Source organism: Stenotrophomonas maltophilia group sp. Smal12 (assembly GCF_037079935.1).
GTDB lineage: Bacteria > Pseudomonadota > Gammaproteobacteria > Xanthomonadales > Xanthomonadaceae > Stenotrophomonas > Stenotrophomonas sepilia.
Map to the genome: position 1 here is coordinate 1 of NZ_JBAWUK010000025.1, position 55885 is coordinate 55885.

A 55885-nucleotide genomic window follows, 5' to 3' on the forward strand; every position below is an offset into this window, starting at 1 on the left:
ACCGATGTGGAGGTCTTGCAGGCCTCTTTGGCGACCTGCAGTTTGAAACGCGCGTCGTATCTGTTCATGTATCCCTCGGGGTTGGATCTGATGTCCAACTCCCGGGGGTCACTTCACCATGGGGGCTCGATGGCGCCATCCATGGCGCCAACGGTCCTGCCAACCCACACCGCCCCGCCAACCCACAGGAAACCAGCTTTTGAAGTTGCTTCGGCCGTTGCTTCGGACTCTGCGGGTGCCGGGCAAAGCCCGGCCGAACTACAATCCCACTCATGCTGAAATTCTTGAATACCTCCCGCCGGGGGCGCCAATGAGCGGCCGTGGGGGCAACGACGGGCAGGTCCGCATCATCGGCGGTCGCTGGCGCAATACCCGCCTGCCGGTGCCGACCCTGCCGGGACTGCGGCCCAGCAGCGATCGTGTGCGCGAAACCCTGTTCAACTGGCTGATGCCCAAGCTCGGCGGGGCCCGTGTGCTGGACCTGTTCGCCGGCAGCGGCGCATTGGGCCTGGAAGCGGTCTCGCGCGGTGCCGCCCACGCCACCCTGGTCGAGCGCGATGCGCAGCTGGGACGCAACCTGACCGCCGCCGTCGCCAAGCTGCAGGCCAGCGACCAGATCAGCGTCGTGCAGGCCGATGCCCTGCGCTGGCTGCAGGGTGCGCCCGCGCAGCAGGCCGATCTGGTGTTCATCGACCCGCCGTTCGCCGATGGCCTGTGGCAGGACGTGCTGGCCCAGCTGCCGCGGCACCTGGCAGCCGACGCCTGGCTGTACCTGGAGTCGCCGGCCGGCCACGTGCCGGTGCTGCCGCAGGGCTGGCTGCTGCACCGCGAGGGCGGCACCCGTGAGGTGCGCTTTGCCCTGTACCGCCGTGCCACTGCTACACTTTGACCTCATCTGAACATCTGCTACCGCCCATGACCGTGGCCAACCGCCGCATCGCCGTCTATCCCGGCACGTTCGACCCGATCACCAACGGTCACATCGACCTTGTGAGCCGGGCCGCGCCGCTGTTCGAAAAGGTCGTGGTCGGCGTGGCGCAGAGCCCGTCGAAGGGCCCGGCGCTGCCGCTGGAACAGCGCGTGCAGCTGGCGCGTGGCGCCCTGGCCCACCATGGCAATGTCGAAGTCATCGGCTTCGATACCCTGCTGGCCCATTTCGTACGTTCGGTCCAGGGCGGGGTGCTGCTGCGCGGCCTGCGCGCGGTGTCCGACTTCGAGTACGAGTTCCAGATGGCCAGCATGAACCGCCACTTGATTCCCGAGGTCGAGACCCTGTTCCTGACCCCGGCCGAGCAGCACAGCTTCATTTCGTCCTCGCTGGTCCGCGAGATCGCGCGCCTGGGCGGCGACGTGTCCGGTTTCGTGCCGGCCGCGGTGCTCGAAGCCCTGCGCAAGGTCCGCGAAGCGAAGGCGGCACAGTCGTAAGCCCGCCGTACCTGCACCCCGTTACGTACAACACCACGCACCATTCCGGGAGGAAATCCATGAACACCACCATGCGCGCGATGCTGATCGCTTCGTTGGCCCTGGCCTTCACCGCCTGCAAGAAGGAAGAGGCCGCTCCGGTCGACGAGGCCAAGCAGGCCCTGGTCGCCCCGGCCAAGGACGACGATGCAGGCTGGAAGAAGTACCTGCAGGAAGTGGCCATCCAGAACATGGGCAACATCACCAACAGCCCGTTCCTGTATTACCTCTCCCCGGAATCGGACCCGGACTTCCAGGCCAAGTACGAGCGCCAGACCGAGAGCGCGACCCAGGCCGTGGCCCGTGGCGTGCAGCCGGGCAACATGCTGGCCTTCGGTTCGTCGGCCTCGGGCAAGATGGCTGACATGATCCAGGCCGTGTTCAAGGACGTTTCGCCGGATTCGATGAAGGGCGTGCGCGTCGTCTTCATCGGCCAGTCGGCCGACAACGCCCGCGTGCAGGCTGCGATCCAGCCGACCGGTGCCGAGTACATTTTCGTCGAAGCCAAGTAATACCGAGCCATGGCGGCCATGCTCCGGCATGGCCCGGGCGGCGTCCTGCCAGGGCGCCGCTGATGACCTGACCGGCCCGCGCGCCCGCGCTGGCCGGTCCTTTGTCCCAAGGCGCGGGCGAGGAGTATCGCCATGTCGCTGAAAATCAACGAGCTCTGCGTCAACTGCGACGTCTGCGAGCCGGCCTGCCCGAACCAGGCCATTGCGATGGGTGAAACCATCTACGTGATCGACCCTGCGCGCTGCACCGAATGCGTGGGTCATTTCGACGAGCCACAGTGCGTGGTCGTCTGCCCGGTCGAGTGCATCGACCCGGATCCGGAGATCGTGGAAACGGAAGACCAGCTGCTGGCCAAGCTGCGCCAGCTGCAGCACGATCACCCCGAACTCTATGCGGAGCCCCCATCCGAATGAAGACGCTGATCGTCCGCCCCCTGTTGCTGCTCGGCCTGCTGCTGAGCCCGATGGCCTGGGCCGACAGCCCGGCCCGTGCCGAGCGCCCCGACGGCGCAGCCATTGCCAGCGGCCACGCGCTGGCCACCCAGGCCGGTATCGATATCCTGGCGCAGGGCGGCAACGCCTTCGACGCTGCGGTGGCGGTCTCGTCCACGCTGGCGGTGGTCGAGCCGATCAGTTCCGGACTCGGCGGCGGCGGCTTCTTCCTTCTGCACGACGCGGCCACCGGCAAGGACGTGATGCTGGATGCACGCGAGACCGCACCGGCGGCGGCCACGCCGCAGGCCTTCCTCGACAAGCAGGGCAACCTGGACCGCGACCGCTCGGTCAACGGTGCGTGGTCGGCGGGTATTCCCGGCCTGCCCGCAGCGCTGGTCGAACTGTCGGCCCGGCACGGCAAGCTGCCGTTGTCGGCCTCGCTGCAGCCGGCGATCCGCATCGCACGCGAAGGCTTCCCGGTGTACGACCGCATGGCCAAGGGCTACGCGTCGCGCCGTGAAGTGATGGAGCGCTATCCCGGCACGCGTGAAGTCTATCTGCGCAACGGCAAGCCGATCGCCAGCGGTGACCTGTTCAAGCAGCCGGAGCTGGCGCAGACGCTGGAGCGCCTGGCCGCGGGAGGTTTCGACGGCTTCTACAAGGGCCAGACCGGAAAGCTGTTGCTGGCGGGCGTCAAGCAGGCCGGCGGCAAGTGGACCGCCGAAGAGCTGGCCGGCTATCGCGTGAAGCAGCGCGAGCCGATCGTGTTCAACTACAACGGCTGGAAGATCACCACCGCGCCGCCGCCGTCGTCCGGTGGCATTGCGCTGGCCAGCATGCTGCAGATCCTGGAAGGCTGGGACATCAGGAAGATGGATCCGGCGCACCGTACCCACCTGGTGGTGGAGTCGATGCGTCGTGCCTACCGCGACCGTACGTTCTTCCTCGGCGATCCGGACTTCGTGCAGATCCCGCAGAAGGTGCTGACCAGCAAGGACTACGCACAGGGCCTGCGTGCGACCATCCATCCAGAGAAGGCCACGCCCAGCGACCTGCTGTCGGGCAACCCGACGCCGCTGGAAGACGACGAGACCACGCACTTCTCGATCATCGACCGCGACGGCAACCGCGTCGGCGCCACCCAGACCGTCAACCTGCTGTACGGCTCGGGGCTCATTCCCAAGGGCACCGGTGTGCTGCTGAACAACGAGATGGACGATTTCGCGCTGAAGCCGGGTACGCCCAATGCCTTCGGCGTGATGGGCTACGAGGCCAATGCGCCGAAGCCGGGCAAGCGCATGCTCAGCTCGATGACGCCGACCTTCATGGAAAACAGCGACAAGGTGATCGTGCTGGGCACCCCGGGTGGCAGCCGCATCATCACCATGGTGCTGCTGGGCATCCTCGGCTACGACGCTGGCCTGGACGCGCAGCAGGTTGCCGCGCTGCCGCGCTATCACCACCAGTGGCTGCCGGACCTGATCGAAGCCGAGGATGATGCGTTCGACGCGGCGACGGTGAAGCAGCTGCAGGCGATGGGCCACAGGATCGACCTGCCGGGCAATGTCGCCGCCGGCGGTCGCGGTTCCAGCCACGTGTGGGGCAACCTGCAGACCGTGGAATGGGACCGCAAGGCGAACAAGCTGTTCGGTGGCAGCGACCCGCGCAATCCGGTGGGCAGTGCCCAGGTCGTGCCGGCCTACTGATGTGGTGGTGCCGGCCACTGCCCGGCAATCCGCAGATCACCAGGACCCCGCCAACCGGCGGGGTTTCCTGTTTCCTTTCTAGCGATTATTTAACGGTCCGGCGCCGATAATCGACGCATGAAACTCTGGTCTATTCGTGGAAACTCGCAGCGCCTGGACGGCGGCGCGATGTTCGGCAACGCGCCGCGTGCGTTGTGGGAAAAATGGGCGGCTCCGGACGAGCTCAATCGCATCGAGCTGGCCTGCCGTGCGCTGCTTGCCAGTCCGCTGGAAGGCAAGACGGTACTGTTTGAAACCGGTATCGGTGCGTTCTTCGACCCGCGCATGCGAGAGCGCTACGGCGTGCAGGAAAGCCAGCACGTGCTGATCGATTCACTGCGCGAAGCGGGTTTCGAGCACGAGGACATCGACGTGGTGGTGCTCAGCCACCTGCACTTCGATCATGCCGGTGGCCTGCTTGCCGCATGGAGCGAAGGGCGTGAGCCCGAGCTGCTGTTCCCCAACGCAACCTATGTGGTTGGAGCGCAGCATTGGCAGCGCGCCGTGCAGCCACACCCGCGCGATCGGGCCAGTTTCATACCTGAGCTGCCCGGCCTGCTGCAGGCCAGTGGCCGCCTGGAAGTGGTGGATGGCGAGTACTCGAAGGCGCTCGGCCGCAGCGTGCGCTTCAGCTACAGCGATGGGCATACGCCGGGGCTGATGCTGGCCGAGATCGTTGGCCACGCGCATGCCGGTGAAGATGCGCACGGTGGCGTGGTGTTCTGTGCCGACCTCATCCCAGGTCGTTCATGGGTGCACGTGCCGATCACCATGGGCTATGACCGCAATGCCGAATTGCTGATCGACGAGAAACGGCAGTTCCTTGAGGACAAGCTGGCGCGCAACGTGCGGCTGTTCTTCACCCACGACCCGCAGGTGGCGCTGGCGCAGCTGGGCCGTGATGACAAGGGACGTTTCGTGACCCTGCACGAACAGGGCGAGCTGAAGGCGCGCGCCCTGGGGTAATGGCAGAGCCGAGCGTGGGCTCGGCTCTGCATCACTCGTCGTTACGACGCCTTCAGGCAGCTGCTCATGAAGGTCTTGCGCGCATCGCCTGCCAGTTTCTTCGCGCCCGCGTCAGCGTTGCACTTGCGCATGCGTTCCTGCTGCGTATTGACCGGCTTGGTTTCGGCAGCCTGGCCACTGAGGCAGGAGCTCTGCGCGGTCTTGTAGGCATCCCCCTTCAAGCCCTTGTTCTTGGCCGAGCATTCGGCCATGCGTTGCTGCTGCGGGGTGGTGGCGTTGGCAGCCAGGGGCAGGCCGGCCAGCAGGACGGCGGCCAGCAGGAATGAGGCCTTCATCGCGAGCTCCAAGGGTGGCGGGTGCGCGGAGCATTCGCCTCCGGCCGGCAAGGCTACGTGAAGAATCACGCGTCGGCCACACCCGCGTCCACGGGCGTTCACGTGCCGCGGCGAAGCGCGCCCGCGAACGGTTGTCGGGTCAGAGCCCTCTCCTGCGGAGAGGGATCCGACCGCGGTTCGCCGGATCAGCCGACGCGGGTGCCGAAGATGCGGTCACCTGCGTCGCCCAGTCCGGGCAGGATGTAGCCCTTGTCGTTGAGCTGGGCATCGATGGCCGCAGTGTAGATTTCCACGTCCGGGTGCACGGCCTTCACTGCTTCGATGCCTTCGGGCGCGGCCACCAGGAAGATGCCCTTGATGCGACGGGCGCCGGCGCGCTTGAGCATGTCGATGGTGGCGATCAGCGTGCCGCCGGTGGCCAGCATCGGGTCGAGGATCAGTGCGTCGCGCTCTTCCAGGCGGCCGGTCAGGCGCTCGAAGTAGGGCACCGGCTGCAGGGTTTCTTCATCGCGCTGCAGGCCGACCACGCTGACACGGGCGGCCGGAATCAGCGACAGCACGCCGCTGAGCATGCCCAGGCCGGCACGCAGGATCGGCACCACGGTGATCTTGGCGCCGGCAATGCGCTGCACCGTCACCGGGCCGGCCCAGCCGGCCAGGGTGTGCGGCTCGGTATCCAGGTCGGCGGTGGCCTCGTAGGCCAGCAGCATACCCAGCTCGTTGGCCAGTTCGCGGAAATCCTTGGTGCTGAGCGCAGCGTTGCGCATCAGGCCGATCTTGTGCTGCACCAGCGGGTGGCGCACTTCGACGATCTTCATGGTCGGGAAGGGGAATAGGGAGAGAGGCCGCCATTTTGCCGGATTGGCGGGGCGAAGCCCAAACCGGGCCCGGGGCCGCTGTACATGAAATGTGCAGAGGCATGTCACGGCCATGCAACCTTGCGGACATACCGTGCAGACCCATTCTTAACAGGAATGGGGATTCCCAGTGCATATCAAGACTCCGTTGGCCGTTGCCATCACCCTGACCCTGGCAATGGGGGCTGCGGCACCGCTGCAGGCCGCCGGGCAGCAGGCGGTAGCCGCTACCGGCGCCGTGGCGGCCGACGCGGTCGACCTGGACCGTATCGAGGTGCGCGCCCAGCTCGAATCGCAGATCCGCGCGGTCGACCTCAAGCGCGGCAGCGACGCCATCGAAGACGCGGTGTCCTCCGATGCCCTGGGCCAGTACCCGGACAAGAACGTGGCCGAATCACTGCAGCGCCTGCCGGGCATCAGCGTGACCCGTGACCAGGGCGAGGGCCGTTTCGTGGTCATCCGTGGCCTGGACGCCAATCTCAACAGCGTCAGCGTGGATGGCATCGCCGTGGGCACGCCGGAGGATTCCAGCCGTGCCGCGCCGCTGGACGTGATTCCGTCCGATTCCACCGAACGCCTTCGCGTGGTGAAGTCGCCGACCCCGGACATGCCCGGTGATGCCATCGGTGGTGCCGTGCTGGTGGAATCGGCCTCGGCCTTCGACCGCGACGGTCGCAGCCTGCGTGGCAAGATCGAGGGCAGTCACCAGCAGCTGTCCGGCGAGACCAGCCCGAAGGCGGCCTTCAACTACAGCGAAGTGTTCAACGACACCTTCGGCGTGGCGCTGGGCGTGAACTACCAGAAGCGCAGGTTCGAGTCGGACAACACCGAAGTGGAGTACGACGGCGAGGACGATGCCGCCCCCGGTGACGTGACCGCGATCAACCTGCAGCACCGCAAGTACGAGATCGAGCGCAAGCGCATCGGCGCCAACCTCAACCTCGACTGGCGGCCGGACGAAGACAGCCGGTACTACCTGCGCACGCTGTACAGCCAGTTCGACGATGCGGAGACCCGCCAGCGCGTGATCTTCAACTTCGACGACGCGAAGATGGTCAAGACCGGCACCGACCAGTACCGCCTGGATGGCATGCCGAAGGATTCGATCGACAAGCGCATGCGCTACCGCACCAAGAAGGAAAACACCTTCGCGGCCAGCCTGGGCGGCGAGAACAAGTTGACCAACGCCGTGGTCGATTACCGGATCGGCTACACCCGTACCGAAGAGCGCGTGAACGACGAGATGGAGGCGCGTTTCAAGCTCAACGGCAAGGCGTTCAACGGCAGCCTGGACCAGAGCAGCCGGCTGCCCAGCTACAGCTTCGACAACCCGCAGTGGCTGGACAACAGCAACTACGCGTTCGACCGCTTCGTGCTTTCGCCCAAGCAGGTGAACGACAAGGAGCACAGCGCGCAGGTCAACGTGCGCTTCGACGGCGACAGCAGCAGCATCAAGTTCGGTCTGCTGGGCCGCTGGCGCGACCGCGACGTGAATGTGGATGAGCGCGAACTGCGCGTCGGCCCGAAGGTGACGCTGGCGGGCTGGACCACCTCCTCGCCCGAACATCGCCACGGCAACTTCGGCGACGGTATGGATTCGGCTGCGATGCGTGCCTTCTGGGCAGCCAACGGCAGCCAGTACAGCGCCCGCCCGCAGGACGTCGGCGGCAATGCGATGACGTCGCTGGAAGAGGATTACGTGGCCAGCGAGGACATCTTCGCCAGCTATGCCATGGGTACCTGGGACGTGGGTGCGCTGCGCATCATCGGCGGCGTGCGCGTGGAGAACACCCGCTTCAAGGCGATCGGCAACCAGGTGGACGTGGCCGCCAACGGCCGCAGCTTCACCGTCACCCCGCGCGTGGCCAACAGCAGCTACACCAACGTGCTGCCGGGCCTGCACCTGCGCTATGACGCGGCTGATGACTGGGTGCTGCGCGCCTCGGCCAACAAGACCGTATCGCGCCCGTCCTTCGGCGACGTCTCGCCGCGCGTGGGTTACAGCCGCGGTGACGAGGAAGTGCGCCTGGGCAACCCGGAACTGGATCCGTACGAGTCGAAGAACATCGACCTGTCGGTGGAGAAGTACATCGGCAGCAGCGGCATCGTTTCGCTGGGCCTGTTCCACAAGTCGATCGATGGCTACATCGTCGGAACCGTGCGCACCAATGATCCGGCCTACGGTGGATTCGATGTGACGCAGCCGATCAATGGTCGCAAGGCCACCGTGCGTGGTGCGGAGTTCAACTGGCAGCAGCAGCTGGCCTTCCTGCCGGACGGCCTGGATGGCCTGCTGGTCGGCGCCAGTGGCACCTGGCTGGATACGAAGTTCGATGCCGGCATCAAGGACCGTGCCGGCGAGGACTTCACCCTGCCACGCGCCTCCAAGCACGTCTACAGCGCGCACATCGGCTATGAGAAGTACGGCTTGAGCACGCGCCTGGCGGCCGTGTACCGCAGCGAGTACCTGGACAGCATCGGCAAGGGCCGCGCGTTCGATATCTACGTTGCGCCGAATACCCAGCTCGATTTCTCGCTTGACTACAGGTTCACCCCGCGCGTGAGCGTGTACTTCGAAGCGCAGAACCTGCTGGACAAGCCGCTGGAGCTGTACCAGGGCACGCGTTCGCGCACCCTGCAGATGGAAGAGTACGGCCGCACCTATGCGCTGGGCCTGAAGGTGGCGCTGTGATGGGGCGTGGCGTCACCGTCCTGGCCGCCGCGCTGGCAGCTACGCTGGTCGCCGGCTGCACGCCGGCCACCGGCACCGATCCGGCTGCGGGAGCGGCCGCGCCGGCCGCCGGAGGCGAGCGCGTGGTGACCACCATCGCCGAAGCCTTCCTGTCACCGATGACCCCAGCCGACAACATCGATTCCCCCGCGGCCTGGCGCGCGCCGGACGGCGCGCTGTGGCTGATCGCCACCGCCAAGGCCACCGACAAGCTGGTGGTCTACGACGGCAGCACCGGACAGCACCTGCGTGACGTCGGCAGCAGCGGCACCGCACCGGGGCAGTTCGACCGCCCAAATGGTATCGCGGTGATCGACGACCTGCTGTGGATCGTGGAGCGCGACAATCACCGCGTGCAGGTACTGCGCCTGCCGGACTTCACGCCGCTGGCGACGTTCGCTGCGGACGACCTGCGCAAGCCTTACGGACTGTGGGTCGACCGTCGTGCCGATGGCTACAGCGTCTACGTCACCGACTCCTGGGACAACGGCGAGGATGCACAGGGGCGTGACGTCCTGCCGCCGCTGGCCGAGCTGGACAAGCGCGTGCGCCAGTATCACGTGACCCGCAATGGTGAGAAGGTCGACGCGAAGCGGGTGGCCAGCATCGGCGATACCACCGAGGCGGGAGCGCTGCGCGTGGTCGAGTCGATCTGGGGCGATCCCGAGAACGACCGCCTGTTGATTGCCGAAGAAGACGAGAGCTACGCCAGCGAGTTCAAGGTCTACACCCTGGCGGGCCGCTTCACCGGCACCACCTTCGGCCGCGACGTGTTCAAGGCGCAGGCCGAAGGCGTGACCCTGCGCACCTGCGGCAAGGATGGCTGGTGGATCACCACCGAACAGGGCAAGCAGCGCAGCGTGTTCCATCTGTTCGACCGGCACACGCTGAAGCCGGTCGGCGCGTTCCAGGGCAATACCGTGGCCAACACCGACGGCATCTGGATGATGCAGCAAGCCAGCACGCGCTTCCCGCACGGCGCGCTGTATGCCGTACACGACGATCAGGGTGTGGTGGCCTTCGACTGGGAAAGCATCGCCAAGCAACTGGCGCTGCCGCTGGAGTGTGGTGCATGAGCCGGCAGCTCGTGATGCGCACGCTGGCCCTGGGCCTGCTGCTGGCGCTGCCGTCGCTGTCGATCGCGGCGGCCGAACCGAATACCCAGGTGCCGGCAGGTAGCCGCCACTACGCAGCGACGACGGTGCCGGACCGCATCGTCGCCTCGCCGGCGGCCGATTCCAGCCATGGGTTCGCAGTGGCCTGGCGCACCGATGGCAGCGTGCAGGCGCCGCTGCTGGAGATCGCAATGGCCGCAGATTCGCCGGCCATCGAAGGCATCCGCCAGGTTCGTGCGACGACCCGCGCGCTGCAGACCGAGAACGGCCTGTCGCACCACCATCGTGCAGATATCGATGGCCTGCAGCCGGATACCCAGTACGTCTACCGTGTGCAGGGCAACGGCAGTTGGAGTGCATGGAACCAGCTGCGCACGCTGGCTGCCGCCGACCAGCCGCTGACCCTGCTGTACTTCGGCGATACCCAGAACAAGAACGTCAGCCATGTCAGCCGCGTGGTGCGTGCCGCGCAGAAGGCCGCACCGCAGGCACGCATGAGCCTGTTTGCCGGCGACCTAGTCAGCGGCGGCGACAACATGGATGACAGCGAGTGGGGCGAATGGTTTGCCGCCGTCGGCTGGCTGGCGCAGGAAATGCTGGTGGCGCCGGCCATAGGCAATCACGAGTACTTCGAGGAATTCGAGGACACCCCGCAGGAGCGCCGGGTGCTGGGCCGCCACTGGCCGGTCACGTTCGCGTTGCCGGGCAATGGTGCCAGCGCTGCGCAGCAGAGCAGCTACTGGTTCGATGCGCAGGGCGTGCGCGTGGCGGTGGTCGATGGCACTTCGGCACTCGACCTTGGCACGGCCAAGGCACAGGCGCAATGGCTGGACAAGGTGTTGACCGGCAATCCGCAGCCGTGGACCATCGTGTTGCTGCACCAGCCGTTCTACTCGCCGCGCGAAGGGCGCGAGAACGCCGCGCTGCGTGAGGTGCTGTTGCCGGTGGTACGCCGCCACAACGTCGATCTGGTGCTGCAGGGCCACGACCACACCTATGGCCGTCGTGGCGAGGGGCAGGCCGCAACGCCGCAGTACGTGGTGACTGTAGCCGGACCGAAGCAGTACCGCCTGTCCGATGAAGCGCGCAGGACGATGAACCCAGTGGCCGAAGACACCCAGTTGTTCCAGGTGTTGAACATCGACCCGCAGCGCCTGCGCTATGAAGCGCGCACCGTGACCGGCCGTCTCTACGATGCCTTCGAACTGCGCCGCGATGCCAAGGGGGGAAAACAGCGCATGGAGCTGACCGAAGGCCGCATCACGCCGCGTGATTGCCCGCGTGCGCAGACCGCCAAGGGTCGCGCCGATCGCTGCTGGGAATGAGGACACGCCGATGACCACGCCCCGTCGCATCCTTCCTCTCGCTGCCATCGGCGCCGCTCTGCTGTTGCTGACCAGTGCGGTGACCGCTGCCGATACCGTGCTGCATCCGTTCCTGGTGGCCCAGCCAAGGGAAGCCCCGCAGGAGGTGAATCTGGCGGTGGAGATTCCCGCCGGCAGCGTGACCAAGTACGAGATTAAGGAAGACGGCCTGGTGCATGTGGACCGCTTCCAGTCGATGCCGGTCGCCTATCCGGCCAACTACGGTTCGATGCCGCGCACGTTGGCTGGCGACAACGATCCGCTGGACGCGCTGGTGCTGACCCGTGAACCCCTGCATCCGGGCGTGATCGTACGCTTCCGGCCGATCGGCTACCTGAAGATGATCGACGGCGGCGAGCACGACGAGAAGATCATCGGCGTGCCGACCGACAAGGTTGACCCGACCTACGCCAACATCCGCGACCTGGCCGATCTGCCGGAGATCGAAAGACAGCGCATCGAAGCGTTCTTCCGGGTCTACAAGGACCTGCCGGCCGGGCGCAACGCGGTGCAGCTCAACGGTTGGGGCAACGCCGCCGAGGCGCGGGCGCTGATCAGCGAAGCGATGAAGCGCTTCGAAAGGTAGATCCGCGCCATGCGTGGATTCAGTCCAGCAACGTCTCGATGAACGATTCGGCCTGCAGGCGGTCGCCCAGTACCCGGGCCACCGCCTGTACGGCTGCGTCCTGGTGTTCAGGGCGGATGCCGCCATCGTCATCGTCGTTGTAAAGGTCATCGCCGGCATCGAGGTACACCGTGCCTGCTGCAGCCAGAGCTGCCATCAGGGTCGGCACGTCGGCAGCCATTTCGTCGGCATCCAGCAGGCCGGCACCGTGATGGCTGAACAGCACACGGCCGTCGTCCAGATCGAGGATGAACGGATCAGCGCTGCGATCGGCAATCACCAGCCAGTTCGAGGGCCAGTCGTTGATCCGTTCGCCGCTGATGCCATGCCATCGATAGCCGGCCTGATGGCTCCACAGGCGTTGCAGCGGCGGTATCCAGACATCAAGGCCGGGAACGGTGATGCCGGCGGTGCCTACCCGGGCATTGATCACTTCGCCCAGCGGCCCGACCTGCGCGTAGAAGCGTGCCAGTACCGGGGGCAGCGGGAACGGGCCCTGCCAGTCGCTCTCGTGCTGGGCATGCAGCAGCCCGAAGCGGGCGAATGAGGCGTGAAGATCATCCATGTCAGAGTCCATCGGGTAGCGGCCGTGCAGCCTAGCAGACGGCGTCTGCGCGCATCGCCTTCACCACCGCTGGCTATCATGTGCGCCTTCCACAACGAAGGCATTGCCTGTGTCGGTAGCGTTGGTATGGTTCCGCCGTGATCTGCGGCTGCAGGACAATCCGGCCCTGCAGGCCGCGCTGGATGCCGGTCACCATGTGGTGCCGGTCTACATCCACGCGCCGCATGAAGAGGGGGAGTGGACGCCGGGTGCCGCCTCCGATGCGTGGCGCCACCGTTCACTGGGTGCCTTGGATGCCGACCTGCGCACGCGCGGCTCGTCGCTGGTGCTGCGCAGTGGTGACAGCCTGCCGGCCCTGCAGTTGCTGATCGAGCAGACCGGCGCCGAGGCGGTGTACTGGAACCGCAAGTACGAGCCGGCCACCCAGCCTCGCGACGCCACCATCAAGCGCACGCTGCGCGAGCAGGGCGTCGACGCGCAGAGCTGCAATGGCAGCCTGTTGTTCGAGCCCTGGGACATCGCCACCCAGCAGGGACAGCCGTACAAGGTGTTCACGCCGTACTGGCGCAACGTGCTCAGTCATTGGCGCCTGCCGGCACTGCAGGCCGCACCGCAGGCACTGGCGACGCACGCGGTCGACAGCCTCGCAATTGATGATCTACAGCTTGCACCGACGCTGGATTGGGATACCGGCTTCTGGGAGCACTGGCAGCCGGGCGAAGCCGGTGCGCTGGAGGCGCTGTCGGTGTTCGAGGACGGCGCCTTGCGCGGTTACCGCGAGCAGCGAGACCTGCCCGATCGCGTGGGCACCTCGCGGATGTCGCCGCACCTGCATTTCGGTGAGATCGCACCGTGGCGCATCGCGCATGCGCTGGAAAGACGGCGCAGTGCCGGCACCGATGCCGACATCGACGGCTATCTGCGGCAACTGGGCTGGCGTGATTTCGCCTACCACCTGTTGCATCACTTTCCGAAGACGCCCACGGACAACCTCAATCCGCGTTTTGACCGCTTCCCCTGGGCGGCGCCGACTGCAGCGCAACTGCACGACTGGCAGCGCGGCAACACCGGCGTGCCGATCGTTGATGCCGGACTGCGCGAGCTGTGGCACACCGGCTACATGCATAACCGGGTTCGGATGATCGTGGCCAGTTACCTGTGCAAGCACCTTCGCGCGCACTGGCTGCATGGCGCGCGCTGGTTCTGGGACACCCTGGTCGATGCCGATCTGGCCAACAACACGATGGGCTGGCAATGGGTGGCCGGGACCGGCGCCGATGCCGCGCCGTACTTCCGGGTGTTCAACCCGGTCACCCAGGCCGAGAAGTTCGATCCGCAGGCCCGCTACATCAGCCGCTGGGTGCCCGAGCTGGCGGCGCTGCCGGTGAAGGCGCGGTTTGCGCCGTGGCAGCATCCTCTGCTCCTGGCCGCACACGCGCCTGACTACCCACGCACGCCGATGGTGGACCTGGCAGAGGGCCGCGATGCTGCGCTGGCGGCATACCGCCAGTCGGGGGCGGGGTAAAGGGTGACCCGAGCGATCCGGTCAGTTAGCTGAACGCGGCCCTGTCGGCGCACCGGATCATCATCCCGACATCGCATTCGGCTGTTTATCCTCTCTGCGCCCGCAAGCCGCCGGCCGACCGGAAACCAAGGAGAACCTCATGATCCGCAACACCACCCGCAACGTCGCACTGGCCCTGATGAGTGCGGCCGTCCTGTCGGCCTGCGCCACCGGCGGCTCCTATGTGCAGAGTGACCAGTACGGCAACCCGACCGAACAGCAGAACCGGACCGGCCGCAACGCGCTGATCGGTACCGCCATCGGCGTGGCGGCCGGCCTGCTGACCGGCGACAGTGCTACCGAGCGGCGCCAGCACGCGCTGATCGGTGCCGGTATCGGCGCACTCAGCGGTGCCGCCGTCGGCCAGTACCAGGATCGCCAGGAACGCGCACTGCGCGAGCGCACCGCCAACACCGGCATCGATGTGCAGCGCCAGGGCGACAACATCATGCTGAACCTCCCGGACGGGATTACCTTCGACTTCGGCAAGGCGACCCTGAAGCCGCAATTCTATGGCTCGCTCAACGGCGTGGCCGGTACGCTGCGTGAGTACAACCAGACCATGATCGAGGTGGTTGGCCACACCGACAGCATCGGCAGCGACGCGGTCAACAACCGCCTGTCGAAGGAACGCGCCGACTCGGTCGCGCAGTACCTGATCGGCCAGGGCGTGCAGAGCGTGCGTATCGAAACGCTGGGCGCCGGCAAGGCGTACCCGATTGCCGACAACAGCACCGACGCCGGCCGCGCCAAGAACCGCCGCGTCGAGATTCGGGTGATTCCGCTCAAGCAATAACGCGTAGCGTTGCTGCTTGAGCCGGTCCGGCCATCGGCCGGAACGAAAATGCCGCCCTTGCAGGCGGCATTTTTGTGGGTGCCGAACGTTGCTCGGCACGCCGACAGCGCATGCAGAGTCGAGCCGCGCTCGACTCCCTCTGTAAGCCATGCCGACCAAGGTCGGCATCTACCAGGAGATGGATAGGCGCTCTTGTTGCAGGTTACGCCGCCGAAGCGGCCACCTTCTCCAGGATCCGCTTGCCACTGTTCTCCAGCGCGGCATCTTCCTGTGCCTTCTGCTGCTGTGCCAGCTTCGCGCCGGGGCACTGCGCCAGCATGTAGTTGGCATCGAAGTTGAGCTTCTCGACCAGGAAGTCGACAAATGCACGCACCTTCGGCGAGACCAGGCGGCCGCCGGCGAATACGGCATTGAAATCCACTTCCGGGCCGGTCCAGCCGGCCAGCACGCGGCGCACCATGCCCGATTCGACGAACGGCTTGGCCATCACATCACCGGTCAGCAGCAGGCCTTCGCCACAGACCAATGCACCATTCAACGCAGACATGTCGTTGGCGGTCATCAGCGGGGTGACCGGGAAGTCGCGCAGTTCGCCCCCATTCTCGCCCAGCTGCCAGGTGAAGCGCGGCGAGTTGCCGGTATGGTACGGCTTGCGCATCGCCAGGATGCGATGGAACTGCAGCTCTTCCGGATGCAGCGGTTCGCCATAGCGCTCAATGTAGGCCGGACTGGCGAACACCTGCGTGCGCAGGCTGCCCAGCTTGCGCGCGACCAGATTGGAATCGGGCAGGGCACCCACGCGCAGTGCCAGGTCCGCTTCACCGGCGATCAGGTCCAGCTTCTCGTTGCCCATGTGCATGTCCAGGCGGATCTCTGGATACTGCGCATGGAACTGGCCCAGCAGCGGCGCAATCCAGGTGATGCCGATCGAGTAGGGCACAGTGAAGCGCAGCCAGCCGCGCGGGCCGGACTGCAGCTGGCTCACCGCGCTCTCCGCTTCTTCCAGCTCGCGCGCGATGCGCTGGCAGTGCTCGTGATAGATCGAACCGGCTTCGGTCAGGCCGAGGCGGCGCGTGGTCCGGTGCAGCAGGCGCGCGCCCAGGCGCGTTTCCAGCTCCTGCACTTTGCGGCTGACCGTGGTCTTGGGCAGGCCGAGCGATTTGGCAGCAGCAATGAAGCTGCCTTGCTCGACCACTTTGACGAAGATCAGCGTCTCGTTGAGATCGTGGGACATGGTCGGGGGTCCTGGACGTCGGGGATGGGACAATCGTGACAGAACGATTGGACCGGGTGCGGGATGATTATTCCCCTTAATCAGGACTAATCAAGTAAAGGTTTGAGGTCTATCGTGGCGCCATTCGTTAATTGGAGCCCGTCCGCCATGAGCCTGCGCAACATTCTTGCCCGACTCCGGAACGCCGGCCAGAACACCCTGGACCTGGCGATGACCGTCGAAGCCCGTCCGAGTTCCTTGGTACACAAGGACTTTCGTGAGTTTACCGCGCCCATGCGTCAGCAGCGTGGCGGTGCCATCCGCCTGGTCCCGCACAAGGGCGACCGCCTGCGTCGAATCGGGACTATCCCGGATTTGGGAGGAAATGTCCCGTGAATGGGATACTGACGCCCGAAGTCCTGGTCCTTGGCGGTACCGGTGCCGTCGGCCAGGGCGTGGTCGGCGCGTTGCTGGAAGCCGGCAGCCCGGTGCTGGTGGTTGGCCGCGATCCGGGCCGGCTGGCCGCGCTGCATGAGCAGTTCGCGGATGAGCCCGGACTGGAGACGCTGCTGGGTTCGCTCAGCGATGACGGCTCGGCACGCGCGCTGGCCGAACGCATCGCGCAGCGCCCGCGTCCGTTGGCCGCCGTGATCGCGGCCATGGGTGGCCCCTACCGTCGCGGCCGGGTGATCGACCGCAACGGCGATGAGCTGCTGGGCGCGATGCAGGCCGACCTGATGCCGCACGTGCACGCCGTGCGCCACCTGCTGCCGCTGCTGCAGGACAACGTGCATGCGCGCCGCTACGTGATGATCGGCAGCCCGGCCAACGCCAAGCCCTGGGCGGGCTACGGCGAGACCTCGATCACCACCGCCGCACTGCGCATGTACGCGCAGGTGGTGCACCAGGAAGCGCAGGCGCTGGGCGTGCGCGCGCAGATGCTGGAAGTCTGCAGCCCGGTGTGTACCCCGGCCAACGCGGCCAATGCCTGCATCGAGTGGCCCAGCTCGCTGCTGGTCGGTCGTCGTGTGGTCTCCCTGCTTGATGGGTGCCGAGACAACCGCGCCATCGTCCGCTGCGACAGCAGCGATGCCGAATTGCCGCGTGGCCTGCTGCACCTGGAAGTTCCTCCGCTGTGGCGCGACACCGCAGGCATCGCTTGACCTCGACCATGGTTGAGGTCGCAGTATTCGCCGCCGATTTTTGCAACACGTTCTCATATCGCTGTACCACCCCTCCGTACGGATGCATGCCATGACTTCCCCCAATACCACCCCACATCGTTTCGGCCATCGCATTGCGATGGCCGGCGTGTCGATCCTCGCCGCGGCCGTGCTTGCAGCCTGCAGCGGCGGCCATGCCGAAGAAGGCGGTGCACCGCCGCCGCCGCAGGTCAGCGCCGCGCCGGTGCTGGTCAAGCAGGTCAGCCAGTGGGACGAGTTCAGTGGCCGCGTCGAAGCGGTGCAGAGCGTTGAACTGCGTCCGCGCGTTTCCGGCTACATCGACAAGGTCAACTACGTTGAAGGCCAGGAAGTGAAGAAGGGCGAAGTGCTCTTCACCATCGACGCGCGCAGTTACCAGGCCGAGTACGATCGGGCAGCCGCCGAACTGGCCCGCGCCCGTACCCAGGCCACGCTGGCCCGCAGCGAGTCCGAGCGCGCCAAGCGGCTGTCCGAGCAGCAGGCGATCTCCACCGAGACCGCCGAGCAGCGCCGTGCGGCTGCCGACCAGTCCGGCGCCGCCGTGCAGGCCGCGCAGGCAGCATTGGATGCCGCCCGCCTCAATCTTGAGTTCACCAAGGTGCGGGCACCGATCGACGGCCGTGCCGGCCGCGCGATGGTCACCGCCGGCAACCTGGTCACCGCCGGCGACAGCGCCAGCGTGCTGACCACGCTGGTCTCGCTGGGCACGGTGTTCGTCTACTTCGATGCCGACGAAAGCACCTTCCTGCGCTACGCCCAGATGGCACGCAAGGGTGAGCGCCCGAGCGAGCGTGACAGCGCGCTGCCGGTGAAGGTCGGCCTGTCCGGTGAAGAAGGCTACCCGCACACGGGCAAGGTCGACTTCCTCGACAACCAGGTCGCCCGCAGTACCGGGACCATCCGCGTCCGCGCGCTGCTGGACAACGCCGATCGCCAGTTCACGCCGGGCTTGTTCGCCCGCGTGCAGCTGCTTGGCAGCGGCCAGTTCCAGGCGCTGCTGATCGACGACAAGGCCGTGCTGACCGACCAGGACCGCAAGTACGTGTACGTGGTCGACAAGGATGGCAAGGCCCAGCGCCGTGACATCCAGCTCGGCCGCACCGCCGACGGCCTGCGTATCGTCGAGCACGGCCTGGCCGCCGGTGACAAGGTGATCATCGATGGCGTGCAGAAGGTCTTCATGCCGGGCATGCCGGTGCAGGCCAAGGCGGTGGCGATGCAGCCACAGCCGGCGCCGGCACCGGGCCGCGATGCCACCGCTGCCCTGAAGCACTGATCCGCCGTCTCCTGATCCGCGTTTCCGCTTAGCTGCCGGCGCCAGCGGCAGCCTTCCCTGCCTTCGTCATCCCGGCGAGGGGCGGGGTGGCTGTTGCCCGCCGAATGCCTTTCCCAGGAATTCCTCCATGGACTTTTCCCGCTTCTTCATCGACAGGCCGATCTTCGCGGCGGTGCTGTCGATCGTGATCTTCGCCGCAGGCCTGATCACGATTCCAATCCTGCCGATCAGTGAGTACCCCGAAGTGGTGCCGCCGTCGGTGGTCGTACGCACGGTGTATCCGGGCGCCAACCCCAAGGTCATTGCCGAGACCGTCGCCACGCCGCTTGAAGAGGCCATCAACGGCGTCGAAGGCATGATGTACCTGAAGTCGGTGGCCGGCTCGGACGGCGTGCTGCAGATGACCGTCACCTTCCGCCCGGGCACGGACCCGGACGCAGCGGCGGTGAAGGTGCAGAACCGCGTGGCGCAGGCGCAGGCGCGCCTGCCCGAGGACGTGCGCCGGCAGGGCGTGACCACGCAGAAGCAGTCGCCAACCTTCCTGATGGTGGTGCACCTGACCTCGCCGCAAGGCAAGTACGACACCCTGTACCTGCGCAACTACGCGCGCCTGCACGTCAAGGATGCGCTGGCGCGTATTCCGGGCGTGGGTGATGCGCAGATCTTCGGTGGCGGCGACTACGCCATGCGTGCCTGGCTGGACCCGGACAAGGTGGCTTCGCGCGGCCTGACCGCCAGCGACGTGGTGCGCGCCATGCGCGAGCAGAACGTGCAGGTGTCGGCCGGCCAGCTTGGCGCCGAACCGCTGCCGGACAGCAAGTTCCTGACCCTGATCAACGCCCAGGGCCGGCTGAAGACCGAGAAGGAATTCGGCGACATCGTGCTCAAGAGCGGCACCGATGGCGAGATCGTGCGCCTGTCCGACGTGGCCCGCCTGGAACTGGGTGCGGGCGACTACACCCTGCGCTCGCAGCTGGACGGCAAGAACGCGGTGGGTATCGGTATCTTCCAGTCGCCGGGTGCCAACGCGCTGGAAATCCGCGATCAGGTCATCTCGACGATGGACGAGATGCAGAAGACCATGCCGGCCGATGTGAAGTACGAAGCGGTGTATGACACCACCATCTTCGTGCGCGACTCGATCAAGGCCGTGGTCTCCACGCTGCTGGAAGCGATCGCCCTGGTGGTGCTGGTCGTGATCCTGTTCCTGCAGACCTGGCGTGCGTCGATCATTCCGTTGATCGCGGTGCCGGTGTCGGTGGTGGGTACGTTCGCCGCGCTGTACCTGCTGGGCTTCTCGATCAATACGCTGAGCCTGTTCGGCCTGGTGCTGGCGATCGGCATCGTGGTCGACGACGCGATCGTGGTGGTGGAGAACGTTGAACGCAACATCGAGGAAGGCCTGTCACCCACCGCCGCGGCCCACCAGGCCATGCGCGAAGTGTCCGGCCCGATCGTGGCGATCGCGCTGGTGCTGTGTGCCGTGTTCGTGCCGATGGCCTTCCTGTCCGGTGTCACCGGCCAGTTCTACAAGCAGTTCGCGGTCACCATCGCCATTTCCACGGTGATCTCGGCGATCAATTCGTTGACCCTGTCGCCAGCCCTGGCCGCGCGCCTGCTGAAGGCCCATGGCGCTCCGAAGGACGGCCCGAGCCGCCTGATCGACCGCCTGTTCGGCTGGGTGTTCCGTCCGTTCAACCGCTTCTTCAAGTCCAGCTCGGAGAAGTACGAGCGTGGCGTGGCCCGCATCCTCGGCCGCCGCGGTGCGGTGTTCGTGGTCTACGCGATCCTGCTGGTCGGTACCGGCGTGATCTTCAAGCTGGTGCCTCCGGGCTTCATTCCGACCCAGGACAAGCTGTACCTGATTGCCGGTGTGAAGCTGCCGGAAGGTTCGTCGATCGCCCGCACCGATGAAATGCTGCGCAAGGTCGCCAAGATCGCCCAGGAAACCGATGGCGTCGCTCACACCATCTCGTTCCCCGGTCTGAACGCGCTGCAGTTCACCAATACGCCGAACACCGGTGTGGCGTTCATCCCACTCAAGCCGTTCGCCGAGCGCCATGGCCGCACCGCCGCGCAGATCAATGCCGAGATCAACCAGAAGATCGCCGGCCTGCAGGAAGGCTTCGCGTTCGCGATGATGCCGCCGCCGATCCTCGGCCTGGGCAATGGCAACGGCTACCAGATGTTCATCGAGGACCGTGGCAACCTGGGTTACGGCGCGCTGCAGAATGCGGTGCAGGCCATGCAGGGCACCGTCGCGCAGACCCCGGGCATGGCCTTCCCGATTTCCAGCTACCAGGCCAACGTGCCGCAGCTCGATGCCGAGGTGGACCGCGTCAAGGCCAAGGCACAGGGCGTGCAGCTCACCGAACTGTTCGACACCCTGCAGACGTACCTGGGTTCGGCCTACGTCAACGACTTCAACCAGTTCGGCCGTACCTGGCAGGTGATCGCCCAGGCCGATGGTCCGTACCGCGAGACGGTCGAGGACATCGGCAAGCTGCGCACCCGCAATGACCGCGGCGAGATGGTGCCGATCGGTTCGATGGTCACCATCAAGCAGACCTTTGGCCCGGACCCGGTGCTGCGCTTCAATGGCTATCCGGCAGCGGACCTGGCCGGTGAAGCCGACCCGCGCCTGTTGTCCTCGGCCGAAGCGATGACCAAGCTGACCGAGATCGCCGGCAAGGTGCTGCCGGTGGGCATGACCACCGAATGGACCGACCTGAGCTACCAGCAGGCAACCCAGGGCAAGGCCGCCTTCATCGTGTTCCCGGTGGCGATCATGCTGGCCTTCCTGGTGCTGGCCGCGCTGTACGAGAGCTGGTCGCTGCCGCTGGCGGTGATCCTGATCGTGCCGATGACCCTGCTGTCCGCGCTGTTCGGCGTGTGGCTGACCGGTGGTGACAACAACGTGTTCGTGCAGGTCGGCCTGGTGGTGCTGATGGGTCTGGCGTGCAAGAACGCGATCCTGATCGTCGAATTCGCCAGAGAGCTGGAGATGGGCGGCAAGGGTATCGTTGAAGCCGCGCTGGAAGCCTGCCGCCTGCGCCTGCGCCCGATCGTGATGACCTCCATCGCCTTCATCGCCGGCACGGTGCCGCTGGTGCTGTCTCACGGTGCAGGCGCCGAAGTGCGCTCGGTGACCGGCATCACCGTGTTTGCTGGCATGCTGGGTGTGACGCTGTTCGGCCTGTTCCTCACCCCCGTGTTCTACGTGGCCCTGCGCAAGTTCGTCACCCGCAACGGTGGTGGCCAGCTGGTGCAGCACGGCGAACCGACCATCCATCACTGACAGGGAACGTTGCTGACACTGGCCGCCCGGTCGGTGTCGGTTTTCCCCCTCATCAAGGCATGACTCCATGAACTCCCATCAGAACAAGATCGCACTGGTTACCGGCGCCACCCGTGGCATCGGCGCCGAAACCGTACGCCAGCTGGCCAGCAACGGCGTGCATACGCTGCTGGCCGGGCGCAAGCGTGAGGCCGCCGTGGAGCAGGCGCTGAAGCTGCAGGCCGAGGGCCTGCCGGTGGAAGCACTGCAGCTGGACGTCACCGACAGCGCCAGCATCGCCGAGGCGGTGCAGCAGGTGCGCGAGCGCCACGGCCGCCTCGACATCCTGGTCAACAATGCGGGCGTGTTGCTGGAAAATCCGGCGCAGCGGCCGTCGGAGCAGTCGTTGGACACCTGGCGCCGCACCTTCGAGACCAACGTCTACGCACTGGTCGCGGTGACCCAGGCCTTCCTGCCGCTGCTGCAGCAGGCCAAGGCAGGCCGCATCGTCAATGTCTCGAGCATCCTCGGTTCGCAGACCCTGCATGCCGATCCGGCGTCGGGCATCTACGACATGAAGGTTCCGGCCTACAACGCCTCCAAGGCCGCTGTGAACAGCTGGACCCTGGCACTGGCGCACGAACTGCGCAACACGCCGATCAAGGTCAACACCGTGCACCCGGGCTACGTGAAGACCGACATGAACGGCGGCCACGGCGAAATCGAAATCGCCGAAGGCGCGCGCTCCAGCGTGCAGATGGCGCTGATCGGCCATGAAGGCCCGAACGGCAGCTTCACCTACCTGGGCGAGGTGCTGCCATGGTGATCCGCACGTTGGCGATGGCCGTCTCCAGCCTGGTGCTGGCGGGCTGTGTCAGCGTCGGCCCGAACTACAAGGCCCCGGTGCAGGAACCGGTGGTCCTGCAGGGTGCACAGCAGCCGGTGTTCAGTACCGCTTCGCCGGTCGCCAGCTGGTGGGCGCAGTTCGATGATCCGGTGCTGGAACAGCTGGTGCACGGCGCACTGTCGGACAACCTGGACCTTCGCGTGGCCGTGGCCCGCGTCAGCCAGGCCCGCGCGGTGTTCGTGGAAAGCCGCCTCGACCAGGCTCCGCACGTCACCGCTGGCGGCAGCTACGACCGCCGCAAGCAACCCGATCCGCAGCTGGGTGGGCAGCGGGTGTTCAGTGAAAGCTACCAGCTCGGCTTCGACGCCGGCTGGGAGCTGGATCTGTTCGGCCGCAAGCGCCGTGCTGCTGAAGCCGCGCGCGCCGACCTCGGTGCCGAGCAGGCCAACCTGGCCGATGCGCAGGTCCTGGTCGCCGCTGAAGTGGCACGCAATTACTTCGAGCTGCGTGGTACGCAGAAGCGCATCGCGGTGGCCCAGCACACGCTGGAAAACCTGCGCGATACGCAGAAGCTGACTGAGGCGCGCTGGGAGCTGGGCGCAGGCAGCGAGCTGGATGTGCAGAGCAGCCGTGCCCGCCTGAAGGCGATCGAGGCTGACATCCCGTTGCTGGAAGTGGCCGAGGCGCAGTCGCGCAACCGGCTGGCCGTGCTGCTCGGCCAGCGCCCGGAAGTGCTGACTGACATGCTCGCGCCGCACGACGTACCGGCCTTCGCCAAGGCACTGCCGCTGGGCGATACCCGCGAACTGCTGCGCCAGCGTGCCGACGTGCGCGTGGCCGAGCGTCGCCTGGCGGCTGCGACCGCACGCGTGGGCGTGGCCACGGCGGACCTGTTCCCGCGGTTGTCGCTGTCCGGCTTCGTCGGGTTCCTCGGCGGCGATGCCAGCGGCCTGGTCAATGGCAGCAACAAGGCCTGGTCGCTGACCCCGTCGCTGAGCTGGGCGGCATTCGACTTCGGCACCGTGCGTGCACGCCTGCGCGCCAGCAAGGCTGAAGCCGAAGGCGTGGCCGCGCAGTATGAGCAGGCGGTACTGCTGGCCCTGGAAGACACCGAGAACGCGCTGACCCGCTATTCCAAGCAGCAGGCACGGTTGGCGATCGTGGTCGAGCAGGCGCAGGCGGCACGGCGTGCCGAATCGCTGGCGCAGATTCGCTATCGCGAGGGCTCCGAGGACTTCCTGACCCTGCTGGATGCGCAGCGCACGCAGCTGGCAGCCGATGATGCGTTGGCGGCGGCCGAGTCCGAGGTCAACGTCAGCGTGGTGGGCGTGTACAAGGCGCTGGGCGGCTGGGGGCAATCACCGCAGCAACCGAGCGTGGCGCAGGTGCAATGACTCCAGGGGGGACGGAGGCCGTGGCTTCCGTCCCTTTGCTCTTTCAGGGCCACTGATTGGCCGGCACCTCGCGCTCGCGCATGCGCACGATGCAGAAGCGATGGCCGGTCGGTGCTTCCATCACCCACCAGCGCTTGACGAAGCCTATCCGTCGCGCGCCGAGCTTCTCCAGGCGGTCGGCTTCGGCATCGATGTCGTCGCTCTCGATGTCCAGATGCACCCGTGACGGGTGATCGACCCGCTGGACCTCAACGTCCAGGCCCGCCGGTGCGCCCAGCAGGTCGGCATACTCGGCGCCCCCTTCGGCACGCGCCGCCTGTGCCTGCAGGCCGAGCGCGGCGGCCCAGAAACGGGCGCCTTCGTCGGCGGGAAGGTCCTGGCAGTCGATGATGAATCCAGCCAGCCGGCTCTGGTGTGCCATGTGCTGCTCCGCACTTCGAGGGGTACGCGGCAGGGTAGCGCGTTGCATTCCGCGTACGTCTTCACCTTCGTGACGTTTCTGACTCTGCCGGATTTCGGGCCCGCCGTGTAACTAGTGGGTCAGGCACTCGGGAGGAAGGCGATGGCGGACGGAAGGCGGGATACCCAACGGATATTGTTCGGCGACCCGGGTCCACCGGGTGCGGGGCTGTCAGTGGCAGTCGTGGTACTGCTGGTGCTGGCGACGATGGCCGCAGCGGTCGGTTTCCTGCGCCTGCAGGATTCGATGCTGGGACTGGGCCTGATCGGCGTGGCGGTGTTCCTGGCGATAGGGGCCCGCATCTGCCAGGCGCGCGATCAGCATCAGGCCCTGTATCGCCTGCTGTCGCGGCAGCCGCCGCTGTAGCTGCGGCTGCCGTGCGGGGTCAGTGCTGTGGCCAGTCCAGTTCGACCACCAGCGGGAAATGATCCGATGGCAGCACGCCATCGATGCGGCGGTCATCGGTCAGGAAGCTGCGCGCGTGGAAACCGCGCACCAGCACCCAGTCCAGCTGCGCGGTGGCCTTGCCAGTGAAATCGTGGAAGGTCAGTCGCGGGCCCTGCGGTGTCTTCACCTGGGTACGGGTGTCGTGCAATACGCGGGTGAATGCCTTGTAGGTGTCGCCGCCGGGTTCGCTGTTGAAGTCACCGGTCAGCACCACCGGCAGGTCGGCCGGCAGGCCGGCCACGCGCCTGCCGATCAGCTCGGCACCTTTCACCCGACGTGGTTCGTCCTCGTCGCGGTAGGGCAGGTGGGTATCCATGAAATAGAAGCGGCGGCCGTCATCGATGCGGCGGAACAGCGCCCAGGTGACCATGCGTGGATACAGGTTGCCCCAGGTGATGCTGCCGGGCACATCGGGCGTATCAGACAGCCAGAAGTTGCCTGATTCCTCGATCGCCAGCACCTTGCTGTCGTAGAACACGCCCATGTGCTCGTCGCCGCTGCCGCCGCGGCGGCCCTCGCCGAACCAGCGGTAGCCGGGCAGGTGCTGGGCAAGGTAATCGGCCTGCTCCTGCACCAGCTCCTGGGTACCGATCACCGCCGGGTGCGCATCGAGGATGACCTTCACCATCGCATCGCGACGATCGGGCCAGCGCTTGCCGGGCTCGGTATCGGCCGGGGTGCGCACATTGAACGACATCACCTTCAACGGCGCAGGGGCTGCGGCCCAGGCGCTGGTCGCAGGCAGGGCAAGCGCCAGCAGGGCACAGAGTACGGGGCGACGGAAACGCGACAACATCGTGGAATCCCTCCATTCCATGAAAACGGTTTCACAGAGCATGCCACGAATGCGCGGACAGCGTTATGCAGGGATGGGTGGCTCGCGGATGCCGGGCGGGCGATGAACGTCCCACCCGGTGGACCGCGCACCGGCGATCACGGGTCGTAGCTCATCCCGTCGCCTGCCTTCTGCAATCGCGCAGATGCCCAGCGCGTATGCAGCACGCTGATCAGGCAGCAGGAAGTGTCTCCATCCTGATCAGTCTTCAATCTCGCCACGGCGGCCTGCCGCGCGCACTGCCTGAGCGGTGGTGGCCACGCCAAGTCGTTGCCGTGCTCGCCGCAGGTGGTTCTCAACGGTGCGCGCAGACAGCCCCAGCGTGGCCGCTATCTCTGCCTGGCGCCGTCCAGCGGCGACCCAGCGCAGCACCTCGCGTTCGCGTGCGCTCAGCGCGCCCGCGCGGATGTCGGCCGGCGCTTCGGCCAGACGCCGCGCCGCACGGAAGGCGGAGGTGCCGACCATGTCCAGCAGCACACGCGCGCTGGCGGATGCATCAATCGAGGTGCCGGCAAAACTGACCGCACCCTCCAGACCGGTCGGGCCGAACACCGGAACCTGCAGCCCATGCAGGCCATCGCCGCGCGGCTGCTTCACCACCTGATAGCGTTCGCCGCGCACGCCCTGGCGCTTGCTCCAGAAGAACGGCGCAGTGCTGTCCAGCACATGACGGTTGACCGGGCAGGCATGCAGGTAGCGGGCGAGTGCGGTATCGCTGCCGTCACCGAACCAGTCACCTTCGATCCAGTACACGCGCTGTGCGCCGCGCTCCAGCCCGGTTCCGGTGGCAAACACCAACAGGCGGTCGTAGCCCAAGGGTGAGGCGGCGGCGCGCAGCACGCCGCCCACCGCAGGCAATGACCGAGCCTGTTCCAGTTCCAGCAGCGCGGGCACCAGCGCAGGCATGGGCTCAGCGCCCCGCCAGTGCATCGAGCAGCGTACGCGCGGCCAGCTTGCCCAACGCATTGCCGGCCAGCGGGCTGTCGCCGGTCAGCAGCAGGCGATCCTGCAGCACGCTGCCATCGATGCCCTCATTGACGATCTGCACGCCCTGCTGGGCCAGTCGTTCGCCGAAGAACCAACGCAGCTGCCCGGGCATGTAGCCGATCTCCGGTGTCTGCCGGTCCATTGCGTCGGGGAAGGCGCAGATGCGGTAGCCGCGGAACAACGAGTCACCCTCGGCTTCGTCGACGCCCGCTGCCAGCAGCGCCGCCGGGCCATGGCAGAGGGTGATGATGTGGCGCTGCTCGGCCATGGCCCACTGCAAGGTGGCCTTCACAGCGCGGCTTTCCGGGAGGCCGATCAACGCGCCGTGCCCACCGGGAATGAAGACAGCGGCGTAGTCCGAATCGGTGCCCAGGCCGGCCACCACCTGGTCCAGCTGCAACGGCTGGCGGAAGCGTGCCTGGTAGCGTTCGTACAGGGCGCCGATCTCGCTGTCCTTGTGTGGGAAGGCCCACCATTCGAACTTGACCGGGTTGCCGGACAGCGTCGCCACGTCGATGTCGAAGCCGGCCTTGTCCAGGTGGTACATCGGCAGCAGGGTTTCCACCGGATGGTTGCCGGTGGAGAACAGGTGGCCATTGGCGGTCGGCAGATAGCGCTCGTCGGCGGCGATCATCAGCACCTTCCAGCGACCATCGCGGCGCGCATCCGGATAGTCGGCGCCGGACAGGTCGCTCTTGGGCGAGGTGAACTGCGAGAGCGAATACGGGGACGGGAAGAAGGCATCGCGCTCGGCCGGATCGGGGCTGGGCTGGCGGCTGGGCTCTTGCGTGTTCATGCAGACCTCCGTTGGGGGAAAGTGAGCCCAGCATAGGAGGCCGGACGCGCAGGCGCGATGAGGGATTCCCCTCAATCGGCCGCAACCAGGATGCTGCAGTGCGCCACCCGGCCGGTTGGACAGCGGGATTATGTCGTGTTATCTAGCCGGTGCCGGGATAATCCCGGCATAACCACACAGCAAGCAAAGGAATGAAAATGAAAAGATTCGCCCGAGCATTGCGCGTCACTCTGAATATTCATCCGAACGAAAAGAGCAGCGTGTGGAATACCTGGCCTCTGTCGGTCGAATTCTGATCCTGCGGGCCAAACCCGCGATTGAGCGGTAGCAAGACGAAGGGACTCGTCTTTCGAGTCCCTTCCTGCCGGAGACGCACTGCATGCAAGGGATGTCGAATGAAGGCAGCGCCATTGCTGCCGAGCGCCTGGCTGCGCGCGTGGAGCGCGAAGGGCCTGTGCTGAAGCTGGAAACCGGTGGAATCGGGGTGTTCTGCCCGGAACTGGCCGGCAAGGTCGACAAGGAGAATTCCGAGCACCTGTTCGTGGTCGAGTCGCTGGCCGACCTGTTCCGCCGGCACGAACGCGTGCGCTGGACCGAAGTGCGCAGCCTGATTGCCACGCGCAGTGCTGAACTCACCAGTGCACAGACTCTGGAGGCGTTGCAGTCGCGCATGCGGCAGGCATTGGACGCACTGTGCGGGCGCGAGCTGGATGCCACGCCAGCCGTGTGGAAGGTGATGGCGCATCCGCTGGTGCCACTGGTGATCGATGGGCTCGACGCACGCGGCACCGCAGCCATCGAACGCGCCCTGCATCTGCGCTACACCACCCAGGTCGAGCAGGTCATCCATCGGCGCCACCTGCTGCGCAACTTCCTCATCGGCCGTGCCGAATCACGGGCGATCGCCGCCGAACTCAAGCGCCGGGTCCGCAGCGGACGTTCGGCGCTGGACTACGCGCAGTCATTGCTGAGCCTGCGAGAGCGCATCGGCCTGGACAAGGTCACCTACCTGGTCACCGTGCAGCTGATCGCCATTTCCGGCGTGCCCGGCATGATGGCCGCCTGCCTGCTGTTGGCGATGCAGATGCATCCACACTGGCGCCAGCGCATCGAGGAGGAATTCGCGCCGCTCTCGGATGCGGAGATCCATGCGCTGCCGATCGCCAGGATTCCCTGCACGATGCGCTTCCTGAAGGAAGTGATGCGGCTGTACTCCACGCCCTTCAACAACCGCCGGGTGGCCGCCTGCGATCTGCAGGTGGAAGGGCAGGCCATCGCCGAAGGCACAGTGTTCGAGTTGAGTTCGTTCATCCAGCACCGCTCGGCGAAGTACTGGGATGACCCGCTGCAGTTCGATCCTGATCGCTGGTTGCCCGAACGGCGCAAGCGTACCGCCGGCATCTATGTGCCTTACGGCTTCCCAACGCGTTCCTGCGTGGGGTCGGCGGTCGGCAATGCACAGCTGGTACTGCTGTGCGCGCTGCTGGCACGCGAGTTCCGCTTCACCCCCAGCGCCGACTATCGGCCCGAGGTGCGCATGGAGGGCTTTGCGATTCCGGCGGCGCTGCATGGCACGTTCTCGCGGCGTACGGCCGGTGCCTGATCTGTCGGGACGGCGGCTTACTTTCCCGTTCGCCCGTGTGCCTGCATGTCCTCACGCAGGATCCGCCGCAGCTCGACGATGGCCGGCGTAGCTTCCTGCACGCTGTGTCCGGACACGATCACCTTCTCCGAATCCGCGTGCGGCAGGTGTGAACTCCAGTAGGGCACCAGCCCGTCATCGGTCTTCTCAAGTGGGCCATCGGCCTTGGCGCGGGCGATGATCGAGTGGTAGTGCACCTTCGGTGACATCGGCAGGTCAGCCACGGCGCGGACGAACGGGTCGTCCTTGTCCAGGTTCTGGATGCTGTTCATCTGGTAGCCGTGCTTGCCGTCATTGCGGTCGATCTGGCCGTCGTTGGCAATGGTGGCGACGTCTTCCAGCACGGTCAGTGGCAACCGCACCAGCCGGCCGATCCATCGGCCGAGGCGGGTGCCCGCCACGTCGGTGCCGCGATGCGGCGTGGCGATGAACACCACGCGGGACACTTCCGGTTCCGGCAGGAAGGTCAGCACCGGTGCGCCTTTGGTGCGCAGCAGTTCGCGCTGGGCGGGCGTCATCTGCGCGGTGGCCAGCAGGGTGTCGACCAAGTGGTCGCCGGAGGAGGAGATCATCAACCGTGCGATGACCCCGCCCATGCTGTGCCCCACCAGCACCATGTCATGCGAGGCCTGCGCCTTGCCGCTGGGGTCGAAGTGCTTGAACACTTCAGCCAGCGTGTGGCGCATCGCATCGTGGCTCATCGCGATGGGCATGTTGGTCGGGTAATAGAACTGCCAGACCTGGAAGTCCCGGCGGATCTCGTCGTCGCGCAGCAGTTCGTTGGCCACGTTGACCCAGGCTTCCGGACTGCTGGCCAGGCCATGGATCATCAGCAGCACGCGGCGGTTCGGGTCATAGGGCTGCATCATGTACAGATGCGGCGTGTCGATGCCGCCCTTGCCGCCGAACAGCGTGCGCAGCGACTGTCGGCTGAAGTTGGAGCGGGCCAGCCACAGCGCATAGCCGGCAGTGAAGTTGGCCGCCAGTGGCACCTGCTGGCCGTGCAGGGTCACTTCCGAAACCTGGTAGGGATCGTGGATCTCCAGCTCCGGCTCGTCATCGTGCAGCACCTCCCACAGGTTTTTCCCCGAGAAGCGCAATAGCACCGTCATCGATGGCGAGGGCATCTCGCTCCAGCTCTGCGTGGCCGAAGTGCTGGCCTGCGTTGCCTGCGCCGCTGCCGGAGGCGTGGTGGCCGTGCTGCCGGCCGGGTCATCCATCACTGCCACCAGTTCGGCACCGAAGCCATCGCGGCGATGCACGCTTCGCAGCGTGCCGGTGAACGAGAGCGAGGCGGCGGGTACCAGCTCGCTGGGGGTACGCTGGTCCAGCGCCGATGCTTCGTCTGAAGGGGCCAGCACGAAGGTCCAGCGGCCCAGTTGGAAATGGCTGGCCTGGCCGTGCACGCGCCCGGTGGCATAGGCGTTGTAAAGCTGCACCGAGGCTTCCTGCACAGCCAGGTTGTAGTAGTCGCGCACCTGGGTCTGGCGGTCTTCGAAGCCGCGCTGGTTCGCCGTGCGCTCGGTGAAGAACAGATAGGCATAGGCCTGGCGCGCGACCTGCATCCACGCATCGAGGCGTGGCTGGAAGTCGGCATCCAGCTCGGTGATTGCCGTCTTGGCGCGGCCGGATGCCGAGTACTCGCGCTTTGGCGCCGGCAGGGTCATCGCATACTGCAGCCACAGCTCGGCCAGGCTGGAGCGCTTGTCTTCCTCGCGCACCACGATGCTGCCTTCCATCGCCTCGATGCAGGGCAGGCCGGGCTTGGCACAGACGCCCTCGTCGAGCCCGGCCACGCGCAGGGTCTCGATGGTCGCCGCGCTGAGCTTGCCGGAGGTCAGGATGTCACCGCGCTTGAGCGCGATGTACTGGCCGGGCGTGACTGAGGCAACCTGCACCGACGGCCCGAACTGGCGAAGCGTCGCGCAGCCGCCCAAGGTGAGCAGCACGGTGATGATGAGTGTCGTGCGGCCGATGAAGCCCAAGCCCGTGGTAGCCATGCGATGCTCCTGCGCGGTGGCGCCACTCTAGCAGTGGGCCTGTCAAAGCGGAATAGACCGGACGGTCGGTTTGGGCCTGGCCGCCTTGGGTGAATCAGCCATTCCCGTGTGACACTGCGGCCAATGGAAAGGACACGGTGATCGCGATGGTCTGGCTGGAAACGCGTATTCCCCCGCCCGTGGTAATGCTGCTGTTCGCCGCTATGGGCTTTGCAGCACGCTGGCTGTGGCCGGGTTTGCACCTTCGGGTGCCGGTGCCGGTTCTGCTGGCAGGGGTGACGGTGACGCTGGGTGTCGTGCTCAACTTGCTGCCCAAGATCTCTTTCCGACGCGCCGGTACCACCGTCAATCCTCTGCGACCTTCGGCGTCGAGCGCGCTGGTTACCAGCGGAATCTATCGCCGCACCCGAAACCCGATGTATCTCGGCCAGGCGCTGGTCCTGTTTGGTGCCATGGTGTACCTGCAGAACCTGATCGCGCTGCTGGTGGTGCCGCTGTTCCTGGCGTACATCACTTGGCTGCAGATCCTGCCGGAGGAGCGGGCACTGATGGTCCGCTTTCCCGAGGCGTACGCGCAGTACCGTCATCGCGTGCCACGCTGGCTGTAGCGTCGGCTACGCCATCAGCGGCTGATCTGGCACTTCACCGCCGCCGAATAGCCCTCGTAGTCGTCACCCGCGATCACGTGCAGGGTGTGGCGCTTGTCGATGCGCTTCACGTAGGAAGGTTCCTCGGTATTGGCATGCTCGTTGACCTCGGTCACCGACCAGGCCCTGGCCAGGCGCTTGGGATCGACGCCGTTCAAGTACACGAAGAGGCCTTTCTCGCCTTCGGCCACATTCACATCGGCACTGCTGACCGTGCCGCCAAACAGCGCGACCGGCTTGTCCTCCGGCTCGAACGTGCCGCCCGGCTTCTTGGCCAGGCCGGCCGCCTGCAGCGCATCGATGGCGTCGGCCGCACTGCAATCCGAGCCTGCCTTGCAGGCCAGCAGCGCCTCCAGCGTGGCGATGCCGGGCGGCGCGATGGCCGGGGCTGCGGCGTGCGTGGCTGGGGCTGCGGCGAGCGCGGTGAGGAGCAGGGACATCGCGAGGGGGGCTTTCATGGCAGATCCTTCTGGCGGTCGCGGATGGAGGGACTGCTGTGTTGGAGGTGTCATCCCGATTATGCGCCACACCTCCTGCGCGACGTGCAGGCACAAAAAAGCCGGAACCCCAGTTGACGGGAGATCCGGCTTCTTGCGGCCTCGACAGGCCTTACAGATGGTGGAGGTGGGCGGAATTGAACCGCCGTCCGAAGGCACTCCATCCCCAGCACTACATGCTTAGCTCACCGTTGGATCTCGTCCCCGAACAGCACGGTGCGCAAAGCGCATCCGGGAACCAGCCTGTTGTGTTCTAGTGCCGGACTGACAGGCAGCCGTCCAGCGCGATTCCATGATAGTGACTCTACACCGCGAGCATGGACACAAGCGGTTTCGAGGCTTAGGCCTTAAGCGGCCAGAGCGTAGTTGTCGTCGTTGGCAACTAGAGTTTTGCAGCTGGATTTACGAGGAAAGCTACCCCCTCGGCATGCGCCAGGCGACTTCACAACCCCCGTCGAAACCAATGCACCCCCGGTTTCTTCAAGTTCTGCAAGGTACAAGGCCTGTTTCGTGTCGCCACGGTCAGTGCCTGCCCAACAGTGGCAATGCTACGGCAAAACAGCTGAACAGTCACCTTGGCAATCCACAACAAGTTGTAGAGCCTCCGTCATAGCGGATTGGTAACGTCATGGGCACGAATTTGCGACACACTGGCGGCGACCATCCGGGCCAGGACAAACACGGAGACTGTGGGTGACCGAGGCAAGCCAACAACGCAGCCTGCGACAGCTGGTCGGGCCCGTCGGGGCCGACTACCAGCGGCGCGCGCTGCCGCCCGGCTGGGTCTGGGCGGTACTGGCGGCGTTGCTTGCGGCCACCGCGCTGACCGAACTGCCGGCCACAGCGGCCGCAGCACTGGTCGCCAGTGCGGTGGTGGTGCATTGGTCGCAACGCGGTCGCATCCATTGGCTGGGCTGGCGTCTGCCCGGCATGGCGGTGTTGGCGGCCCTGCTGTGGGGGCCGGAAGTGCTGTCGCAGTGGTTCGAGCACGGGCTGGCCGTGGTCCTGATGTCGCTGGCCAGCCTCAGCATCGGCGTGCATGTGTGGCAGTCGCGGCAGCTGGCGCGCCAGTTGCAGGGCGCTGCCGATTCGCTGGATGACGCCCAGTTGCTGGCCCTGTTGCCGGCCGATGCGGCCCAGATGGCACAGCAGTGGCGCGCGGGCGATGACCGGCATGCCCCGGAACTGGCAGTGGTGATGCACCTGGCCGTGATGCACGCGGCGCTGGCACCGCGCATGCGCGGGCAGGGCATGCTGGCGGGGTGACCCGCCTTTTGTAGAGCCGAGCCTGCGCTCGGCTGCCCTTCTTGCCGAAGCCGAGCATGGCTCGGCGCTACAGCCTTACGCGTCGCGGTTGCCGCGACGCATCACACGCTGCTTCTCGATCGCCCAGTCGCGGTCCTTGGCGGCATCGCGCTTGTCATGGGTCTGCTTGCCCTTGGCCAGCGCGACTTCGAGCTTGATCTTGTTCTTGCTCCAGTACATCGCAGTGGGCACGATCGTGTAGCCATCGCGCTCGACCTTGCCGATCAGCTTGTCGATCTCGTTCCGGTGCAGCAGCAGCTTGCGCTCGCGCCGGTCATTGGCCACCACGTGGGTGGAGGCCTGGATCAACGGGGTGATCTGTGCGCCGATCAGGTAGATCTCGCCGCGCTTCACATAGGCGTAGGCGTCGATGATGTTGCCGCGGCCTGCGCGGATCGACTTGACCTCCCAGCCCTGCAGGGCGAGGCCGGCCTCGAAGCGCTCTTCGATGTGGTACTCGTGGCGGGCACGCTTGTTCAACGCGATGGTTTTGTTGGCCGTCGCGCTCTTTGCTTTATCCTTGCCGCTGTTCTTGCTCATTTCCGTATTGTCTCCGATTCGGGCCCGCCCGGTCGATTGCCGAAACGTCCTGTATTCATGCCTACTATCCGCCGCAGCGCCCTGGTCGAACATTCGGCCGCGCGCATGTTCGACCTGGTCAATGATGTCCAGGCCTATCCGAGCCGTTTCCGCTGGTGCTCGGCTGCCCAGATCATGGAGCAGGGCGAGGACCGCCTGGTGGCGCGCCTGGACCTCGGCCTGGGCTCTTTCAGCACCTGGTTCCAGACCGAAAACACGCTGCGGCGACCGCACAGCATTGATATGCAGCTGCGCGATGGCCCGTTCAAGCAGCTGCACGGCCGCTGGGAATTCCATGCGCTGGCCGAGGATGCCTGCAAGGTCACCCTGACCCTGGAGTTCGAACCCAGCTCGCGCCTGCTCGGTCCGGCGCTGGCAATCGGCTTCCAGGGGCTGGCCGATCGCATGGTCAACGATTTCGTCCGCGTCGCCGACGAGGGCTGAGCGATGATCGAGGTCGAGGTGGTACTGGCCTGGCCGCAGCGGGTGCTGTCGTGCCGCCTGCAGCTGGAAGAGGGGGCCACCGTCGCCGATGCTGTCGCGGCGGCCGCACTGGAAGGCAGTGCCGATTGTCCCGCCGTCGCCGTGCATGGCGTAGTGGCACGCCCGCACCAGGTTCTGCTGGACGGCGACCGCATCGAACTGCTGCGCCCGCTGCTGGCAGATCCGAAGGATAACCGCCGGCGTCGCGCGCTCGGCGGTTGATTCCGGCAGCCGTACCTGCGGACGGGCAGGGGGCTCAGCGGCCCTTCTTCTTCTTGTCCTTCGGCAGATTGCGGCCGAACTGGCGCACGGTCTGCTGGGCCAGGGCCTTGTCGTTGCCCGGGAAGTAATCGCCTTCCCAGCGGGTCACGGTGTCATTCTCGAAGAACACCACGAAGTTCTTCACTTCGGTACGGCCCAGGCGGTTCACGCGCTGGCTGGACGTGTAGTCCCAGCGCTGGGCGTGGAACGGGTCGGGAATGGACGGGGTGCCCAGCAGCGCGGTGACCTGCTGCTTGCTCTGCCCGACCTGCAGCTTGGCCACGGCATCTTCCCGGATCAGGTTGCCCTGATAGATGGGTTGCTTGTAGATGATGCCGCACCCGGTGGTGGACAGGGCGACGGCGGCGACCAACAGGAGATTGCGCATCGGGACTGGCGGTTGGGGAAATCAAACCGATGATACACTCCCGGCGTGCCACCGCGACCCAATCCGAGGCAGCTGGCGCTAAATCGCCAATGAACGGAGACCTATGGAAACACACGACCTGCGTAAAGTCGGCCTGAAGGTGACCCATCCGCGGATGCGGATCCTGGCGCTGCTCGAGCAGCGCAATGCCCAGCACCACCAGCATCACATGACCGCCGAAGACATCTACCGCCAGCTGCTGGAGCACGGCGACGAGATCGGCCTGGCCACGGTGTACCGGGTGCTGACCCAGTTCGAGGCCGCCGGCCTCGTGCTCAAGCACAATTTCGAGGGCGGCCAGGCGGTCTACGAACTGGACCGTGGCGGCCACCACGACCACATGGTCGACGTGGACAGTGGCAAGATCATCGAGTTCGAAAGCCACGAGATCGAGGAGCTGCAGCGCAAGATCGCCGCAGACCATGGCTACGAGCTGGAAGAGCACTCGCTGGTGCTGTACGTGCGCAAGAAGCGGAAGTAGGCCGTTCAGGCCCGCTGGATGCGATGAAACCCCGGGCCTGCCCGGGGTTTTTCGTTGCTTACGGTAGATCCACGCCAGGCGTGGATGGCCCCATGAGCACCTCAAGATCGACCGCCTCGGCCATGGCCCGGTTGCCGGCATCACCCGGGTGGAGGTGGTCGCCGGAGTCGTAGGCGGCGGCCATCCGTGAGGGATCGGCCGGGTCGCGCAGCGCCGCGTCCAGGTCGATCACTGCGTCGAACGGGCTGTCCGTGCGCAGCCAGGCATTGATCCGCTGGCGCAGGGCATCCTTGTCCGGGTGGTAGTAGTCGTCCAGTGGCGTGCCGGGCAGGGCGTCGGCAAACGGCGGCAGGGTGGCGCCAATGATCCGCACGCCACGATGGCGGGCCTGTTCTGCCAGCGCGCGATGCCCCGCCTGCAGTTCGGCCAGCGTGGGCCGGGCCTGGTTCCGGGCGAATGCGGTACCTGGCCAGCTGATGTCATTGATGCCCATCAGCACGATCACACTGGATACCGCAGGCTGGTCCAGCGCGTCGCGCCGGAAGCGGACCAGGGCGGATTCACCCATGCCGTCGCGCAGCAGCCGCCCCCCGGAAATGCCGGCGTTCACCACGGCTATGCCCCGCGCTGCCAGGCGCGCGGCCAGATGATCGGTCCAGCGCTGGTCCTGGTCGAGGCTGGCGGTGGCACCGTCGGTTATCGAATCCCCGATCACCACCACGCTGCGCGCGTCGGCGCCGGCCTCGACGTCAATTCCGGTCAGCAGCAGGCGGGCGGTGGTGCTGCTGGCTGCGTTCAGGGCCTGGGCCCGGCTCTGGTCGCCGGGGGCGATCCAACTGGTCTGGCGGCCTGCCCAATGGAACGTCTGAACGGTTGCCGGCCCCGGCACAAAGACGCTGACCTGCACTGCCTGGCGGTCATCCGTGGCCAGCGGGAGCGGATCGCTCAGCTGTTCCTGACCGGCCCCGATCAACACCCCGGGCTGGCCGCCGAAGCTGAGCGGTTGCGGGATGGCGCCCGCGCGTGCGGCCACGCTGGCTGCTCCGATCCGCAGCGGCTGGGTGCCGTAGGCATTGCTCAGCCGCACCCGCAGCCGCGGGCCGCCCAGGCTGATGCGCGCCGTCTGGCGGAAGGTCTGGTCCTGCAGTGTGGCCGGGACCAGGGTCGGGAACAGGAAATCCGCGTTCCAGACCGGCTGCGGGCTGGCCTGCCAGCTGGCGACCCAGTGCGGGGCGGATGCGGCACTGGCGGCGCCGGACACGGCGAGCAGGGCGGTGGCGGTGAGCTGGCTCAAGCGGTTCATCGGGCAGTCCCGAGTGGAGGGACCGCCATGGTGATTCCGTGCTTATCTGTGAACTAGACTGCGCATGGACAATCATCTGTGAACTGGATTCATTGCCATGGCGCGACCTGACATCAACCGATCCGGCGAACTGGAAGTGTTCGTGCGCGTGATCGAGACCGGTGGCTTTTCCGCTGCGGCCCGCACGCTGGACATGACGCCGTCGGCGGTCAGCAAGCTGGTGGCGCGGCTGGAGCATCGGCTGGGCACGCGCCTGCTGCAACGCTCCACCCGCCAGCTGCAGCTGACCCCGGAAGGCTGCGCGTTCTATGAGCGTGGCCTGCGCGTGCTGGCCGACCTGGAGGAGGCCGAGCGTTGTGCCAGCGCCCATGCCGAGCCGCGCGGGCGGCTGCGGGTCAACTCCAACGTGCCGTTTGGCCGCCATTTCCTGTTGCCGCTGCTGCCGGCGTTCCTTGAGCGTAACCCGCAGGTGGGCGTGGACCTGACCCTCAACGACGAGGTGATCGACCTGCTTGAGCAGCGCACCGACGTGGCAGTGCGGGCCGGGCCGCTGAAGAGCTCCAGTCTGGTGGCGCGACGGCTGGGCGCGACGCGGATGATGATCGTGGCTGCACCGGCCTACGCGCAGCGGCACGGGCTGCCACGCACTGCCGAGGAACTGCAGTCGCACAACCGGCTGGACATCGGCCACGCGCGTGCGATGCAGGGGTGGCCGTTGCTGCAGGAGGGGCGCGAGCGGATGCTGCTGCCCAGTGGCAATGCCCGCGCCAGCAACGGCGATGCGCTGCGCCAGCTGGTGCTGGGCGGGCTGGGCATGGCGCGGCTGGCGGCATTCCAGGTGCAGGAGGACATTGCTGCCGGGCGCTTGCTGCCGGTGCTGGAAGAGGCCAATCCCGGTGACCTGGAAGAGGTGCACGCGGTGTTCCTGGGGCAGGGCGGTTACCTGCCGCTGCGGGTGCGCGCGTTCCTCGATTTCCTGGTGGAGAACGTGGATCTGGCGCGGCCACGGGGGTAATGCCGGCCGCTGGCCGGCAACCTCACGATCATCATCCACCGGTGTTGGGTTGCCGGCCAGCGGCCGGCACTACCGTGCGGGTGGGTTGTAGATCCATGCCATGCGTGGATAACCGTGAACAGGCCTCAGGCCTGCAGCAGCTTGCGGGCGGCGGCGCGCGCTTCCTTGCTCACTTCCACGCCGCCGAGCATGCGCGCCAGCTCTTCCTCGCGCGCCTTGTTGTCCAGCTTTTCCACTGCGCTCTGGGTCATGCCTTCCACCGGGGCCTTGCTGACCCGGTAATGGGCATGGCCCTTGGAAGCGACCTGCGGCAGGTGGGTCACGCACAGTACCTGGCGCTTCTCGCCGAGCGCGCGCAGCTTCTGGCCGACGATGTCAGCCACCGCGCCGCCGATGCCGGAGTCGACCTCGTCAAACACCATGGTTGGCACTGCATCCAGGTCCAGCGCGGCCACTTCGATGGCCAGCGAGATACGTGACAGTTCACCGCCCGAGGCCACCTTGCGCAGGGCGCGCGGCGGCTGGCCGGCGTTGGCCGCCACCAGGAACTCGACGCGCTCGGCACCCTGCGGGTCGGGCTTGCCGCTGTCCTGTGGCTCCAGTTCGATCAGGAACTGGCCGCCGCCCATGCCCAGCTCGGCGATGATGCTGGTGGTGGTGGCCGACAGTTCGGCGGCGGCGCTGCGGCGGCTGGCGGTCAGCACTTCAGCCTGTACGCGCCAGGCGGCGGCGGCCTTGTCGATCTCGCCGGCCAGGCGCTGCAGGCGCTCGTCGGCGCCACGCAGCTGCTCGACTTCGGCATGCATGCGCTCGCGCTGCGCGCCCAGTTCGTCCATCGGCACGCGGTGCTTGCGGGCCAGGTCGTGCAGGCGGCCGAGGCGGCGCTCGTTCTCCTCGAACTGTTCCGGGTCGGCATCCAGATCGTCGTGCACGCGATCAAGCAGCGACAGGGCTTCGTGCAGCTGGATCGAGGCGTTCTCGATCAGGCCGTCCACCTCGCCCAGGCGCGGGTCGTGCTCGACCAGCCGCGACAGCTCGTGGCGCACCTGCTGCAGCAGGTCCAGCGCGGAGCTGCCGTCATCGCCGTTGAGCTGGTTGCTGGCCGCCTGGCAGGCGCTCAGCAGGGCGCTGGCGTGGGCCTGGCGACGGTGGCTGGCGCCCAGCGCGGCAATCGATTCCGGTTCCAGGTCCTCGCGGTCCAGTTCGCGCAGCTGGTGCTCCAGGAAGCCGATCCGGTCACTGACGTCGCCCTGTTGCGACAACGCCAGCGATTCATCGACCAGTGCCTGCCAGGCCGCGGCGGCGTGGCGCACCTGGCGGCGCTCGTTCTCGTTGCCGGCATAGGCATCCAGCAGGGCCAGCTGCGACGGGCGCGCCAGCAGCGCCTGCTGTTCATGCTGGCCGTGGATCTCCACCAGCAGCGAGGCCAGGTCGCCCAGCTGTGCCAGCGTCACCGGGCGGCCATTGATCCAGGCCCGCGAGCCGCCGTCGGCGCGGATCACGCGGCGCAGCTGGCATTGGTCCTCGTCGTCCAGCTCGTTGTCGGCCAGCCACTGGCGGGCGGCCTGCAGCTGCTCGAGCGCGAACTCGGCGGAAAGCTCGGCGCGGGCGGCGCCATGGCGGACCACGCCGCTGTCGGCGCGCAGGCCGGACAGGAAGCCCAGTGCGTCGACCATCAGCGACTTGCCGGCGCCAGTCTCGCCTGAAACCACGGTCATGCCTGGCCCGAACTCCAGTTCGGTGGCGCGGACGACGGCGAAATCCTTGATCGAAAGATGTCTGAGCATGGGTAAGGGGGTGTCAGCAGCCGCGCAACGCTAGCACGCGGGCGCGGGAGGTCCAATGACTTGCCAAGGCGATGCGCCGCCATTATCTAGTGTCCGTGTCTCACAGGTTGATTCCATGCACGGTTCTCCCGACCAGCTTGCCCCGCGTGCGCGCCACCTGCTGCGCACGCTGATCGCGCGATACATCCAGGACGGCGAGCCGGTCGGCTCGCAGACCCTGGCGCGCGTGGCCGGCCTGGAGGTCAGCCCGGCCACCATCCGCAACATCCTGGGCGACCTGGAGGATCTGGGCCTGCTGGCCTCGCCACATACCTCGGCCGGGCGCATCCCGACCGCGCATGGCTACCGGGTGTTCGTCGACAGCCTGTTGCAGATGCAGCCGCCGGGCGAGGGCGAGCTGGCCCGGTTGCGCCAGGAACTGGCCGGCGGCGGCAGTACCCAGGCCCTGCTCGGCAGCGCCTCGGAGCTGCTGTCGGCGATGAGCCACTTCGTCGGCGTGGTCAGCGCCCCGCGGCGTGAGCAGTTCGCCTTCCGCCAGATCGATTTCGTGGCGCTGGACGGGCGCCGGGTGCTTGCGATCCTGGTATTTGCCGACAACGAGGTGCAGAACCGGGTGATCGAGACCCGGCAGGAGTTTGCGCCAGGCCAGCTGGAGCAGGTCGCCAATTACCTCAATGCGCATTTCGCCGGCCTGCCGATGGCCGAGATCCGTACCCGCCTGCTGCTGGAGCTGCGCGACGCCCGGTCCGAACTGGAGCAGTTGCTGGCCCACAGCATCGAACTGGCCGAGCAGGCCCTGCAGCCGGCGGCCGACGACATGCTGGTGGCCGGGCAGACCCGCTTGATGGGCGTGCAGGACCTGTCCGACCTGGAGCGCCTGCGCGAACTGTTCGAGCTGTTCTCCAGCAAGCGCGAAATCCTGCAGCTGCTGGAGCGGACCATCCAGGCGCCGGGGGTGCGCATCTTCATCGGCGAAGAGACCGGAATGATGCCGCTGCAGGGCGTCTCGCTGGTCACTGCCCCGTATACCGCCAATGGCCAGGTGCTGGGCGTGCTGGGCGTGATCGGTCCCAAGCGGATGGCCTACGACCGGGTGATCCCACTGGTCCAGGCCACCGCCGATGTGCTTGGCGCGGCCTTTTCGCCGGCCGGACGCACGCCGGGAACATCCGACGCTTGAAACGCAGCATCCCGCCCACACTAGGGTGGGTGGAGGCGGAGAGTGACCGCCAGGGACCCAGACATGAACCACGAACATCCAGATATCGAATCCCAGCAGAGTGCCGCCGATGCGGCTGCCACCGCCGGCGTCAACGACGAAGTCGAGCGCCTGCGCGCCGAAGTCGAGCAGGTCAAGGCCGATGCGCTGCGTGAGCGCGCCGACCTGGAAAACCAGCGCAAGCGCGTTGCCCGTGACATCGAGCAGGCCCGCAAGTTCGCCAACGAGAAGCTGCTGGGCGAGCTGTTGCCGGTGTTCGACAGCCTGGATGCCGGCCTGAAGGCCGCCGGCGACGATCCGCACCCGCTGCGCGAAGGCCTGGAGCTGACCTACAAGCAGCTGCTCAAGGTCGCTGCCGACAACGGCCTGGTCCTGCTGGACCCGATCGGCCAGCCGTTCAACCCGGAGCACCACCAGGCCATCAGCCAGGCGCCGACCCCGGGCGCTGCCCCGGGCAGCGTGGTGACCGTGTTCCAGAAGGGCTACCTGCTCAACGAGCGCCTGCTGCGGCCGGCGCTGGTGGTGGTGGCCGCCGACTGACCCTGCCGGGCCGGGCGGCGGGAATCACCTGCGACCCGGCCCGACGCTGAACGCGCCGGGCGACCGGAAACACAGCGTTCGGGAGGTGGCTTGAATGTTCCACGGGCCTCCCCCACATCGTATTCATCCACCGGCCGAACGGCCGGACTGACCCCAACAAGCATCCTCAGGAGTCTCCCCCATGGGCAAGATCATTGGTATCGACCTCGGCACCACCAACTCGTGCGTGGCGATCATGGACGGCGGCAAGGCCCGCGTCATCGAGAATTCGGAAGGCGATCGCACCACCCCGTCGATCGTCGCTTACACCAAGGACGGCGAAGTCCTGGTCGGTGCCTCGGCCAAGCGCCAGGCCGTGACCAACCCGAAGAACACCTTCTACGCGGTGAAGCGCCTGATCGGCCGCAAGTTCACCGATGGCGAGGTGCAGAAGGACATCGCCCACGTCCCGTACAGCATCCTGGCCCATGACAATGGCGATGCCTGGGTCGCCACCAGCGACGGCAAGAAGATGGCCCCGCAGGAAATCTCGGCCAAGGTGCTGGAGAAGATGAAGAAGACCGCCGAGGACTTCCTCGGTGAGAAGGTCACCGAAGCGGTCATTACCGTGCCGGCCTACTTCAACGACAGCCAGCGCCAGGCGACCAAGGACGCCGGTCGCATCGCCGGCCTGGACGTCAAGCGCATCATCAACGAGCCGACCGCGGCTGCGCTGGCCTACGGCCTGGACAAGGGCGACAACAAGGATCGCAAGATCGTGGTGTACGACCTGGGCGGCGGCACCTTCGACGTCTCGGTGATCGAGATCGCCAATGTCGACGGCGAGAAGCAGTTCGAAGTGCTGGCCACCAACGGCGACACCTTCCTGGGTGGCGAAGACTTCGACAACCGCGTCATCGAGTACCTGGTTGAAGAATTCAACAAGGACCAGGGCATCGACCTGCGCAAGGATCCGCTGGCCCTGCAGCGCCTGAAGGATGCTGCCGAGCGCGCCAAGATCGAGCTGTCCAGCGCCCAGCAGACCGAAGTGAACCTGCCGTACGTCACCGCTGACGCGTCGGGTCCGAAGCACCTGAACATCAAGCTGACCCGCGCCAAGCTGGAAGCACTGGTGGACGACCTGATCAAGAAGTCGATCGAGCCGTGCCGCGTCGCCCTGAACGATGCCGGCCTGCGTTCGAGCGACATCAGCGAAGTGATCCTGGTCGGCGGCCAGACCCGCATGCCGAAGGTGCAGCAGGCGGTGACCGAGTTCTTCGGCAAGGAACCGCGCAAGGACGTCAACCCGGACGAAGCCGTGGCACTGGGTGCGGCGATCCAGGGCGGCGTGCTGGGCGGCGACGTCAAGGACGTGCTGCTGCTGGACGTGACCCCGCTGTCGCTGGGTATCGAAACCATGGGTGGCGTGTTCACCAAGATCATCGAGAAGAACACCACCATCCCGACCAAGGCCTCGCAGGTGTTCTCCACCGCCGAGGACAACCAGTCGGCCGTGACCGTGCACGTGCTGCAGGGTGAGCGCGAACAGGCCCGCTTCAACAAGTCGCTGGCCAAGTTCGACCTGTCCGGCATCGAGCCGGCCCCGCGTGGCCTGCCGCAGGTGGAAGTGTCCTTCGACATCGACGCCAACGGCATCCTGCACGTGTCGGCCAAGGACAAGAAGACCAACAAGGAACAGAAGGTCGAGATCAAGGCCGGTTCGGGCCTGTCCGAGGAAGAGATCGCGCGCATGGTTGCCGACGCGGAAGCCAACCGCGAGGAAGACAAGAAGTTCCAGGAACTGGTGCAGGCCCGCAACCAGGCCGACGCCCTGATCCACGGCACCCGCAGCGCCATCACCGAGCACGGCAGCAAGGTCGGCGGCGATGTCATCGGCAAGGTCGAGGCGGCGCTGGCCGACCTGGAAACCGCGATGAAGGGCGACGACAAGGCACAGATCGAAGCCAAGTCGAAGGCACTGGAAGAAGCTGGCCAGTCGCTGTTCGCCGCTGCTTCGGCCGACCAGGGCGGTGCCCCGGGTGCCGACGCCGGCAATGCCGGCAAGGCGCAGGATGACGTGGTCGACGCTGAGTTCACCGAAGTCAAGGACGACAAGAAGTCCTGATCCGGACCGACGCGGGACGCTGGCCACCAGCGTCCCGTTGTCGCATCAGGGTCCTGACCGCCCACCGGCGTGTCGGGGCGCCCGACGCAAGAGCGGACCTGGTTCCGCTCTTCCGCTTTGACGAATCCCGACTTTCCGGAACCCGATTCACGATATGAGCAAGCGCGATTACTACGAAGTGCTGGGCGTTGCCCGCACCGCCACCGACGACGAGCTGAAGAAGGCGTACCGTCGCTGCGCGATGAAGTTCCATCCGGACCGCAACCCGGGTGATGCGGCGGCCGAGGCCTCCTTCAAGGAGTGCAAGGAAGCCTACGAAGTGCTGTCCGACGGCAACAAGCGCCGCATGTACGACAGCCACGGCCACGCCGCGTTCGAGCACGGCATGGGCGGCGGCGGCCCGGGCGGCCCGGACATGAACGATATCTTCGGCGATATCTTCGGCAACATCTTTGGCGGTGGCGGCGGTGGTCCGCGCCAGGCCCGTCGCGGCGCCGACATCGGCTACGTGATGGAGCTGGATCTGGAAGAGGCCGTGCGCGGCGTCGAGCGCCGCATCGAGATTCCGACCCTGGCCGAGTGCGGCGACTGCGATGGCAGTGGCTCCGAGGACGGCAAGGTCGAGACCTGCAACGTGTGCCATGGCCGCGGCCAGGTGCGCATCCAGCGCGGCATCTTCGCCATGCAGCAGGCCTGCCACAACTGCGGCGGCCGTGGCCAGATCATCGCCAAGCCCTGCAAGACCTGCCACGGCAACGGCCGCGTCGAGGAAGACAAGGTGCTGTCGGTGAAGGTGCCGGCGGGCGTCGATACCGGTGACCGCATCCGCCTGCAGGGCGAGGGTGAAGCCGGGCCGGCCGGTACGCCGCCGGGCGACCTGTACGTGGAAGTGCGCGTGCGCGAGCATGCGATCTTCCAGCGCGATGGCGACGACCTGCACTGCGAAGTGCCGATCCGCATCTCGCAGGCGGCACTGGGTGACACCGTGCGCGTGGCTACCCTCGGCGGCGAAGCGGAGATCCGCATTCCGGCCGAGACCCAGACCGGCAAGCTGTTCCGCCTGCGCGGCAAGGGTGTGCGTTCGGTGCGCAGCCGCAGCGAAGGCGACCTGTATTGCCGCGTGGTGGTGGAGACTCCGGTCAACCTCACCACCGAACAGCGCAAGCTGCTGGAGCAGTTCGAAGCCACCTTCGTCGGCGAGGAAGCGCGCAAGCATTCGCCGAAGTCGGCCACCTTCATCGACGGCGTGAAGGGCTTCTGGGACCGGATGACGTCCTGAGTTTCTCAACCGAAGCGTTAAGCGGAAGCGCCGGGCCATGCCCGGCGTTCTCGTTTGCGATCCGCGATGGTTTCCGCCGGGCATGCGCCGCGATGGTGGACCCACGCCATGCGTGGATGCCGTTACCGGAAAAACGCCGCAGGTGTCTGCCCCAGCTGGCGCTTGAACATGCTGGTGAACGCGCTGGGGCTGTCGTAGCCCGTCGCCAGCGCGACATCGATGACCTTGTCACCGACCGCCAGCCGTTCCATCGCGGCCAGCAGCCGTGCCTGCTGCCGCCACTGGCCGAAGGTCATGCCCAGCTCGGTGGCGAAGCGCCGCTGGATGGTTTTCACGTCCACCTCCAGCGCCTGTGCCCAGTCCTGCAGTGTGGCGTCGTCGCCGGGGTGCTTCTGCAGGTGTTGGCAGATCCGCAGCAGGCGCGGGTCGCTTGGCGCAGGCAGGTGCAGAGGCAGCACGTCCATGCGATGCAGTTCGTCCAGCAGAAGGCGCACCACGCGGCCATCGCGGCTGTCCTCGATGTGCTCGCCCTTGACCAGCGTGGCGGCCTGCAGCAGCTCGCGCAGCAGGGGCGACACCTGCACCGCGAACGGCTCGGTCGGCAGGTGCGGGGCAAACGGCGGGTCGATGTACAGGCTGCGCATGTGCACGGCGGCGATGCAGTCCACCCCGTGCACCATGCCGGCCGGCATCCAGATCGCGCGGTTCGATGGCACCACCCAGCGCCCGACTTCCGACCGCACCACCATCAGGCCGGAGATGGCGTAGACCAGCTGGTGGCGCTGATGCTTGTGACCAGGGATGTGGGTACCTACTGGGTACTGGGTGACCCGATAGGTGACCGGGCGATGCAGTGGAACCTCCCGCCAGGGCGCGGCCGGATCGACGTCACTGGCTATGTCCTTTTTGCGATAGGGCATGACCTGAACGCGGCAGAAGGGAGGGAAGGGCAACCGTAGCATGCGGGGCTCGCCCCCAACCTGACTGCGTCCATGTCGACCCTGGCTTCTCCCGCAACGACCTCACGCCCGGCGGCCCCCGGCGTGCTGGCCGCCATTTCCACCTCGCACGTCGTCAACGACATGATGCAGTCGCTGATCCTGGCCATCTATCCGGTGATCAAGGGTGGCTTCAGTCTCAGCTTCACCCAGATCGGCCTGATCACGTTGACCTATCAGCTCACTGCGTCGATCTTCCAGCCGTTGATCGGTGTAGCCACCGACCGCCGCCCGGCACCGTATTCGCTACCGATCGGCATGGCCTCGACCTTGTGCGGCATGCTGCTGCTCGGCTTCGCACCGAACTACGCGATGGTGCTGCTGGCAGCGGCAATGGTCGGCATCGGCTCGGCGATCTTCCATCCGGAGGCCTCGCGCATCGCGCGGCTCGCCTCGGGCGGCCGTCATGGCTTCGCGCAGTCGGTGTTCCAGGTGGGGGGCAATTTCGGTACCGCGTTGGGCCCCCTGATTGCGGCGGCAGTGATCGTGCCGTACGGCCAGCATGCCGCGTCGTGGTTCGCAGGCGCGGCCCTGATCGGCATCGCGCTGCTGACCTATGTCGGCCGCTGGTACGCGCTGCATCTGGGCACGCCGCGCCCAGCCAGTACCGCCTCGATGGCGCCGCGCCATCCACCACGCACGGTGGCCAAGGTGCTGGCGATCCTGCTGGTGCTGATCTTCAGCAAGTACTTCTACATGGCCAGCATCGGCAGCTACTTCACCTTCTACCTGATCCACCATTTCGGCATCCCGGTGGCGCAGGCGCAGCTGCACCTGTTCGCGTTCCTGGTGGCGTCCGCCGCTGGCGGCTTCCTCGGCGGCCCGTTGGGTGACCGGATCGGCCGCAAGCCGATCATCTGGACCTCGATCCTCGGCGTGGCGCCGTTTGCGTTGATGCTGCCGCATGCCGATCTGCTGTGGACCACGGTGCTCGCGGTACTGATCGGCTTCGTGCTGTCCTCGGCATTCTCGGCCATCGTGGTGTACGCGCAGGAGATGATGCCGCACCGCATCGGCATGGTGTCCGGCCTGTTCTTCGGTTTCGCGTTCGGTATGGGCGGGCTGGGTGCCGCCGTGCTCGGCCTGTTGGCGGACAGGACCAGCATCGAGTACGTCTACCAGCTGACCGCGTTCCTGCCGTTGCTGGGCATCGTGGCGGCGTGGCTGCCGCCGTCGCGGCCTGCTGCTCGCTGAGGGGGTTGGGTTGCAGGGCTTGCAGCCCTGCACCCGCAGAGGCAACGGCAACAGCCGAAGCGCGCTATCCGTGGATTGGCGGGGTGGGTCCGGTTGCGGGGGACGCCGTGAATACGTCCCTGCAGGCTCGGTCGCGCCATCCATGCCGCTCACGCCCCCGCAACCCGACCCACCCCGCCTTCGACAGTTTCCTGCGATTTGTCGGTACGGTGTACTGGTCTGGTAGGTGTCGACCTTGGTCGACACCGTAGACCCATGGCATGCGTGGATGAATTCAATTGAATTCTGACAGATGTGTCTACCAAGGTCGACACCCACCAACAGCCGCAGTTACCAACAGCCGCGTGAACCTGTCGAAGGCGGGGCGGTGTCGGAGTGCGGGGTGTCAGCCGCATGGATGCGGCTGCCAAGCCTACAGGGACGTACTTGCGGCGTCCCCGCATTCCGACACCGCCCCGCTTCCCCACGGATAGCTCGCTTTTGCCGTTGCCGTTACTTGCAGCTTCGGCATGTGCAGGGCTGCAAGCCCTGCCGAAAACCCCCTTGGGCGTAGAATGCGACCATGAGCGAATCCCTTGATAACCACCTGGTCCACGGCCGCCGCCAGCGGCCCGACGGCCCGTCGCCGATCGATGTCATCTCGGTCCAGTCGCAACTTGTCTACGGCCACGCCGGCAACGGCGCTGCCGTACCGCCGATGCGCGCGCTGGGCGTGCGCGTGGCAAGCATTCCGACGGTGCTTCTCAGCAACGCGCCGTTCTACGACACCACGCGTGGCCGCGTGCTGCCGGCTGACTGGTTCGCCGACCTGCTGCTGGGCACCCACGAACGCGGCCTGCCGCAGCGGGCGAAGATGCTGGTCTCCGGCTACTTCGGCAGCACCGCCAACGGTGCCGCCTTCGCAGACTGGCTGGACGACATCCTGCCGGGCTGCCCGCAGCTGCGCTATTGCCTGGACCCGGTGATTGGCGACACGCACACCGGCCCCTACGTGGAACCCGGGCTGGAAGCGATCTTCGCCGAGCGCCTGCTGCCGCATGCCTGGCTGGTGACGCCCAACGCTTTCGAACTGAATCGCCTGACCGGCATGCCGGCGCTGGCCGAGGCCGATGCCCTCGCCGCCGCGCGCACGCTGCTGGATCGCGGCCCGCATTGGGTGATCGCGCACAGCGTGGGCGGCACCCCGGGTGAACTGGTGACCCTGGCCGTCGGCCGCGAGGAAACCTGGCGCTGGACCTCGCCGCTGCTGCCGGTGGACGTGGCCGGTACCGGCGATGTGCTGATGTCGCTGGTGGTGTCGTTCCTGCTGCGCGGCGAATCGATGCAGCAGGCGATTTCGCGTGCGATTGCCGGCACCCATGCGGCGCTGGAGGCGACCCTGGACAACGGCTTCGAGGAATTCGACGTGGTCGCCGCCGCGCCGGCGGCGCTGGCCGAAGGAATGCGCTTCCGCGCCGAACGCGTGGCATGAGCGGCCTGGACCCACGCACGCCGCGCACGGTCGGCATCATCGGCAGCGCTGGCGCCTACGGGCGCTGGCTGACCCGCTTCTTCCAGCAGCACCTGCAGCTGCAGGTGATCGGCCACGATCCGGCCGACCCAGGTTCGCACACGCCGGAACACCTGCTGGCGCAGGCCGATGTGCTGGTGTTCTCGGCACCGATCCGGCACACGCCGACGTTGATCGCCGAGTACGTGCGGCAATCGGCGGGCCGCGAGCAGGGCAGGCTGTGGCTGGATGTGACCTCGGTAAAGGAGGCGCCGGTGCAGGCGATGCTGGCCTCGCAGGCCGAAGTGGTTGGCCTGCACCCGATGACCGCACCACCGAAGGCGCCGACCCTGAAGGGGCGGGTGATGGTGGTCTGCGAAGCGCGGCTGCAGCTCTGGCAGGCGTGGGTCGATACGCTGTGCGCCGCGCTGCAGGCCGAGTGCGTGCGGGCCACGCCGCAGCACCACGACCAGATGATGGCGCTGGTGCAGGCGATGGTGCATGCCACCCATCTGGCCCAGGCCGGCGTGTTGCGCCAGTACCAGCCGCAGCTGGGCGATCTGGCTGCGATGATGCCGTACCGTTCGGCATCGTTCGAGCTGGATACGGCGATCATTTCGCGCATCCTGTCGCTCAACCCGGCGATCTACGAAGACATCCAGTTCGGCAACCCGTATGTGGCGCCGATGCTGGAGCGGCTGGTGGGCCAGCTGCAGGCCCTGCAGGCGCAGGTCGGGCAGGGGGACGACGGTGCACGTGATGCCTTCCGCGAGCAGCTCCTGTCGGCCAATCGCAGTGCTTTCGGTGAGCAGGCGCTGGCGGACGGCAACTATACGTTCGAACGCGTGGGCTATCTGCTGGCCGATCTGACCGAGCGCAACGCGCTGTCGGTGCACCTGCCGGAAGACCGGCCGGGCTCGCTGCGTGAGCTGCTGAATGTATTCGAGCAGCATCGCATCAGCCTGGCCTCGATCCATTCCTCACGTACGCCCGGCGGCGAAGTGCACTTCCGCATCGGGTTCATCGCCGGCAGTGATCCGGCCGCGATCACCCGGGCGGCTGCGGAAGTGGATGCCAGCGGCATCGGGCGGGTGCTCGGCTGACCACATTCATCCACAGGTGGTGTGGATGGATCCTGAGCAAATGTGTGGATAACCTCGCTCAGCCCTTGCTGGCAAAGGCTGTCAAGATACCTGGCGAAAAATTGGCCACGCTTCTTTGTTGGGTCGAGCCATGCTCGACTCCTTTTGGCGACAAGCGTGTCGACCCAGGTCGACACCTACCAGAGCGGAGGATGGAGATCCGGTAGCGCGAGCGCGGAGCAGCACGAATGCGGTAGCGCCGGGCCATGCCCGGCGAACCTCAAATCGTCAACCGCAGTTCACCACCACTGGTGGTGAACTCGCGTCCATTGCGCACCAGCTGGCGCCCGTCATCCAGCTCATAGCGCGGCGTGGCTTCGGAGTGGTGCCCGCTGCCGTTCGCCTCGGGCTTGAATTCGATGATGATGTGGCTTTCGCCATTACTGTCGACGGCGGGGAACTGACGGAACGACATCGCGTACCTCCTTCAGCGGATGCTGCGGGTGCGCGGCCAGCTTGGTCTTGCCGATGTTAGCCGGCCGTCATCAATCGATGAACTGCAGTCGTGCCAGTTCAGCGTACAGTCCGCCTTCGGCCAGCAGCTGCGCATGGGTACCTTCGGCGACGATACGGCCCTGGTCCATCACCACGATGCGGTCGGCCTTGAGCACGGTGGCCAGGCGGTGGGCGATGACCAGCGTGGTGCGACCGGCCATCAGCCGCTCAAGTGCCTGCTGCACGCCATGCTCGCTCTGCGCATCCAGCGCGCTGGTGGCTTCGTCCAGCAGCAGGATCGGCGCATTCTTCAGCAACGCGCGGGCGATCGCCACGCGCTGTTGCTGGCCACCGGACAGGCGCGCACCGCGTTCGCCCAGCTCACTGTCGTAGCCTTGCGGCAATGCCCGCAGGAAGCCATCGGCCTCTGCTGCACGTGCGGCGTCCTCGACCTCGGCGTCGCTGGCCTGCAGCCTGCCGTAGCGGATGTTGTCGCGTGCACTGGCTGCGAACAGCGTCGGCTGCTGCGGTACCAGTGCCAGCTGCGCGCGCAGCTCGGCCGGATCGACCTGGCGCACGTCGATGCCATCCACGCAGATGCGGCCGCTGGCCGGATCGTGGAAGCGCAGCAGCATCGACAGCACCGTGCTCTTGCCTGCGCCCGACGGGCCGACCAGGGCCACGGTCTCACCCGGGCGCACATGCAGATTGAAGTGGTCCAGCGCGGCCTGGTCCGGGCGCTGCGGGTAGTGGAACACCACGTCGTCGAACTGGATTTCGCCGCGTAGCGGTTGCGGCAGTGCGTGCGGCTGCGCCGGCGCACGGATCTCGATGTCTTCCTGCAGCAGCTCGCTGATACGGCCCATGCCACCGGCCGCACGCTGCAGCTCGTTCCACACTTCGGCCAGGGCGCCTACCGAGCCGCCGCCGATCAGCGCGTACAACACGAACTGGCCCAGCGTGCCGGCACTGAGGCGGCCGTCGATGACATCGTGCGCGCCCAGCCACAACACGCCAACGATGGCGCCAAATACCAGCAGGATGGCGCTGGCGGTAACCAGCGATTGCGCACCGATGCGCCGGCGTGCGGCACCGATGGCATCGCCCAGCGCCTTGTCAAAGCGCCGGCGCTCATAGGGCTCGCGCGCATGCGCCTGCACCGTGCGCACGGCGCCCAGCGTCTCGCTGGCCAGGCTGTTGGCATCGGCGATGCGGTCCTGGCTGCTGCGCGCAACCGTGCGCAGCTTGCGCGCGCCGATGATGATCGGCAGCACCGCCAGCGGGATGCCGAGCAGTGACCACGCGGCCAGCCGCGGGCTGGTGACGAACAGCATCGCCAGGCTGCCGACCACGGTGACGCTGCTGCGCAGGGCGACCGACATGGTCGAGCCGACCACGCTGCGCAGCAGTTCGCTGTCGGCGGTCAGGCGCGAGACCAGTTCGCCGCTGCGGCTGCGGTCGTGGAAACCGGCGCCGAGTTGGATCAGGTGTGCATACAGGCGGCTGCGCAGGTCGGCGACGACCTTCTCGCCCAGCAGCGACACGAAGAAGAACCGTGCGGCCGTCGCCAGTGCCAGCACCACCGCCACCAGCATCAGCAGGGCGAAGGCACGGTTGATCTGGCCACCGCTGGTGAAGCCGTGGTCGATCATCTGCTTCACGGCGGGGGGCAGGCTCAGCGTGGCGGCCGAAGAGACCGCCAGGGCCAGCAGCCAGGCGGTGAACAACCCGCTGTGGCGGCGCACGAACGGCCACAACGTCCGCAGGCTGCCGAGGCGGCGCAGCGGCGGGGTCGAGGCAGGGGCGTCGTCCTTGTCAGTCATCCTGGGTGTCGTCTTGTATGCGGATACGGTCACGGGTGGCGTCGCGCAGGCGGATTTTCAATGCATCGACCTGATCGGCCGGCAATTCGGCCCGCAGGCACACGCCGTTGGCATCGAACTGTTCATCGAGTCTCCCGGCGCCGAAGGCGGGCAGGGTGGCGTGCAGGATGCCCAGGTCCTCGAAGCCGGCCAGCAGCTGCAGCCGGGCCATCGCCACCAGGGGCAGGCGGGGGGCGGTGCGCAGGCACTCGGCGGCAGCGCCACCGTAGGCGCGCACCAGTCCACCGGCGCCCAGCTTGATGCCGCCGAACCAGCGCGTCACCACCACCATCACGCGGTCGCACCCCTGGCCATCGATCGCCGCCAGGATCGGTCGTCCGGCCGTTCCGGCGGGCTCGCCATCGTCGCTGGAGCGGTAGTCCTGGCCGTACCGGTAGGCCCAGCAGTTGTGGGTCGCGTCGGCTGCTGCAACCTGCTGCAGGATCGCCATGGCCGCTGCGGCGCTGTCGATCGGCGCAGCATGGGCGATGAAACGACTGTGTTTGACTTCCAGCGTGTGGCTGACAGGCTGGGCGAGGGTATCGAGCATTCCCGTTATTCTACGGGGTCGCCGGAGATCACGTTCTGCTTCAGTCGTCCAGCAACGGGCGCAGGTCGCGCGGCAGGCGGGCTTCCGGATACTGCTGGACGTAGCGCTCCAGGCTGGCGCGGGCCAGATCGCGCTGGCCGTCGTCGCGACGCGCGCGGATTTTCTGCAGCCACTGCCGGCGCGGCAGTCGCGCGTCTGCGTCCACCTCGGCCTGCACGGCATCCGCGCTCAGGCCCGCATCGCTGCCGCGGCGCATGACGCCCGGTGCGGAACGGCTGGGCGCCTCACGCTTCATCGAGGTGATCTCCACCCGATCCAGCGCCTGCGCCCGCTCGGCCTCGGTGGCATTGGCTGCCGGTGCCGCCGCCGTGCGTGCTTTCATTGCCCCGGACGCTGCTGGCGCGAATGCCGGTGCGGGTGCCGAGTAGGCGGTCGGTGCAGGTGGCGCGGGCGGTGCTGCAGCCGGAGCGGGCGGGAGCGTCGTAAAGGAGGTGTCGGCGGCCGCATCCGCAGCCATGGATCGTGCGGCCTGGGCCGGCACTTCAGCGGTCTTGGCCGGCGCAGGCTTGTGCGCACGCGCGATGGCCGGTGCCGGGGCAGCGGAAACAGGGGCGGACTCGGGTGCTGCCGGCGCAGCGGCTGGTTCCGCAACCGCCACTGCGCTGTGGGCCGAACCACTTCCAGCGGCCTGATCGGCAGTCGCGACGTCTTCTGCCGCAGCCGGTGCTGCGGCAACAGCAGTCTCGCCCGCCGGAACCGGCGGCGGTTCAGGACGCAGCTGCCAGGCGATGCCGATGGCGAACACCATCGAAGCGGCGATGCCGAACACCGCTGGCCAACGCGGGCCTGTGCGCTGCTTGCGCGGCGCCTCGGGAGAGGCGGCAACATCTGTACCCGGAGCGTCCACGGCGGCACGCGCCGCAGCCAGGATGGCGGCGTCCAGTGCGGCCGGTGGTGCCTGCTCGGCGCGACGGCCGAGCAGCCGGGCCAGCTCGCGTTCTTCCGGCGTCAGCGGTTCGTCTCGGTTCATGCGTTCAATCCCGCACGCAGCTTGTCCATCGCATAGCGCAGCCGCGATTTCACGGTTTCCCGGCCTACGCCGGTGATCTGGCCGATCTCCTCCAGGCTCAGTTCCTGATCCAGCCGCAATTGCAGCACTTCGCGCTGCTCTGGCGGCAATTGCTCCATCGCCAGCTGGATGCGGCGACGTTGTTCGAATTCGGAAAGTTCGGCTTCCGGGGTCTGCCCGTCCTCGATCGCGGCCAGGCGCAGGTCGGCGTCGGCCGGCGCGGCAGGGCGATGGCGGGCGGCGCGCCAATGGTCGTTCAGGCGGTTGTGGGCGATGCGGAACAGCCAGGTGCTGAACGCCGCTTCGGGCTGCCACCCGGCACGGGCGCTGATCACCCGCTGCCAGACGTCCTGGAAGATCTCCTCGGCCAGCGCGTTGTCGCGCAGTTGGCGCAGCAGGAAGCCGAACAGTCGTTTGCGATGGCGCGCATACAGGCTTTCGAACGCGTGCAGGTCGCCGCCGGCCCAGGCCAGCATCAAGGCTTCATCGGTTGGCAGTGCGCTGGCTTCCACGGCGTACAGGGTAAGGCCTGCAGGCGATGGCGCATAGCCGGTGGCAGGGGCGGGCAGGGCGAGGGTCATGGCTCGGAAGGGGCTGCGGACAGCAGGAAAAACGTACGGGCGCACGATTCGGGGTTTACGGGCTTCCATTGCCCCCCGGGTGGCGCGCTATGCTCGTCGGCTCAGGGGAGGCGACGCATAGACGGCGCCAAGAGATTGTCATTTGTCCACGCATGCTGAACCGGCGGAAGAGCCACCACACGAGGCCGTGCTGAGCACGGCGCTGGTGCGCGCGTTGCATGCGCTTTTGCCGGAAACGGCTGTGGTCCGCGTCGGCTGGGACGACCCGCAGCTCGGGCGGGGTCAGGACGGGTGGCCGGCCGATGGGGCGGCAGGCGCGTTCACTGCGCCGGGCATCGGCGACGGCTGCCATGGCTGGGAACATGACGGTGCACGCCTGCAGCTGTCGGTGGAAGGCGCCGTGCCTTCCGCGGCGTGGTGGGGGCTGGCCCGTCAGGCCATGGAACTGGCACTGCAGCGTGGCCGCCAGGCCGGGCAGATCAAGGCGCTGGAAGAGGCTGAACGGTTGCAGCAGGCGCTGTTCCAGATCGCCGATCTGGCCGGCGCCGATCTGGAGATGTCGGAGATGCTGCGTCACGTGCACGGCGTGCTCGGCACGCTGATGTATGCGGAGAACTGCTACATCGTTGAGTACGATGATGTGCGTGACCAGATCCGCTTCCTGTACTTCGCCGACCAGGTCGACGATTTCGTCGCCGACCCGTCGCAGAGCCATGACGCCGCCGAGATGCCGCGCAGCCTGACCGTCGCGCTGCTGCGCCACGGCAAGCCGCTCAGCGGACCCTCGCGCGAACTTCTGGCACGCGTGGTCGAGCAGGAGCACGACCCGCAGCGTGGCCCCGAGAGCCTGGACTGGCTGGGTGTGCCGATGCTGCGCGATGGCCGGGTATGCGGCGCAATCGTGGTGCAGAGCTATGAGCTGGCGGCCCGTTATGGCGAGGCCGAGCGGGCGTTGCTGGGCTTTGTCGCGCAGCACGTGCAGACTGCGATGGATCGGCGCCAGGCGCAGGTCCGGCTGGAGCAACAGGTGGAGCGGCGCACGCTGGAACTGCAGCGTGCCAACCGCAGCCTGCAGGATGAAGTGGCGGAGCGCCGGCGCGCCGAGCAACTGCAGACCGCGCTGTACAACATTGCCGAAATGGCGATGTCGGCCGACAGCCTGGCCCAGTTCTACGGGCAGGTGCATGG

The 55885-nt window shown here is 66.8% G+C and carries 54 protein-coding genes and 1 other RNA gene (1 of these 55 cut by a window edge); 34 read left to right on the forward strand and 21 right to left on the reverse strand.

Translation table 11 applies throughout. The features are described from left to right. The first annotated feature begins 310 nt into the window (after window positions 1–310). The 6 genes from rsmD to WDC87_RS12265 all read left to right on the forward strand — a co-directional run bounded on the left by rsmD (window position 311) and on the right by WDC87_RS12265 (window position 5122). Window positions 311–889, forward strand: coding sequence for a 16S rRNA (guanine(966)-N(2))-methyltransferase RsmD (gene rsmD / locus WDC87_RS12240; protein ID WP_072168325.1), 579 nt, complete (start codon window positions 311–313; stop codon window positions 887–889). A gap of 26 nt (window positions 890–915) precedes the next feature. Beyond that, entirely contained in the window at window positions 916–1425 is a 510-nt protein-coding gene (coaD, locus tag WDC87_RS12245; protein ID WP_005416145.1) for a pantetheine-phosphate adenylyltransferase, read from the forward strand. A 59-nt stretch (window positions 1426–1484) separates the two neighbouring features. Continuing rightward, window positions 1485–1976 (forward strand): hypothetical protein, encoded by a 492-nt coding sequence (locus tag WDC87_RS12250; RefSeq protein ID WP_005409092.1) that lies wholly within the window; start codon window positions 1485–1487, stop codon window positions 1974–1976. 132 nt (window positions 1977–2108) lie between these two features. Continuing rightward, window positions 2109–2390 (forward strand): YfhL family 4Fe-4S dicluster ferredoxin, encoded by a 282-nt coding sequence (locus WDC87_RS12255; RefSeq protein ID WP_004153175.1) that lies wholly within the window; start codon window positions 2109–2111, stop codon window positions 2388–2390. Next, window positions 2387–4117, forward strand: coding sequence for a gamma-glutamyltransferase (ggt, locus tag WDC87_RS12260; RefSeq protein WP_134972425.1), 1731 nt, complete (start codon window positions 2387–2389; stop codon window positions 4115–4117). Before WDC87_RS12255 ends, ggt begins: the two co-directional genes overlap by 4 nt. Before the next feature lie 117 nt (window positions 4118–4234). Beyond that, the gene (locus WDC87_RS12265) at window positions 4235–5122 is read left to right on the forward strand and encodes an MBL fold metallo-hydrolase (RefSeq protein ID WP_072168323.1); all 888 of its coding nucleotides are present in this window, start codon (window positions 4235–4237) and stop codon (window positions 5120–5122) included. Window positions 5123–5163: 41 nt separating this feature from the next. Here WDC87_RS12265 and WDC87_RS12270 read toward each other — a convergent pair whose 3' ends face one another. Both WDC87_RS12270 and upp read right to left on the reverse strand, forming a co-directional pair. Then, window positions 5164–5457: a PsiF family protein gene (locus WDC87_RS12270; RefSeq protein ID WP_049413317.1), complete on the reverse strand. Its 294-nt coding sequence runs from the start codon at window positions 5455–5457 to the stop codon at window positions 5164–5166. 185 nt (window positions 5458–5642) lie between these two features. Next, window positions 5643–6275 (reverse strand): uracil phosphoribosyltransferase, encoded by a 633-nt coding sequence (gene upp, locus WDC87_RS12275; RefSeq protein ID WP_252744982.1) that lies wholly within the window; start codon window positions 6273–6275, stop codon window positions 5643–5645. 169 nt (window positions 6276–6444) lie between these two features. Here upp and WDC87_RS12280 point away from each other — a divergent pair, with 169 nt between their 5' ends. Genes WDC87_RS12280 through WDC87_RS12295 form a run of 4 tightly spaced genes read left to right on the forward strand, consistent with a single transcriptional unit; the run spans window position 6445 to window position 12110 of the window. Then, window positions 6445–9006 carry a TonB-dependent receptor gene (locus tag WDC87_RS12280; RefSeq protein WP_252744981.1) on the forward strand — a complete coding sequence of 854 codons (2562 nt, stop codon included), beginning with the start codon at window positions 6445–6447 and terminating at the stop codon, window positions 9004–9006. Further along, window positions 9006–10121, forward strand: a complete 1116-nt coding sequence (locus WDC87_RS12285; protein WP_252744980.1) for a phytase — start codon at window positions 9006–9008, stop codon at window positions 10119–10121. Before WDC87_RS12280 ends, WDC87_RS12285 begins: the two co-directional genes overlap by 1 nt. 14 nt (window positions 10122–10135) lie before the next feature. Further along, entirely contained in the window at window positions 10136–11485 is a 1350-nt protein-coding gene (locus tag WDC87_RS12290; RefSeq protein ID WP_227837561.1) for a metallophosphoesterase family protein, read from the forward strand. A gap of 10 nt (window positions 11486–11495) precedes the next feature. Next, window positions 11496–12110, forward strand: coding sequence for an inorganic diphosphatase (locus WDC87_RS12295; protein WP_088497189.1), 615 nt, complete (start codon window positions 11496–11498; stop codon window positions 12108–12110). Between the two features lie 19 nt (window positions 12111–12129). On the opposite strand, the gene WDC87_RS12300 is transcribed toward WDC87_RS12295, so the two are convergent. Next, window positions 12130–12714, reverse strand: a complete 585-nt coding sequence (locus WDC87_RS12300; protein ID WP_053499158.1) for an SMI1/KNR4 family protein — start codon at window positions 12712–12714, stop codon at window positions 12130–12132. Window positions 12715–12823: 109 nt separating this feature from the next. Between WDC87_RS12300 and WDC87_RS12305 the strand changes: the two genes are divergently transcribed. Both WDC87_RS12305 and WDC87_RS12310 read left to right on the forward strand, forming a co-directional pair. Continuing rightward, entirely contained in the window at window positions 12824–14239 is a 1416-nt protein-coding gene (locus tag WDC87_RS12305) for a deoxyribodipyrimidine photo-lyase (protein WP_088497190.1), read from the forward strand. 139 nt (window positions 14240–14378) lie between these two features. After that, the gene (locus WDC87_RS12310) at window positions 14379–15074 is read left to right on the forward strand and encodes an OmpA family lipoprotein (RefSeq protein WP_005416156.1); all 696 of its coding nucleotides are present in this window, start codon (window positions 14379–14381) and stop codon (window positions 15072–15074) included. 202 nt (window positions 15075–15276) lie between these two features. Here WDC87_RS12310 and WDC87_RS12315 read toward each other — a convergent pair whose 3' ends face one another. Next, the gene (locus WDC87_RS12315) at window positions 15277–16308 is read right to left on the reverse strand and encodes a LysR family transcriptional regulator (RefSeq protein ID WP_061477953.1); all 1032 of its coding nucleotides are present in this window, start codon (window positions 16306–16308) and stop codon (window positions 15277–15279) included. Window positions 16309–16455: 147 nt separating this feature from the next. Here WDC87_RS12315 and WDC87_RS12320 point away from each other — a divergent pair, with 147 nt between their 5' ends. The 6 genes from WDC87_RS12320 (at window position 16456) to WDC87_RS12345 (ending at window position 24283) form a co-directional block, all read left to right on the forward strand. Then, window positions 16456–16683: a hypothetical protein gene (locus WDC87_RS12320; protein WP_049414419.1), complete on the forward strand. Its 228-nt coding sequence runs from the start codon at window positions 16456–16458 to the stop codon at window positions 16681–16683. Further along, window positions 16680–17450, forward strand: coding sequence for an SDR family NAD(P)-dependent oxidoreductase (locus WDC87_RS12325; protein ID WP_053499154.1), 771 nt, complete (start codon window positions 16680–16682; stop codon window positions 17448–17450). The genes WDC87_RS12320 and WDC87_RS12325 overlap by 4 nt, the downstream gene beginning before the upstream one ends. Before the next feature lie 91 nt (window positions 17451–17541). Continuing rightward, window positions 17542–18765, forward strand: coding sequence for an efflux RND transporter periplasmic adaptor subunit (locus WDC87_RS12330; RefSeq protein ID WP_252744979.1), 1224 nt, complete (start codon window positions 17542–17544; stop codon window positions 18763–18765). 127 nt (window positions 18766–18892) lie between these two features. Continuing rightward, complete coding sequence (locus WDC87_RS12335; RefSeq protein ID WP_072168316.1) at window positions 18893–22063, forward strand: multidrug efflux RND transporter permease subunit; 3171 nt, start codon at window positions 18893–18895, stop codon at window positions 22061–22063. A gap of 67 nt (window positions 22064–22130) precedes the next feature. Beyond that, window positions 22131–22868 (forward strand): SDR family oxidoreductase, encoded by a 738-nt coding sequence (locus WDC87_RS12340; protein ID WP_072168315.1) that lies wholly within the window; start codon window positions 22131–22133, stop codon window positions 22866–22868. After that, window positions 22862–24283, forward strand: a complete 1422-nt coding sequence (locus tag WDC87_RS12345) for an efflux transporter outer membrane subunit (RefSeq protein WP_072168314.1) — start codon at window positions 22862–22864, stop codon at window positions 24281–24283. The genes WDC87_RS12340 and WDC87_RS12345 overlap by 7 nt, the downstream gene beginning before the upstream one ends. Window positions 24284–24326: 43 nt before the next feature. Here WDC87_RS12345 and WDC87_RS12350 read toward each other — a convergent pair whose 3' ends face one another. Further along, entirely contained in the window at window positions 24327–24704 is a 378-nt protein-coding gene (locus WDC87_RS12350; protein WP_005416164.1) for a VOC family protein, read from the reverse strand. Between the two features lie 141 nt (window positions 24705–24845). Here WDC87_RS12350 and WDC87_RS12355 point away from each other — a divergent pair, with 141 nt between their 5' ends. Further along, window positions 24846–25109 carry a hypothetical protein gene (locus WDC87_RS12355; protein WP_088497192.1) on the forward strand — a complete coding sequence of 88 codons (264 nt, stop codon included), beginning with the start codon at window positions 24846–24848 and terminating at the stop codon, window positions 25107–25109. 19 nt (window positions 25110–25128) lie between these two features. Here the strand turns inward: WDC87_RS12355 and WDC87_RS12360 are convergent, their stop codons facing one another. The 3 genes from WDC87_RS12360 to hchA all read right to left on the reverse strand — a co-directional run bounded on the left by WDC87_RS12360 (window position 25129) and on the right by hchA (window position 27808). Beyond that, window positions 25129–25986: an endonuclease/exonuclease/phosphatase family protein gene (locus WDC87_RS12360; RefSeq protein WP_072168313.1), complete on the reverse strand. Its 858-nt coding sequence runs from the start codon at window positions 25984–25986 to the stop codon at window positions 25129–25131. 240 nt (window positions 25987–26226) lie between these two features. Beyond that, complete coding sequence (locus WDC87_RS12365; protein ID WP_072168312.1) at window positions 26227–26931, reverse strand: PA1136 family autoinducer-binding transcriptional regulator; 705 nt, start codon at window positions 26929–26931, stop codon at window positions 26227–26229. Window positions 26932–26935: 4 nt separating this feature from the next. Continuing rightward, window positions 26936–27808 carry a glyoxalase III HchA gene (gene hchA / locus WDC87_RS12370; RefSeq protein ID WP_072168311.1) on the reverse strand — a complete coding sequence of 291 codons (873 nt, stop codon included), beginning with the start codon at window positions 27806–27808 and terminating at the stop codon, window positions 26936–26938. A 379-nt stretch (window positions 27809–28187) separates the two neighbouring features. Here hchA and WDC87_RS12375 point away from each other — a divergent pair, with 379 nt between their 5' ends. Next, entirely contained in the window at window positions 28188–29411 is a 1224-nt protein-coding gene (locus WDC87_RS12375; RefSeq protein ID WP_227837426.1) for a cytochrome P450, read from the forward strand. 17 nt (window positions 29412–29428) lie between these two features. On the opposite strand, the gene WDC87_RS12380 is transcribed toward WDC87_RS12375, so the two are convergent. Next, window positions 29429–31450, reverse strand: coding sequence for an alpha/beta fold hydrolase (locus WDC87_RS12380; protein ID WP_301655201.1), 2022 nt, complete (start codon window positions 31448–31450; stop codon window positions 29429–29431). A 146-nt stretch (window positions 31451–31596) separates the two neighbouring features. Between WDC87_RS12380 and WDC87_RS12385 the strand changes: the two genes are divergently transcribed. Then, the gene (locus tag WDC87_RS12385) at window positions 31597–32058 is read left to right on the forward strand and encodes an isoprenylcysteine carboxylmethyltransferase family protein (RefSeq protein ID WP_065179498.1); all 462 of its coding nucleotides are present in this window, start codon (window positions 31597–31599) and stop codon (window positions 32056–32058) included. Window positions 32059–32072: 14 nt separating this feature from the next. Here the strand turns inward: WDC87_RS12385 and WDC87_RS12390 are convergent, their stop codons facing one another. Both WDC87_RS12390 and ssrA read right to left on the reverse strand, forming a co-directional pair. Beyond that, window positions 32073–32555, reverse strand: coding sequence for a hypothetical protein (locus WDC87_RS12390; protein WP_252745380.1), 483 nt, complete (start codon window positions 32553–32555; stop codon window positions 32073–32075). Window positions 32556–32713: 158 nt separating this feature from the next. Further along, window positions 32714–33067: a transfer-messenger RNA gene (gene ssrA, locus WDC87_RS12395) on the reverse strand. Window positions 33068–33287: 220 nt separating this feature from the next. Here ssrA and WDC87_RS12400 point away from each other — a divergent pair. Beyond that, window positions 33288–33860 carry a hypothetical protein gene (locus WDC87_RS12400; protein WP_061477942.1) on the forward strand — a complete coding sequence of 191 codons (573 nt, stop codon included), beginning with the start codon at window positions 33288–33290 and terminating at the stop codon, window positions 33858–33860. Window positions 33861–33935: 75 nt separating this feature from the next. On the opposite strand, the gene smpB is transcribed toward WDC87_RS12400, so the two are convergent. Further along, window positions 33936–34439 carry an SsrA-binding protein SmpB gene (smpB, locus tag WDC87_RS12405; protein WP_005416174.1) on the reverse strand — a complete coding sequence of 168 codons (504 nt, stop codon included), beginning with the start codon at window positions 34437–34439 and terminating at the stop codon, window positions 33936–33938. A gap of 57 nt (window positions 34440–34496) precedes the next feature. Between smpB and WDC87_RS12410 the strand changes: the two genes are divergently transcribed. Next, window positions 34497–34922 (forward strand): type II toxin-antitoxin system RatA family toxin, encoded by a 426-nt coding sequence (locus WDC87_RS12410; RefSeq protein WP_061477941.1) that lies wholly within the window; start codon window positions 34497–34499, stop codon window positions 34920–34922. Between the two features lie 3 nt (window positions 34923–34925). Continuing rightward, a complete protein-coding gene (locus WDC87_RS12415) occupies window positions 34926–35183 on the forward strand; it encodes an RnfH family protein (RefSeq protein WP_072168307.1) in 258 nt (85 codons plus the stop codon). A 34-nt stretch (window positions 35184–35217) separates the two neighbouring features. Here the strand turns inward: WDC87_RS12415 and bamE are convergent, their stop codons facing one another. Continuing rightward, entirely contained in the window at window positions 35218–35610 is a 393-nt protein-coding gene (bamE, locus tag WDC87_RS12420; RefSeq protein ID WP_005409234.1) for an outer membrane protein assembly factor BamE, read from the reverse strand. A 103-nt stretch (window positions 35611–35713) separates the two neighbouring features. Here bamE and fur point away from each other — a divergent pair, with 103 nt between their 5' ends. After that, a complete protein-coding gene (gene fur, locus WDC87_RS12425; RefSeq protein WP_014646807.1) occupies window positions 35714–36130 on the forward strand; it encodes a ferric iron uptake transcriptional regulator in 417 nt (138 codons plus the stop codon). A gap of 58 nt (window positions 36131–36188) precedes the next feature. On the opposite strand, the gene WDC87_RS12430 is transcribed toward fur, so the two are convergent. Then, on the reverse strand, window positions 36189–37433 hold the full coding sequence (locus WDC87_RS12430; RefSeq protein WP_252745381.1) for an SGNH/GDSL hydrolase family protein: 1245 nt from the start codon (window positions 37431–37433) through the stop codon (window positions 36189–36191). Between the two features lie 97 nt (window positions 37434–37530). Between WDC87_RS12430 and WDC87_RS12435 the strand changes: the two genes are divergently transcribed. Continuing rightward, complete coding sequence (locus tag WDC87_RS12435) at window positions 37531–38448, forward strand: LysR family transcriptional regulator (protein ID WP_072168305.1); 918 nt, start codon at window positions 37531–37533, stop codon at window positions 38446–38448. A gap of 125 nt (window positions 38449–38573) precedes the next feature. Here WDC87_RS12435 and recN read toward each other — a convergent pair whose 3' ends face one another. Next, window positions 38574–40235 (reverse strand): DNA repair protein RecN, encoded by a 1662-nt coding sequence (gene recN / locus WDC87_RS12440; RefSeq protein WP_072168304.1) that lies wholly within the window; start codon window positions 40233–40235, stop codon window positions 38574–38576. 115 nt (window positions 40236–40350) lie between these two features. Between recN and hrcA the strand changes: the two genes are divergently transcribed. The 4 genes from hrcA to dnaJ all read left to right on the forward strand — a co-directional run bounded on the left by hrcA (window position 40351) and on the right by dnaJ (window position 45377). After that, window positions 40351–41415, forward strand: a complete 1065-nt coding sequence (gene hrcA, locus WDC87_RS12445) for a heat-inducible transcriptional repressor HrcA (protein ID WP_049416920.1) — start codon at window positions 40351–40353, stop codon at window positions 41413–41415. 63 nt (window positions 41416–41478) lie between these two features. Beyond that, window positions 41479–41994, forward strand: coding sequence for a nucleotide exchange factor GrpE (grpE, locus tag WDC87_RS12450; RefSeq protein ID WP_061477936.1), 516 nt, complete (start codon window positions 41479–41481; stop codon window positions 41992–41994). A gap of 181 nt (window positions 41995–42175) precedes the next feature. Then, complete coding sequence (gene dnaK, locus WDC87_RS12455) at window positions 42176–44098, forward strand: molecular chaperone DnaK (protein WP_005416183.1); 1923 nt, start codon at window positions 42176–42178, stop codon at window positions 44096–44098. A gap of 154 nt (window positions 44099–44252) precedes the next feature. Continuing rightward, window positions 44253–45377: a molecular chaperone DnaJ gene (gene dnaJ, locus WDC87_RS12460; protein WP_072168303.1), complete on the forward strand. Its 1125-nt coding sequence runs from the start codon at window positions 44253–44255 to the stop codon at window positions 45375–45377. 122 nt (window positions 45378–45499) lie between these two features. Here the strand turns inward: dnaJ and WDC87_RS12465 are convergent, their stop codons facing one another. Continuing rightward, window positions 45500–46297: a helix-turn-helix transcriptional regulator gene (locus WDC87_RS12465; RefSeq protein ID WP_252745382.1), complete on the reverse strand. Its 798-nt coding sequence runs from the start codon at window positions 46295–46297 to the stop codon at window positions 45500–45502. 72 nt (window positions 46298–46369) lie between these two features. Here WDC87_RS12465 and WDC87_RS12470 point away from each other — a divergent pair, with 72 nt between their 5' ends. The 3 genes from WDC87_RS12470 (at window position 46370) to WDC87_RS12480 (ending at window position 50161) form a co-directional block, all read left to right on the forward strand. After that, window positions 46370–47569 (forward strand): MFS transporter, encoded by a 1200-nt coding sequence (locus WDC87_RS12470; protein ID WP_072168302.1) that lies wholly within the window; start codon window positions 46370–46372, stop codon window positions 47567–47569. A 562-nt stretch (window positions 47570–48131) separates the two neighbouring features. Continuing rightward, window positions 48132–49040, forward strand: coding sequence for a pyridoxal kinase (gene pdxY / locus WDC87_RS12475; RefSeq protein WP_252744704.1), 909 nt, complete (start codon window positions 48132–48134; stop codon window positions 49038–49040). Continuing rightward, window positions 49037–50161 (forward strand): prephenate dehydrogenase, encoded by a 1125-nt coding sequence (locus tag WDC87_RS12480; protein WP_252744703.1) that lies wholly within the window; start codon window positions 49037–49039, stop codon window positions 50159–50161. The genes pdxY and WDC87_RS12480 overlap by 4 nt, the downstream gene beginning before the upstream one ends. 259 nt (window positions 50162–50420) lie before the next feature. On the opposite strand, the gene WDC87_RS12485 is transcribed toward WDC87_RS12480, so the two are convergent. The 5 genes from WDC87_RS12485 to WDC87_RS12505 form a co-directional block, all read right to left on the reverse strand. Continuing rightward, the gene (locus WDC87_RS12485; protein WP_005416191.1) at window positions 50421–50615 is read right to left on the reverse strand and encodes a hypothetical protein; all 195 of its coding nucleotides are present in this window, start codon (window positions 50613–50615) and stop codon (window positions 50421–50423) included. Window positions 50616–50685: 70 nt separating this feature from the next. After that, entirely contained in the window at window positions 50686–52458 is a 1773-nt protein-coding gene (locus WDC87_RS12490; protein WP_252744702.1) for an ABC transporter transmembrane domain-containing protein, read from the reverse strand. Then, complete coding sequence (locus WDC87_RS12495; RefSeq protein ID WP_252744701.1) at window positions 52451–53047, reverse strand: YigZ family protein; 597 nt, start codon at window positions 53045–53047, stop codon at window positions 52451–52453. Before WDC87_RS12495 ends, WDC87_RS12490 begins: the two co-directional genes overlap by 8 nt. Before the next feature lie 40 nt (window positions 53048–53087). Beyond that, window positions 53088–54077, reverse strand: a complete 990-nt coding sequence (locus WDC87_RS12500) for a hypothetical protein (RefSeq protein WP_072168298.1) — start codon at window positions 54075–54077, stop codon at window positions 53088–53090. Then, window positions 54074–54592, reverse strand: coding sequence for an RNA polymerase sigma factor (locus WDC87_RS12505; protein ID WP_229298559.1), 519 nt, complete (start codon window positions 54590–54592; stop codon window positions 54074–54076). Before WDC87_RS12505 ends, WDC87_RS12500 begins: the two co-directional genes overlap by 4 nt. 247 nt (window positions 54593–54839) lie before the next feature. On the opposite strand from WDC87_RS12505, the gene WDC87_RS12510 reads away from it, so the two are divergent. Next, window positions 54840–55885, forward strand: the start of a protein-coding gene (locus WDC87_RS12510; RefSeq protein WP_088497659.1) for an EAL domain-containing protein. It continues 1795 nt past the right edge of the window; only the first 1046 of its 2841 coding nucleotides appear in the window; it begins with the start codon at window positions 54840–54842; its stop codon lies off the right edge, out of view.

Bases quoted from the DNA above. Each gene is read 5' to 3' on its own strand.
- WDC87_RS12375 (WP_227837426.1), top strand. From the start codon at position 28,188: ATGCAAGGGATGTCGAATGAAGGCAGCGCCATTGCTGCCGAGCGCCTG.
- rsmD (WP_072168325.1), top strand. From the start codon at position 311: ATGAGCGGCCGTGGGGGCAACGACGGGCAGGTCCGCATCATCGGCGGT.
- WDC87_RS12390 (WP_252745380.1), bottom strand. From the start codon at position 32,555: ATGAAAGCCCCCCTCGCGATGTCCCTGCTCCTCACCGCGCTCGCCGCA.
- pdxY (WP_252744704.1), top strand. From the start codon at position 48,132: ATGAGCGAATCCCTTGATAACCACCTGGTCCACGGCCGCCGCCAGCGG.
- dnaJ (WP_072168303.1), top strand. From the start codon at position 44,253: ATGAGCAAGCGCGATTACTACGAAGTGCTGGGCGTTGCCCGCACCGCC.
- upp (WP_252744982.1), bottom strand. From the start codon at position 6,275: ATGAAGATCGTCGAAGTGCGCCACCCGCTGGTGCAGCACAAGATCGGC.
- WDC87_RS12345 (WP_072168314.1), top strand. From the start codon at position 22,862: ATGGTGATCCGCACGTTGGCGATGGCCGTCTCCAGCCTGGTGCTGGCG.
- ggt (WP_134972425.1), top strand. From the start codon at position 2,387: ATGAAGACGCTGATCGTCCGCCCCCTGTTGCTGCTCGGCCTGCTGCTG.
- grpE (WP_061477936.1), top strand. From the start codon at position 41,479: ATGAACCACGAACATCCAGATATCGAATCCCAGCAGAGTGCCGCCGAT.
- WDC87_RS12430 (WP_252745381.1), bottom strand. From the start codon at position 37,433: ATGAACCGCTTGAGCCAGCTCACCGCCACCGCCCTGCTCGCCGTGTCC.
- WDC87_RS12265 (WP_072168323.1), top strand. From the start codon at position 4,235: ATGAAACTCTGGTCTATTCGTGGAAACTCGCAGCGCCTGGACGGCGGC.
- dnaK (WP_005416183.1), top strand. From the start codon at position 42,176: ATGGGCAAGATCATTGGTATCGACCTCGGCACCACCAACTCGTGCGTG.
- WDC87_RS12365 (WP_072168312.1), bottom strand. From the start codon at position 26,931: ATGCCTGCGCTGGTGCCCGCGCTGCTGGAACTGGAACAGGCTCGGTCA.
- hchA (WP_072168311.1), bottom strand. From the start codon at position 27,808: ATGAACACGCAAGAGCCCAGCCGCCAGCCCAGCCCCGATCCGGCCGAG.
- bamE (WP_005409234.1), bottom strand. From the start codon at position 35,610: ATGCGCAATCTCCTGTTGGTCGCCGCCGTCGCCCTGTCCACCACCGGG.
- WDC87_RS12310 (WP_005416156.1), top strand. From the start codon at position 14,379: ATGATCCGCAACACCACCCGCAACGTCGCACTGGCCCTGATGAGTGCG.
- WDC87_RS12270 (WP_049413317.1), bottom strand. From the start codon at position 5,457: ATGAAGGCCTCATTCCTGCTGGCCGCCGTCCTGCTGGCCGGCCTGCCC.
- WDC87_RS12255 (WP_004153175.1), top strand. From the start codon at position 2,109: ATGTCGCTGAAAATCAACGAGCTCTGCGTCAACTGCGACGTCTGCGAG.
- WDC87_RS12295 (WP_088497189.1), top strand. From the start codon at position 11,496: ATGACCACGCCCCGTCGCATCCTTCCTCTCGCTGCCATCGGCGCCGCT.
- WDC87_RS12480 (WP_252744703.1), top strand. From the start codon at position 49,037: ATGAGCGGCCTGGACCCACGCACGCCGCGCACGGTCGGCATCATCGGC.
- WDC87_RS12250 (WP_005409092.1), top strand. From the start codon at position 1,485: ATGAACACCACCATGCGCGCGATGCTGATCGCTTCGTTGGCCCTGGCC.
- WDC87_RS12495 (WP_252744701.1), bottom strand. From the start codon at position 53,047: ATGCTCGATACCCTCGCCCAGCCTGTCAGCCACACGCTGGAAGTCAAA.
- WDC87_RS12500 (WP_072168298.1), bottom strand. From the start codon at position 54,077: ATGAACCGAGACGAACCGCTGACGCCGGAAGAACGCGAGCTGGCCCGG.
- WDC87_RS12330 (WP_252744979.1), top strand. From the start codon at position 17,542: ATGACTTCCCCCAATACCACCCCACATCGTTTCGGCCATCGCATTGCG.
- WDC87_RS12300 (WP_053499158.1), bottom strand. From the start codon at position 12,714: ATGGATGATCTTCACGCCTCATTCGCCCGCTTCGGGCTGCTGCATGCC.
- WDC87_RS12485 (WP_005416191.1), bottom strand. From the start codon at position 50,615: ATGTCGTTCCGTCAGTTCCCCGCCGTCGACAGTAATGGCGAAAGCCAC.
- WDC87_RS12385 (WP_065179498.1), top strand. From the start codon at position 31,597: ATGGTCTGGCTGGAAACGCGTATTCCCCCGCCCGTGGTAATGCTGCTG.
- WDC87_RS12335 (WP_072168316.1), top strand. From the start codon at position 18,893: ATGGACTTTTCCCGCTTCTTCATCGACAGGCCGATCTTCGCGGCGGTG.
- WDC87_RS12490 (WP_252744702.1), bottom strand. From the start codon at position 52,458: ATGACTGACAAGGACGACGCCCCTGCCTCGACCCCGCCGCTGCGCCGC.
- WDC87_RS12355 (WP_088497192.1), top strand. From the start codon at position 24,846: ATGGCGGACGGAAGGCGGGATACCCAACGGATATTGTTCGGCGACCCG.
- WDC87_RS12380 (WP_301655201.1), bottom strand. From the start codon at position 31,450: ATGGCTACCACGGGCTTGGGCTTCATCGGCCGCACGACACTCATCATC.
- hrcA (WP_049416920.1), top strand. From the start codon at position 40,351: ATGCACGGTTCTCCCGACCAGCTTGCCCCGCGTGCGCGCCACCTGCTG.
- recN (WP_072168304.1), bottom strand. From the start codon at position 40,235: ATGCTCAGACATCTTTCGATCAAGGATTTCGCCGTCGTCCGCGCCACC.
- WDC87_RS12350 (WP_005416164.1), bottom strand. From the start codon at position 24,704: ATGGCACACCAGAGCCGGCTGGCTGGATTCATCATCGACTGCCAGGAC.
- WDC87_RS12285 (WP_252744980.1), top strand. From the start codon at position 9,006: ATGGGGCGTGGCGTCACCGTCCTGGCCGCCGCGCTGGCAGCTACGCTG.
- fur (WP_014646807.1), top strand. From the start codon at position 35,714: ATGGAAACACACGACCTGCGTAAAGTCGGCCTGAAGGTGACCCATCCG.
- WDC87_RS12340 (WP_072168315.1), top strand. From the start codon at position 22,131: ATGAACTCCCATCAGAACAAGATCGCACTGGTTACCGGCGCCACCCGT.
- WDC87_RS12315 (WP_061477953.1), bottom strand. From the start codon at position 16,308: ATGTCCCACGATCTCAACGAGACGCTGATCTTCGTCAAAGTGGTCGAG.
- WDC87_RS12360 (WP_072168313.1), bottom strand. From the start codon at position 25,986: ATGTTGTCGCGTTTCCGTCGCCCCGTACTCTGTGCCCTGCTGGCGCTT.
- coaD (WP_005416145.1), top strand. From the start codon at position 916: ATGACCGTGGCCAACCGCCGCATCGCCGTCTATCCCGGCACGTTCGAC.
- smpB (WP_005416174.1), bottom strand. From the start codon at position 34,439: ATGAGCAAGAACAGCGGCAAGGATAAAGCAAAGAGCGCGACGGCCAAC.
- WDC87_RS12415 (WP_072168307.1), top strand. From the start codon at position 34,926: ATGATCGAGGTCGAGGTGGTACTGGCCTGGCCGCAGCGGGTGCTGTCG.
- WDC87_RS12470 (WP_072168302.1), top strand. From the start codon at position 46,370: ATGTCGACCCTGGCTTCTCCCGCAACGACCTCACGCCCGGCGGCCCCC.
- WDC87_RS12435 (WP_072168305.1), top strand. From the start codon at position 37,531: ATGGCGCGACCTGACATCAACCGATCCGGCGAACTGGAAGTGTTCGTG.
- WDC87_RS12465 (WP_252745382.1), bottom strand. From the start codon at position 46,297: ATGCCCTATCGCAAAAAGGACATAGCCAGTGACGTCGATCCGGCCGCG.
- WDC87_RS12290 (WP_227837561.1), top strand. From the start codon at position 10,136: ATGCGCACGCTGGCCCTGGGCCTGCTGCTGGCGCTGCCGTCGCTGTCG.
- WDC87_RS12410 (WP_061477941.1), top strand. From the start codon at position 34,497: ATGCCTACTATCCGCCGCAGCGCCCTGGTCGAACATTCGGCCGCGCGC.
- WDC87_RS12320 (WP_049414419.1), top strand. From the start codon at position 16,456: ATGAGCCTGCGCAACATTCTTGCCCGACTCCGGAACGCCGGCCAGAAC.
- WDC87_RS12505 (WP_229298559.1), bottom strand. From the start codon at position 54,592: ATGCTGGCCTGGGCCGGCGGCGACCTGCACGCGTTCGAAAGCCTGTAT.